This window comes from Plantibacter sp. MDV22-iso1, from assembly GCF_058408345.1.
This window is the reverse complement of record NZ_JBZVDY010000005.1, coordinates 1-56,555: the sequence shown is the minus strand read 5'-3', so window position 1 is coordinate 56,555 and position 56,555 is coordinate 1. Positions and strand designations below refer to the sequence as shown.

At 70.0% G+C, this 56,555-nt stretch carries 52 protein-coding genes and 1 other RNA gene (1 of these 53 running past the window's edge); 28 read left to right on the top strand and 25 right to left on the bottom strand.

All coding sequences use genetic code 11. The features are described from left to right. The 7 genes from AC4PMY_RS19000 to AC4PMY_RS18970 form a co-directional block, all read right to left on the bottom strand. On the bottom strand, positions 1-826 hold the beginning of the coding sequence (locus tag AC4PMY_RS19000; RefSeq protein ID WP_064293726.1) for an ABC transporter transmembrane domain-containing protein. 827 nt of this gene lie to the left of the window's left edge; only the first 826 of its 1,653 coding nucleotides appear in the window; the start codon lies at positions 824-826; the stop codon falls past the left edge of the window. Next, a complete protein-coding gene (locus AC4PMY_RS18995) occupies positions 823-1,611 on the bottom strand; it encodes an ABC transporter ATP-binding protein (RefSeq protein ID WP_082915814.1) in 789 nt (262 codons plus the stop codon). The genes AC4PMY_RS19000 and AC4PMY_RS18995 overlap by 4 nt, the downstream gene beginning before the upstream one ends. A gap of 11 nt (positions 1,612-1,622) precedes the next feature. After that, positions 1,623-2,669 (bottom strand): FecCD family ABC transporter permease, encoded by a 1,047-nt coding sequence (locus tag AC4PMY_RS18990; RefSeq protein ID WP_064293728.1) that lies wholly within the window; start codon positions 2,667-2,669, stop codon positions 1,623-1,625. Continuing rightward, on the bottom strand, positions 2,666-3,763 hold the full coding sequence (locus AC4PMY_RS18985) for a FecCD family ABC transporter permease (RefSeq protein WP_491623397.1): 1,098 nt from the start codon (positions 3,761-3,763) through the stop codon (positions 2,666-2,668). Before AC4PMY_RS18985 ends, AC4PMY_RS18990 begins: the two co-directional genes overlap by 4 nt. Positions 3,764-3,771: 8 nt before the next feature. Further along, the gene (locus tag AC4PMY_RS18980) at positions 3,772-4,833 is read right to left on the bottom strand and encodes an ABC transporter substrate-binding protein (RefSeq protein ID WP_064293730.1); all 1,062 of its coding nucleotides are present in this window, start codon (positions 4,831-4,833) and stop codon (positions 3,772-3,774) included. 162 nt (positions 4,834-4,995) lie between these two features. Next, a complete protein-coding gene (locus tag AC4PMY_RS18975; protein WP_064293731.1) occupies positions 4,996-5,838 on the bottom strand; it encodes an AraC family transcriptional regulator in 843 nt (280 codons plus the stop codon). Beyond that, positions 5,835-6,215: a hypothetical protein gene (locus tag AC4PMY_RS18970; RefSeq protein ID WP_064293732.1), complete on the bottom strand. Its 381-nt coding sequence runs from the start codon at positions 6,213-6,215 to the stop codon at positions 5,835-5,837. Before AC4PMY_RS18970 ends, AC4PMY_RS18975 begins: the two co-directional genes overlap by 4 nt. A 143-nt stretch (positions 6,216-6,358) precedes the next feature. On the opposite strand from AC4PMY_RS18970, the gene AC4PMY_RS18965 reads away from it, so the two are divergent. Continuing rightward, positions 6,359-7,243 (top strand): DUF2510 domain-containing protein, encoded by an 885-nt coding sequence (locus AC4PMY_RS18965; protein ID WP_491623396.1) that lies wholly within the window; start codon positions 6,359-6,361, stop codon positions 7,241-7,243. Between the two features lie 95 nt (positions 7,244-7,338). Continuing rightward, positions 7,339-7,716 (top strand): thioredoxin, encoded by a 378-nt coding sequence (gene trxA / locus AC4PMY_RS18960; RefSeq protein ID WP_056006082.1) that lies wholly within the window; start codon positions 7,339-7,341, stop codon positions 7,714-7,716. A gap of 20 nt (positions 7,717-7,736) precedes the next feature. On the opposite strand, the gene AC4PMY_RS18955 is transcribed toward trxA, so the two are convergent. From AC4PMY_RS18955 to AC4PMY_RS18935, 5 genes are read right to left on the bottom strand one after another with little or no spacing between them, the layout of a single operon-like run. Further along, positions 7,737-8,372 (bottom strand): glycoside hydrolase family 95-like protein, encoded by a 636-nt coding sequence (locus AC4PMY_RS18955; protein WP_491623395.1) that lies wholly within the window; start codon positions 8,370-8,372, stop codon positions 7,737-7,739. Then, positions 8,372-9,670, bottom strand: a complete 1,299-nt coding sequence (locus AC4PMY_RS18950; RefSeq protein WP_491623394.1) for a glycoside hydrolase family 27 protein — start codon at positions 9,668-9,670, stop codon at positions 8,372-8,374. The genes AC4PMY_RS18955 and AC4PMY_RS18950 overlap by 1 nt, the downstream gene beginning before the upstream one ends. After that, complete coding sequence (locus AC4PMY_RS18945) at positions 9,667-11,202, bottom strand: alpha-N-arabinofuranosidase (protein ID WP_491623393.1); 1,536 nt, start codon at positions 11,200-11,202, stop codon at positions 9,667-9,669. Before AC4PMY_RS18945 ends, AC4PMY_RS18950 begins: the two co-directional genes overlap by 4 nt. 37 nt (positions 11,203-11,239) lie before the next feature. Then, the gene (locus tag AC4PMY_RS18940; RefSeq protein ID WP_491623392.1) at positions 11,240-13,450 is read right to left on the bottom strand and encodes an alpha-galactosidase; all 2,211 of its coding nucleotides are present in this window, start codon (positions 13,448-13,450) and stop codon (positions 11,240-11,242) included. A 52-nt stretch (positions 13,451-13,502) separates the two neighbouring features. Next, the gene (locus AC4PMY_RS18935) at positions 13,503-14,501 is read right to left on the bottom strand and encodes a LacI family DNA-binding transcriptional regulator (protein WP_071260028.1); all 999 of its coding nucleotides are present in this window, start codon (positions 14,499-14,501) and stop codon (positions 13,503-13,505) included. Between the two features lie 258 nt (positions 14,502-14,759). Here AC4PMY_RS18935 and AC4PMY_RS18930 point away from each other — a divergent pair, with 258 nt between their 5' ends. The 7 genes from AC4PMY_RS18930 (at position 14,760) to AC4PMY_RS18900 (ending at position 24,367) form a co-directional block, all read left to right on the top strand. Further along, the gene (locus AC4PMY_RS18930) at positions 14,760-16,019 is read left to right on the top strand and encodes an ABC transporter substrate-binding protein (RefSeq protein WP_158596573.1); all 1,260 of its coding nucleotides are present in this window, start codon (positions 14,760-14,762) and stop codon (positions 16,017-16,019) included. An 82-nt stretch (positions 16,020-16,101) separates the two neighbouring features. Then, entirely contained in the window at positions 16,102-17,061 is a 960-nt protein-coding gene (locus AC4PMY_RS18925; RefSeq protein ID WP_064293740.1) for a carbohydrate ABC transporter permease, read from the top strand. Next, the gene (locus tag AC4PMY_RS18920; protein ID WP_079002436.1) at positions 17,061-17,954 is read left to right on the top strand and encodes a carbohydrate ABC transporter permease; all 894 of its coding nucleotides are present in this window, start codon (positions 17,061-17,063) and stop codon (positions 17,952-17,954) included. Before AC4PMY_RS18925 ends, AC4PMY_RS18920 begins: the two co-directional genes overlap by 1 nt. Then, positions 17,951-20,311 (top strand): beta-glucosidase family protein, encoded by a 2,361-nt coding sequence (locus AC4PMY_RS18915; protein ID WP_491623391.1) that lies wholly within the window; start codon positions 17,951-17,953, stop codon positions 20,309-20,311. The genes AC4PMY_RS18920 and AC4PMY_RS18915 overlap by 4 nt, the downstream gene beginning before the upstream one ends. Positions 20,312-20,313: 2 nt before the next feature. Further along, entirely contained in the window at positions 20,314-22,566 is a 2,253-nt protein-coding gene (locus AC4PMY_RS18910) for a beta-L-arabinofuranosidase domain-containing protein (RefSeq protein WP_491623390.1), read from the top strand. Positions 22,567-22,615: 49 nt separating this feature from the next. Continuing rightward, positions 22,616-23,626 carry a LacI family DNA-binding transcriptional regulator gene (locus tag AC4PMY_RS18905; protein WP_158596572.1) on the top strand — a complete coding sequence of 337 codons (1,011 nt, stop codon included), beginning with the start codon at positions 22,616-22,618 and terminating at the stop codon, positions 23,624-23,626. A 36-nt stretch (positions 23,627-23,662) separates the two neighbouring features. After that, positions 23,663-24,367: a cyclodeaminase/cyclohydrolase family protein gene (locus tag AC4PMY_RS18900; RefSeq protein WP_491623389.1), complete on the top strand. Its 705-nt coding sequence runs from the start codon at positions 23,663-23,665 to the stop codon at positions 24,365-24,367. A gap of 7 nt (positions 24,368-24,374) precedes the next feature. Here the strand turns inward: AC4PMY_RS18900 and AC4PMY_RS18895 are convergent, their stop codons facing one another. Continuing rightward, positions 24,375-25,382 carry a diacylglycerol/lipid kinase family protein gene (locus AC4PMY_RS18895; protein ID WP_491623388.1) on the bottom strand — a complete coding sequence of 336 codons (1,008 nt, stop codon included), beginning with the start codon at positions 25,380-25,382 and terminating at the stop codon, positions 24,375-24,377. Positions 25,383-25,461: 79 nt separating this feature from the next. Between AC4PMY_RS18895 and arfB the strand changes: the two genes are divergently transcribed. Beyond that, entirely contained in the window at positions 25,462-25,884 is a 423-nt protein-coding gene (gene arfB, locus AC4PMY_RS18890) for an alternative ribosome rescue aminoacyl-tRNA hydrolase ArfB (RefSeq protein WP_121290790.1), read from the top strand. Between the two features lie 111 nt (positions 25,885-25,995). Beyond that, entirely contained in the window at positions 25,996-26,982 is a 987-nt protein-coding gene (locus AC4PMY_RS18885) for an NAD-dependent epimerase/dehydratase family protein (RefSeq protein WP_491623387.1), read from the top strand. Positions 26,983-26,994: 12 nt separating this feature from the next. On the opposite strand, the gene AC4PMY_RS18880 is transcribed toward AC4PMY_RS18885, so the two are convergent. Both AC4PMY_RS18880 and AC4PMY_RS18875 read right to left on the bottom strand, forming a co-directional pair. Next, positions 26,995-28,326 carry an LLM class flavin-dependent oxidoreductase gene (locus AC4PMY_RS18880; RefSeq protein WP_491623386.1) on the bottom strand — a complete coding sequence of 444 codons (1,332 nt, stop codon included), beginning with the start codon at positions 28,324-28,326 and terminating at the stop codon, positions 26,995-26,997. Continuing rightward, positions 28,323-29,678 (bottom strand): O-acetylhomoserine aminocarboxypropyltransferase/cysteine synthase family protein, encoded by a 1,356-nt coding sequence (locus AC4PMY_RS18875; protein ID WP_491623385.1) that lies wholly within the window; start codon positions 29,676-29,678, stop codon positions 28,323-28,325. The genes AC4PMY_RS18880 and AC4PMY_RS18875 overlap by 4 nt, the downstream gene beginning before the upstream one ends. 211 nt (positions 29,679-29,889) lie before the next feature. Between AC4PMY_RS18875 and AC4PMY_RS18870 the strand changes: the two genes are divergently transcribed. The 4 genes from AC4PMY_RS18870 (at position 29,890) to AC4PMY_RS18855 (ending at position 33,012) form a co-directional block, all read left to right on the top strand. After that, positions 29,890-30,549 (top strand): ThuA domain-containing protein, encoded by a 660-nt coding sequence (locus tag AC4PMY_RS18870; RefSeq protein ID WP_231884250.1) that lies wholly within the window; start codon positions 29,890-29,892, stop codon positions 30,547-30,549. Between the two features lie 177 nt (positions 30,550-30,726). Further along, complete coding sequence (locus tag AC4PMY_RS18865) at positions 30,727-31,077, top strand: hypothetical protein (protein WP_064293749.1); 351 nt, start codon at positions 30,727-30,729, stop codon at positions 31,075-31,077. A gap of 69 nt (positions 31,078-31,146) precedes the next feature. Next, positions 31,147-32,190 carry an LLM class flavin-dependent oxidoreductase gene (locus AC4PMY_RS18860; protein WP_064293750.1) on the top strand — a complete coding sequence of 348 codons (1,044 nt, stop codon included), beginning with the start codon at positions 31,147-31,149 and terminating at the stop codon, positions 32,188-32,190. A 45-nt stretch (positions 32,191-32,235) separates the two neighbouring features. Next, on the top strand, positions 32,236-33,012 hold the full coding sequence (locus AC4PMY_RS18855; RefSeq protein ID WP_064293751.1) for an SGNH/GDSL hydrolase family protein: 777 nt from the start codon (positions 32,236-32,238) through the stop codon (positions 33,010-33,012). Between the two features lie 3 nt (positions 33,013-33,015). On the opposite strand, the gene AC4PMY_RS18850 is transcribed toward AC4PMY_RS18855, so the two are convergent. Together AC4PMY_RS18850 and AC4PMY_RS18845 are read right to left on the bottom strand one after the other, a co-directional pair. Next, positions 33,016-34,587: a molybdopterin-dependent oxidoreductase gene (locus tag AC4PMY_RS18850; RefSeq protein ID WP_491623384.1), complete on the bottom strand. Its 1,572-nt coding sequence runs from the start codon at positions 34,585-34,587 to the stop codon at positions 33,016-33,018. Positions 34,588-34,677: 90 nt separating this feature from the next. Beyond that, entirely contained in the window at positions 34,678-35,322 is a 645-nt protein-coding gene (locus AC4PMY_RS18845; RefSeq protein ID WP_064293753.1) for an FMN-dependent NADH-azoreductase, read from the bottom strand. Positions 35,323-35,393: 71 nt separating this feature from the next. On the opposite strand from AC4PMY_RS18845, the gene AC4PMY_RS18840 reads away from it, so the two are divergent. The 3 genes from AC4PMY_RS18840 to AC4PMY_RS18830 all read left to right on the top strand — a co-directional run bounded on the left by AC4PMY_RS18840 (position 35,394) and on the right by AC4PMY_RS18830 (position 38,002). Further along, on the top strand, positions 35,394-36,680 hold the full coding sequence (locus tag AC4PMY_RS18840) for a kynureninase (protein WP_079002448.1): 1,287 nt from the start codon (positions 35,394-35,396) through the stop codon (positions 36,678-36,680). A 22-nt stretch (positions 36,681-36,702) separates the two neighbouring features. Next, positions 36,703-37,629 (top strand): aldose 1-epimerase family protein, encoded by a 927-nt coding sequence (locus AC4PMY_RS18835; protein WP_064293755.1) that lies wholly within the window; start codon positions 36,703-36,705, stop codon positions 37,627-37,629. A 133-nt stretch (positions 37,630-37,762) separates the two neighbouring features. Beyond that, a complete protein-coding gene (locus AC4PMY_RS18830) occupies positions 37,763-38,002 on the top strand; it encodes a hypothetical protein (RefSeq protein ID WP_064293756.1) in 240 nt (79 codons plus the stop codon). A gap of 14 nt (positions 38,003-38,016) precedes the next feature. Here AC4PMY_RS18830 and AC4PMY_RS18825 read toward each other — a convergent pair whose 3' ends face one another. The 3 genes from AC4PMY_RS18825 to AC4PMY_RS18815 form a co-directional block, all read right to left on the bottom strand. After that, on the bottom strand, positions 38,017-38,181 hold the full coding sequence (locus AC4PMY_RS18825) for a hypothetical protein (RefSeq protein WP_157583275.1): 165 nt from the start codon (positions 38,179-38,181) through the stop codon (positions 38,017-38,019). Positions 38,182-38,261: 80 nt separating this feature from the next. Beyond that, on the bottom strand, positions 38,262-38,681 hold the full coding sequence (locus AC4PMY_RS18820) for an organic hydroperoxide resistance protein (protein ID WP_064293757.1): 420 nt from the start codon (positions 38,679-38,681) through the stop codon (positions 38,262-38,264). A 63-nt stretch (positions 38,682-38,744) separates the two neighbouring features. Beyond that, a complete protein-coding gene (locus tag AC4PMY_RS18815; RefSeq protein ID WP_064293758.1) occupies positions 38,745-39,644 on the bottom strand; it encodes a LysR family transcriptional regulator ArgP in 900 nt (299 codons plus the stop codon). A gap of 68 nt (positions 39,645-39,712) precedes the next feature. Between AC4PMY_RS18815 and AC4PMY_RS18810 the strand changes: the two genes are divergently transcribed. The 4 genes from AC4PMY_RS18810 (at position 39,713) to rnpB (ending at position 42,402) form a co-directional block, all read left to right on the top strand. Next, a complete protein-coding gene (locus AC4PMY_RS18810; RefSeq protein ID WP_064293759.1) occupies positions 39,713-40,330 on the top strand; it encodes a LysE/ArgO family amino acid transporter in 618 nt (205 codons plus the stop codon). Positions 40,331-40,366: 36 nt separating this feature from the next. Next, complete coding sequence (locus AC4PMY_RS18805) at positions 40,367-41,182, top strand: Nif3-like dinuclear metal center hexameric protein (protein ID WP_491623403.1); 816 nt, start codon at positions 40,367-40,369, stop codon at positions 41,180-41,182. 44 nt (positions 41,183-41,226) lie between these two features. After that, complete coding sequence (locus tag AC4PMY_RS18800; protein ID WP_064293761.1) at positions 41,227-41,964, top strand: zinc ribbon domain-containing protein; 738 nt, start codon at positions 41,227-41,229, stop codon at positions 41,962-41,964. A gap of 71 nt (positions 41,965-42,035) precedes the next feature. Further along, positions 42,036-42,402: RNase P RNA component class A (rnpB, locus tag AC4PMY_RS18795), an RNA gene on the top strand. A gap of 139 nt (positions 42,403-42,541) precedes the next feature. On the opposite strand, the gene ppgK is transcribed toward rnpB, so the two are convergent. After that, a complete protein-coding gene (gene ppgK / locus AC4PMY_RS18790; protein ID WP_121290762.1) occupies positions 42,542-43,318 on the bottom strand; it encodes a polyphosphate--glucose phosphotransferase in 777 nt (258 codons plus the stop codon). A 9-nt stretch (positions 43,319-43,327) separates the two neighbouring features. Further along, entirely contained in the window at positions 43,328-44,230 is a 903-nt protein-coding gene (gene map / locus AC4PMY_RS18785; RefSeq protein ID WP_491623383.1) for a type I methionyl aminopeptidase, read from the bottom strand. A 34-nt stretch (positions 44,231-44,264) separates the two neighbouring features. On the opposite strand from map, the gene AC4PMY_RS18780 reads away from it, so the two are divergent. The 4 genes from AC4PMY_RS18780 (at position 44,265) to AC4PMY_RS18765 (ending at position 50,987) form a co-directional block, all read left to right on the top strand. Next, positions 44,265-44,450, top strand: a complete 186-nt coding sequence (locus AC4PMY_RS18780) for a hypothetical protein (protein ID WP_071260048.1) — start codon at positions 44,265-44,267, stop codon at positions 44,448-44,450. A 104-nt stretch (positions 44,451-44,554) separates the two neighbouring features. After that, positions 44,555-46,519 (top strand): hypothetical protein, encoded by a 1,965-nt coding sequence (locus tag AC4PMY_RS18775; RefSeq protein ID WP_491623382.1) that lies wholly within the window; start codon positions 44,555-44,557, stop codon positions 46,517-46,519. Between the two features lie 97 nt (positions 46,520-46,616). Continuing rightward, a complete protein-coding gene (locus AC4PMY_RS18770; protein ID WP_064293766.1) occupies positions 46,617-47,972 on the top strand; it encodes a glutamine synthetase family protein in 1,356 nt (451 codons plus the stop codon). Positions 47,973-47,993: 21 nt separating this feature from the next. Continuing rightward, a complete protein-coding gene (locus tag AC4PMY_RS18765; RefSeq protein ID WP_491623381.1) occupies positions 47,994-50,987 on the top strand; it encodes a bifunctional [glutamine synthetase] adenylyltransferase/[glutamine synthetase]-adenylyl-L-tyrosine phosphorylase in 2,994 nt (997 codons plus the stop codon). 75 nt (positions 50,988-51,062) lie between these two features. On the opposite strand, the gene glnA is transcribed toward AC4PMY_RS18765, so the two are convergent. Next, on the bottom strand, positions 51,063-52,487 hold the full coding sequence (gene glnA, locus AC4PMY_RS18760; RefSeq protein ID WP_056005986.1) for a type I glutamate--ammonia ligase: 1,425 nt from the start codon (positions 52,485-52,487) through the stop codon (positions 51,063-51,065). Positions 52,488-52,626: 139 nt separating this feature from the next. Between glnA and AC4PMY_RS18755 the strand changes: the two genes are divergently transcribed. Continuing rightward, the gene (locus AC4PMY_RS18755; protein WP_064293768.1) at positions 52,627-53,058 is read left to right on the top strand and encodes an RDD family protein; all 432 of its coding nucleotides are present in this window, start codon (positions 52,627-52,629) and stop codon (positions 53,056-53,058) included. Positions 53,059-53,146: 88 nt separating this feature from the next. On the opposite strand, the gene AC4PMY_RS18750 is transcribed toward AC4PMY_RS18755, so the two are convergent. Then, the gene (locus AC4PMY_RS18750) at positions 53,147-53,851 is read right to left on the bottom strand and encodes a DUF4191 domain-containing protein (protein ID WP_071260054.1); all 705 of its coding nucleotides are present in this window, start codon (positions 53,849-53,851) and stop codon (positions 53,147-53,149) included. Positions 53,852-53,982: 131 nt separating this feature from the next. Here AC4PMY_RS18750 and AC4PMY_RS18745 point away from each other — a divergent pair, with 131 nt between their 5' ends. Then, positions 53,983-55,497, top strand: a complete 1,515-nt coding sequence (locus AC4PMY_RS18745) for a protein kinase domain-containing protein (RefSeq protein ID WP_491623380.1) — start codon at positions 53,983-53,985, stop codon at positions 55,495-55,497. Positions 55,498-55,527: 30 nt separating this feature from the next. Here AC4PMY_RS18745 and AC4PMY_RS18740 read toward each other — a convergent pair. Then, positions 55,528-56,555 (bottom strand): 2-oxo acid dehydrogenase subunit E2 (locus AC4PMY_RS18740; RefSeq protein ID WP_491623379.1); only part of this gene is annotated, 1,028 nt, incomplete at its 5' end.

Genomic DNA, 56,555 nt, shown 5'->3' with positions numbered 1-56,555 from the left:
TCCGCCCATCCGCAGCGAACCAGGCGGACAAGCCGACGAGTGCGGCCATGACGAACGCCGCCAGCGTGCCGCTCACGGCGTCGAAGAGGGCGAGGGACCGCCCGGCGGCCGTCGCTGCGCGTCGTGAGACATCACTGGCGGCGTCATATCGCCGGACGGCTTCAGCCCGCCCGCCGATGCCGACGAGCACTCGGAACCCGCTCATGAAGTCGGCGGCCACCGCTCCGGCCTCGGTCGCCGCCCGTTGCTCGGCGAACCCTCGGCGCTCCAGCGGGCGGGACACGACGCGCATGACGAGCATCATCCCGATGGTCGACACGAACACCACGATCGTCGCCACGGGCGAGATCACCGACATCGCCAGGGCGGCTCCGATGATCGCGGCGATGGTCGCCGACTGCTGCGCGACCGACCAGGCGACGCCGGCCACCCGGTAGGTGTCGGACGTGACGACCGTCAGGGCCTCACCGGCCGACAGGTTCTGTCGTGAGAGCTGCGGCCGAAGCACCCGGGAGAGCGTGAGGTGCCGGAGCGCCTGTTCGCCGTGCCCGTAGATCGACACCATGAGGCGCGACGCCGACTGGTAGCTCATCGTCAGGACGAGGAAGGTTCCGACCAGGACCCCGATCCAGACCCCGAGGGTGACCGGATCGGACGGCACCACCGCGCGGTCGATGGTCGCCCCGATGATCACGGGGATCGCCGCCTCCGACAGGGCGTGCACGATGAGGAGGCCGGTCGCGGCGACGAGCATGGCGCCGCGACCGTCCGCTCCCAGCGCGATGCCGAAGAGGCGCCGCGGCGTATTCGTCGTCGTCCCGCTCACCGGCTCCGCCGTCCGAGCGGGAGCACCAGCGGGGTACCGGAGACGGGGTCGGTGATGACCCGGCACGGCAGGTCGTACACGGCCTCCACGAGGTCGGCGGTGATGATCTCCTGCGGATCGCCCTGGGCGACGATCGCGCCGTCGCGCATCGCGACGAGATGCGTCGCATAGCGGGCGGCGTGGTTGAGGTCGTGGAGGACCGCGACGAGGGTGGTGCCGCTGCGGTGCAGATCCGTGAACAGCTCCATCAGCTCGATCTGGTGCGCGATGTCGAGGAACGTCGTCGGCTCGTCGAGCAGCAGGTGCTTCGTCTGCTGGGCGAGTGCCATCGCGACCCAGACGCGTTGCCGCTGTCCGCCCGAGAGCTCGTCGACCAGCCGGCGGGACAGCTCCGTGACCCCCGTCGCGGCCATCGCTTCCGAGACCGCCGCTTCGTCGGCCCGGCTCCACGTCCGCATCGCGCTCTGGTGCGGGAACCGGCCGCGCCCGACGAGGTCGGCGACGGTGATCCCGTCGGGGGCGATGGCGGATTGGGGGAGGAGCCCGAGTCGGCGAGCGGTGTCCTTCGGTTTCGACGCACGGATGTCAGCACCATCGAGGAGGACGGCGCCGGCGGTCGGGCGCAGGAGCCGTGCGAGTCCGCGGAGCAGGGTCGACTTGCCGCAGGCGTTCGGTCCGATGATGATCGTGAACGAGTCGTCCGGCACCTCGAGCGACAGCTCGGAGACGATCGGAGCATCGCCGTAGCCCAGGGTGAGGTCGCGGGCGAGGAGCGACGTGGTCATGGGAGTTCCTTTCACGTGCGGCGCACGAACTGGGCGGCCAGCAGGCAGGTCAGATAGATGCCACCGACCGAGAGCGTCACCACGCCGACCGGGACCGCGAGCAGCTGGGCGACGGCGTCGGAGACGACGACCAGGGCGGCTCCGGTGAGCATCACCGGCGCGAGGCCCATCGGGGTGTTCGAGCGGGTGAGCCGTTGAGCGATCTGCGGGGCGGCCAAGGCGATGAACGAGATCGGGCCGGCGGCGGCGGTGACGAGCGCCACAAGGGCCACACCGACGACCATGGCGATCAGCCGGGTGCGTCCGGGACGCACGCCGAGGGCCATGGCGGCGTCGTCGCCCATCTCGAGCACGGGGAGGGAACGTCGGAGTGGCCGAGCCAGCAGGGCGAACACGACGAACGCCGTGGCGGCGGGGAGCAGTTGGTCGAAGCCGAGCGAGGCGAGAGAGCCTGCGCCCCAGGTGGCCGCCATCATCGCCTGCTCGACGCTGACCGAGATGAGGATCCAGGAGGTGAGGGAACCGAGCCCGGCTGAGACACCGATGCCGACGATGATCAGCCGGAAGGACGACATGGTGTGGCGGTTCGCGAGGACGGCGACGAGCAGGGCGGTCAGCAGACCGCCGACGAGTGCCCCGGCGGCTTTGAACAGGTAGGTGTTGAGCCCGAGGACGAGCATCGTCAGCGTGACGCCGAACTGCGCGCCGACACCGAAGCCGATGATGTCCGGTGAGCCGAGCGGGTTGCGGGTGAGCGACTGGAAGATGCCCCCGGCGAGCGCGAGTGCCGCTCCGCAGAGCACCGCGAACAGCACCCGTGGGAGTCGCCACTCGGTCACGACCTGGCGGACGTCGGGGTCGGACGCGGGGTCGACGATCGCCCGGATCACCGCGTCGAAGCCGATCTCGTACGCGCCGATCGTCGTCGCGAACAGCCCTGCTCCGATGATCACCACGACGAGTCCGAGGCACACGAGGACGGACCGCACCGGTACGAGCGTCGCGATGTGCACGGTCTCCACGCGGATCTGGCGTCGGCCGTGGTCGACGACGCTCACAGTCCGCTCACCCGCTTCCGACGGACGAGCATGATCAGGATGGGGGCGCCGAGGAGTGCCGTGACGATCCCCACCCGGAGCTCTCCGGAGGGCAGCACGATCCGGCCGAGGACGTCTGCGAGCAGCAGGAACGCGGGGCCGATCACCATCGAGTACGTCAGCACCCAGCGCTGGTCGGGGCCTGTGGGCCACCGGACGACATGGGGGATCATGAGTCCGACGAAGGCGATGGGACCGGCGGCTGCGACGCCCGTACCGGCCAGGAGGGTCACGGCCACGACGACCCACACCCGGGTGCTGCGCACTCGCGCCCCGAGCGCCTGGGCGAGTTCGTCTCCCAGGGTCAGCGCGTTCAGCGACCGGGCGCAGAGCAGGCCGATCACGAGGCCCGCGACGATCAACGGAGCAGCCCAGGTGAGCTGGTCGAGGGTGCGGCCTCCGATGGATCCCACGCTCCAGAAGCGCATGACCTGCAGGGTGCCTTCGTCCCGCAGCACGATCGCGGTGGTGAAACCGGTGCAGGCGGCACCGAGGGCGACCCCCGCGAGGGTCAGTTTCATCGGGGTCACGCCCGAGGCCCCGACGGATCCGAGCGTGTAGACGATCACCGTGAGGATGAACGCACCCGCCAGGGCGAACGGGACGTAGGTGCCGGGAGTCGTCAGTCCCAGGACACCGACCGCGAAGGTCACGGCGAACGACGCACCGGCGTTCACCCCGAGGATGCCCGGGTCGGCGAGCGGGTTGCGGGTGAAGGCCTGGATGAGCCCGCCGCAGACGGCGAGCGCCGCACCGACCAGGATGCCGAGCAGCGTCCGTGGGACGCGCAGCTCCATGACCATGAGGTGCAGGGGGTTCGCGTCGTCGTAGGCGACGAGCGCGCGGACGACGGTCAGGGGGTCGATGGCCCGATTGCCGATGGCGAGTGAGGCGACGGCTGCGGCGATCAGCACCACGGTGGCGACGAGGAGCCCGACGGCGAGGGTCCCGGTGCGGTGGGGCGAGACGTCCGCGCGTCCGGCCCCACCGGGCGTCGGGACGTCCGCCGCCCCGCCCGCAGCCAGCGCTGCTGACGGGGCGGCGGACCGGGACATCTCCGACGTCACTTGCCGTCGATGGTCGGCTCGCCCTGCAGGGCCGCTGCGAGGTCGTCGACGTAGCCGGGCAGGACGTACTGCAGGGACAGGACGGTCGGCGCGCTGATCGCAGAGGCCTTGGCGGCGTCGGCGTAGATCACGTAGGACCCGGCGGCGATCGGCGCCCAGCGCGACACCACGGCGTTCTCGACCGTGTACGTCCCTTCCTCGGCGCTTCCGCCCCATGCGGCGAACAGGTCGGCGTCCACGTCGTAGAGCTGCTCGAGGCTGACGCCGGTGTACCAGTTGTCGCCCTCGGCGCTCGCGAGGAAGCCGTCCATCGCCGAGGTCGAAGTGAAGCCGAGTGCTTCGGTGATGCGGACCCGCGGGTCGTACTCGAGGTAGACGCCGAGGTCCGTCCCGCCCTCGTTCAGGGTGAGGCCCCAGACGAAGCTCTTGTCGTCGAACTCGGGGTGTGCGTCGGCGAGGGAGGTGATGAGATCCTCGGTCTCGCCGATGAGCTCCTCGGCCTTGGCCTCCTCCGACATCGCCTTCCCGACGGTGCGGGTCATGCCCTCCCAGGTGCCCGGGTTCCAGGGTCCCTCGATGTAGGGGACGGTCGGGGCGATCTCGGTGAGCCGCTCGTATTCGATGTCGGTGACACCGGAGTAGAGGCTGAGGATCAGGTCGGGCTTCAGGGATTTGATCGCCTCGTAGTTCGGGCCGTCGTCCGTGAAGGGGATGATCTCGGGCATCTCGCCGTACGCCTCGGAGACGTAGTCTTCGAACCAGGGCTGGTAGCCGCTCTCACCGGCTCCCCAGACCTCTTCGATGCCGACGGGGTTGGTGCCGAGGGCGGCGACGATGTCGGGCGTCATCCACCCGAGGGCCACGATCCGTTCCGGCTTCTGCGGGATGACGGTCTCACCGTGGGCGTGTTCGATGACGACGCCGTCGGTCGATGCCGTCGTCGATCCGGTGTCGCCGGTGGCGGCCGAACATCCGGCGAGAGCGAGAGCGGTGGCGATGACGGCGGCGAGGAGGGTGGATCCTCGGCGGACGTTCGGGCGCGCGAAAGCGTGCGGCATGGGGCTCCTTTGAAGAGGGGGGAGTGGGATCACCGCTGGCGATCCGGAAGTTAGGTAAGCATGTCCTAACAGAACGATCGTAGGGTGCTTGACGGCGTGACAGTGTCGAGGAACCGACGAGTTCTGTCGCCGATCCGACAGGACGATGCGTGCCCGGGTGGATCAGCGCCAGTAGAGCTGGTGGGCGGGGTCCGCCTGCACCCGTTCCACGTACTCCCGCGGGGTCATACCGAACCGGGCCCGGAAGCTCGCGGAGAAGGCGCTCGAGGACGCGTACCCGCACCGGTGCGCTGCAGCGCCGATCGGCATGCCGTCGATGATCAGCCGCCCCGCGAGCGTCATCCGGACGCCCGTTCGCCACCGGGCGAAGCTCATCCCGGTGTCATGCTGGAAGATCCGCAGCACGGTGCGCTCGTGGAGGCCGTGCACGTCGAACAGCTCGCGCGCGCCCCGGAGGTCACCCGGGTCGGCGAGGATCGCACGGACGAGCGGACGGACACGATCGTCGGACGGCATCGGGATCTCGCCCCAGCCGTCCGCCGTCTCCGGCGCGGGCTGCTGCAGCATCTCGATGAGGACCGCCTGCGCACGGACCCGGAGGTCGGTCGGCATGTCGTTGATCCCGAGGTGGAGCAACATCTCCTGCACCGCACGCGGGACCAGGACCTGGGTGACGGTCTCGACGGGCGCGATCAGCGAGGTGGCGGGGAGGTAGGTGTAGCACCCGGTGGAGTCGCGCTCGTGGTGCGCGGTGTGCGGCGTGTGTGCTGGGATCCAGACGCCTTGACCCGGTGCGAGGCGCCACATCGCGTTCGGGAGGTGCACCCACACGGTGCCGCGGTAGCACCAGGCGAGCATGGCGTCCGGGTGACGGTGCGGTGGCGAGAGCGGGCGACTCCCGGTGTCCTCGTCGGTGACGACGCCGGTGCCCATCAGATACGGTTCGGCGACGGACGACGGATGCTCGGGGCTCGCGTCCCAGTCGACCTGGCTGTACGGGCTCAACGAGCGCTCGTGCCCGCGTCGTCGATCAGCGGGAGGCCGTCGTCGTCGAAGCGGAAGCCCTTCGCTGCCAGCCGGCGTTCCGCCTCGTGGTGGACGACGCCACGCTTGCGCGGATCGGCTTCGAGGAGGCGGATCAGAAGCTCGTCCGTGGCGTTCGGGTGCAGCGCGATCTCGATGCGCGCACCCCAGAAGCGGTCCTCGAGGAAGAGCTCCAACGCCGCTGGGTCGGCTGCCGGGTTGTGGGCCGCAGCGGCGCGGATCGCCTGATTGGGGTCGTTCGCGAGGACGGAGAACTCCTCGAACGTGCTCGCCGATCGCGCGAGCTCGTAGCGACGTCCCTCGTCGGCGATCTGCTCCGGCGTCTTGCGTTTGGCCACGGTGGTCCCTTCATCACGTCGCCGTCAACCTACCTGGCTCGCACGATGTTCGACAACGGTGGCTTGCCGCGATGACTCGCAGACGGGACACTGGGGTCGCTGCATGGACGTCATGAGCGTGATCTTCGGGGGAAGGAGCAGCGATGACCGCTGCACCGGGATGGTACGAGGCGGGGACGCCGGGCAAGTTGCGCTGGTGGGATGGAACGCAGTGGACTGCTCAGGAGGCCGACGCCGCGCCACCGGTGAAGCGGGAGGTGCCGGTCACACTGCTGGCACCGACTCCCGTGGCGTCGCCGTCGCAGCTGCCGTCCGGACCGCAGCCGGGCTGGTATCCGACGGGGCCGGATCAGCTCCGATGGTGGGACGGCTCGCACTGGACGGGGCTCAGGGTCAAGAACGGGAAGCCCGGGACCGACTGGGCGACCACCGAGCAACCGAGCTTGGCCTGGGTGTTCGGCTCGGTCTTCCTCGTGCTCGCGTTCGTGCAGTTCAGCCTCGGCGCGCTGTCCAGCCACCTGTCGGTCAACGGATTCCCGATGCTCCTCCTGACGCTGCTCTGGTTCGGTATCGCCGCCCAGACGACGGCGGTGCGGCGGATCCCGCAGCCGGTCGCCGCCCCGGTGGTCATCGACGTGGTCCGTCCATTGCCGGGTGAGCAGGACGGTCCCGGTGCCGGTTGGCACTCCGTGTCGCCGCGGGCGACGAGGTGGTGGACCGGCTCACGCTGGACCCAGTACGTCGGAACCCAGTACGGTGTCCGGCCGACGTTCCATGGAGCGCGCGCGTTCCGCATCTATCTCGTCATGTCCTGGGCCGTCCTCGGGATCGGTGCGCTCGCCTTGGCCGTCGGCGTGGTCATCCTCGTCAACAGCAGCGGCGACGGCTACGGCTTCCTCGGAGGGATCATCGGCGGCATCGTCGTCGGTGGCGGCGTCCTGTTCGCGGTCCTCGGCGGGGTGCTCCTGATCATGTCGCGGATGCAGCGCCGGCTCCTCCTTCTCCCGGATCTGCCGCCCGGGCGCTGACCGCGGCACGGCACAAGGGGAGGACGACCGGTCGTCCGCCGGTAGGCTCGTCAGTCGGATGCGACGCGTCCGACCACCGATCCGAAGGGCACACGATGACCACGCAGGAACTGACCATCTCGAACTTCGAGGACACCGTGTCGGCCGAAGGCATCGTCCTGGTCGACTTCTGGGCCGAGTGGTGCGGCCCGTGCAAGGCTTTCGGCCCCGTCTTCGAACAGTCGAGCGAGCAGCACCAGGACGTCGTGTTCACCAAGGTCGACACCGAGGCGAACCAGGAGCTCGCGAGCGGCATGCAGATCACGTCGATCCCCACGCTCATGGCGTTCCGCGACGGCGTGCTCGTCTTCTCGCAGGCCGGCGCCCTCCCCGCGCCGGCACTCGAGGACCTCATCTCGCAGGTGCGCGGTCTCGACATGTCCGAAGTGCACGCCGCCATCGCAGCGGCGAAGGCCGAGGCACAGGCCGAGTAGCCGACGTCCGGAGGAGGCGGTCAGTCTTCCGGATCGCCGGGTGGACGCGCGAACTCGAGCCGGTGGACACCGGGCTCGTCGAGCCTGATCCGCCGCCGCCCGGCCGGCGCGCCGTCCTCCAGCCGGGTCGGCAGTGCGCCGCCAGGGCCCGCGACGGTCATCATCGAGCCGTCGTCCGGCAGCTCGACGAGCACGCCGCCGGCCGTGAGAATCAGGGTCGCCGCGACGGGGCGATGACGGCTCCACTCGACATCCACGACGTGTCCACCACGGACCCGGAACCCTCGGAACCGTCCCGCCGACCACTCGGCCGGGAGGGTCAGCAGCAGCGACAGGACACCGCCGTGCCCCTGGACGAGCAGCTCGACGACACCGGCCGTCCCACCCAGGTTGCCGTCGATCTGGAACACGTCGTCGAGGTCGCCCATCGGGTGCAGGTCGAGCAGCGAGGCCGATGACAGCGGACCGAGCAGCGTGTCGAGCGCCTCGGACGCGAGCCCTGGATCACGGAGTCGTGCGGCCAGGCAGAGGACCCAGGCCATGTCGAGCGCCGCGCCCAACGTCCCGTTCCCGATGAGGAACCGATCGACGAACCGGGTGGCCGGTCCGTCGAGTTCGATTCGATGACGCTCGACGCGCTGCTGTCGGTGATCCATCAGTGGTCGAGTCGGAGCAGCACGGCACCGTGCGCGGGCAGGGACGTGTCGACGGCGCCGTCGACGACCGGCACCGGCCGACCACTCCACAGCTCGGTGACGGCCGATCGATCGGCGCAACCGAGATCGGCCAGGTGCACCCGCAGCTCGGTGTCCGCATCGCCGAGCCAGAACACCGCGCGCCACCGGGTCTCGCCGAGCTCCGCCGCCCAGACGACGAGGTCGCCGTCGCGGATGATCTCCCGGCTCCCGTCGCTGCCGAGCAGTGCGAGCACGTCCGGGTTGGTCAGGAGCGCGAGCGTGTGCGCCGGGGTGTCCGGGAGGTGGCCGCCGAAGAAGAGCGGCGACCGGCCGATGCACCAGAGGGTCATGAGCGTCCGTTGTTCGTCCAGGGTGAGGCGACTCAGCCGGTCCGAACCGACGTGGGCCCGGATGCCGATCCGCCCGAGCGGGAGCATGTCGGCATCGGCCCACGCCCCCGGACGCTGGAGGGGTGCCCAGCGGGCCAGGCGCTGGAACTGTTCGAGCACCGCCGACCAGTCGTCCCAGAGGTCGTCGGAGATCCGCCACAGCTGCGCCGTCGATCGAAGGGTGTCGAGGTGCTCGGTCGAGAGTCGCTTCCCCGGGGACAGGCTGAGCACCATCGGTCGACCGGTCGCGTCGATCGCCCGCGAGATGGCCTCGATCTCGGCGGTCTGGATCGGAGGATAGAGCACGTCGTCGAGCTTGATGAGGTCGACACCCCAGTCCGCGAGCTGTGCCATGACCGAGTCGTAGTAGGCCTGGGCGCCCGGGGTCGTCATGTCGACGCCGACGTTGTCGGGGTTCCACGGGCAGACGTTGGACGGATCGGCGATCTCCCCGCAGCGGGCGGTCGAACCGAGGATCGGTAGGTCGAGGTCGACGGCCAGACGCGGCACGCCACGCATGAGGTGCACCCCGAAGCGGAGCCCGAGCGCGTGCACGCGGTCGGCGAGCGCGCGGAAGCCGCCCGACGCCGCAGACGGGAACCGGTTCGGCGCGGGTTGCGGTCGGCCCCAAGCGTCGAGCGTCGGCTGGGAGACGCGCTCGTAGTCGCCGGCGCCGGGCGCCGGTTCGTACCACTGGATGTCGACGACCACCGTGTCCCAGCCGACGGGCAGCAGGTGCTCGGCAAGGAACGCGGCGTTGGCGAGCACCTCGGCCTCCGTGACGGACCCTCCGAAGCAGTCCCAACTGTTCCAGCCCATCGGCGGGCGGTCCGCCCGCGCCCGACGTGCTGCACGCACCTCGGTGACTGCGATCTCCACCTCGCTCATGGCGCGACGACCTGAGCCGTGATGGTTGCGAACGAGTGCGGTGGGAGCGTGACGCGAAGACCCGTCGGTGTGACGTCGAGACCGGTGAGCGGTCGCGGTGACACGGCGTCGGTCTCACCGGGACGGTTGTGGGCGTCGGGCCGCGCAGCGGTGAGCAGCCGGCCGTGCGGCTCGACCACGGACCCGCCACGGACGTCGACCTCGATGACGAGTGGAGCATCGAGGGCGACGTTCGTCAACGAGCAATGGAGGACGCCGTCCTTGACGCTCGCCGACGCGGAGACGGTCGGGATGCCACCCGCGTGTGCGGCGTCGGCGTCGCGGACCGGTCCGACCACGTGCGTCGGGAGGGACGTGGCGTCCTGGTGCGGGCTGTTCATCTCGAAGACGTGGAAGGTGGGCGTCCGGACCATCTCGCCGCCGTCGGGATCGGTCAGGAGCATCGCCTGCAGGACGTTGACCGTCTGCGCGATGTTGGCCATGCGCAGCCGGCCCGCGAATCGGTGGAACACGTCGAAGTGCCAGGCGGCGACCATGGCGTCGCGGATGGTGTTCTGCTGGAACAGATGCCCGGGGTGCGTGCCCGGCTCGACGTCCCACCAGGTGCCCCACTCGTCGAGCACCATGCCGAACCGTTCCTCCGGGTCGTACACGTCCATGACGGCGGCGTGCGACGACAGCAGCTGCTCGACGCCCTGTGCTGCGGTGATCGTGCTCCAGTACTCCGCGGCGTCGAACCCGGTCGCGCTGCCCTTCGCCTTCCAGCTGCCGCCGATCGTGTAGTAATGCACCGAGACGGCTTCCCAGGGGGTCGCCGAGAACGGGTGGGTGGCCACGTCGGCGACGACCTCCATCAGCGTCTTGGTCCAGGCCACGTCGAACCCGTCGGCGCCGGCGGCGACCCGGTAGAGCGGGACCTTCCCGCCGCTCTCGCAGAAGGTACCGAATCGGCGTGCCAGGTCCGCGTACGCGCCGGCCCGCAGGTTGCCACCGCACCCCCAGGGCTCGTTTCCCAGCCCCCAGAACGGGACGTCCCAGGGCTCCTCCCGGCCGTTCGCGCGACGCAACTCGGCCATCGGGGTCTCCCCGGCACCGGTCAGGTACTCGATCCAGTCGGCCATCTCCTGCACCGTGCCTGAACCGAGGTTGCCCGAGACGTAGGCGTCGGCACCGAGGAGCTCGCACAGCTCCATGAACTCGTGGGTGCCGAACGCGTTGGTCTCGCTCGTCCCGCCCCATTGCGTGTTGACGAGCTTCGGGCGGTCCTCGCGAGGTCCGATGCCGCTCGTCCAGTGGTAGCGGTCCGCGAAGCAGCCGCCCGGCCAGCGGAGGTTCGGGATGCGCAGTTCGCGGAGCGCCTCCACGACGTCGAGCCGGATGCCGCCGATGTTCGGCACGGACGAGTCCTCGCCGACCCAGAAGCCGTCGTAGATCCCGCGTCCGAGGTGTTCCGCGAAGTGGCCGTAGACGTGTCGGCTGATCGTGGGTCCTGGCCGGTCGAGGTCGACGGTGACGGTCGCAGTGGAGTCCATGGGTGATGTGGTCCTGTTCTGTGCAGCGGGTCGTGGGTCAGTCGGCGGTCACGAGGATCGTGATCGCGCGGTCGGGCTGGAAGGTGGGGAGGTCGAGGCCGATCACGGCCAGCTGGCCACCGCTCAGCACGGGCGCCGCCGCGAGCGTGGCCGGGTCGGCGTCGAGTGGCGGCGCATCCCGGAGCCACTGGGGGATCACCCAGCGGGGGCCGAGGGAGTCGTCCTGCGCGACGGCGAGGCGGTAGTGACCGTCCGGGCGGAGTCCGGGAAGGCGGACCCGACGACGGGAGTCGGCCGACCGCGGGGGAGTCACGAGGGTGTACAGCGCGGTGGTGCCGTCCTCCGCGACGACCCCGCGCAGGGTCGGAGCGTCGTCGTCCCACCCACCGTCGCCGACGACGCGGCCGGTGGCGATGAGTCCGCGATGACGCGTGAACACGGTGATCCATCCGGCGAGGGTCGTCCGATCCGCATCGTCGAGCTCGCGCAGGTCCCACTCCACACCGAAGTGCCCGAGGAGGGCGACCGCGCACCGGGTGTGGAGCGTGTGCGTGCGTCCGGTCGTGGCCGATCTGGCCGAGGCCACGTGCGATCCCAGCATCTCGGGCGGGACGAGGAGCCCCGTCCACCGGAGCATCCGGGCCCGCTCGATCGGGTCGTGGTTGTCGGAGGTGTGGACGCGATCGGACCGCTCGAGGACACCGAGGTCGATGCGGCCTCCGCCCGACGCGCAGCTCTCGATCTCGAGGTGCGGGTGCCGCGATCGGAGCTCGTCGAGCAGCCGGTAGAGGGCTTCGGTCTGGTCGTGCACGGCTGGCCGCCCGGTCGACGGATGTCCGGCATCGACGAGGTCGCGGTTGTGGTCCCATTTCAGGTACGCGATCCCGAGCTCGCCGACCAGTGTGTCGATGGCCTGCAGGATGTGGTCGAAGGCCGCCGGATTGCCGAGATCGAGCACCTGCTGGTGCCGGACGGGCGACGGGAGCTCGTCCCTCGCCCGCAGGATCCAGTCCGGGTGCTCGCGTGCGAGGTCGGAGTCCTCGTTGATCATCTCGGGTTCGAACCACAGCCCGAACTCCATGCCGAGCGATCGCACCCGGTCGGCGAGCGGCGCGAGACCGTCCGGCCAACGCTCGGGGTCCGGTGTCCAGTCACCGAGGCCGCGGGTGTCGTCGTGACGTCCGCGGAACCATCCGTCGTCGAGCACGTAGCGCTCGACGCCGATGGCCGCGGCCCGGGTCGCCAACTCGGTGAGGACCTCCAGGTCGTGATCGAACAGCACCGCCTCCCAGACGTTCAGGGTGACCGGGCGCGGACGCCGAGCCGCCCGCGAGGTCGAACGCAGCCAGCGGTGGTACCGCGACGAGGCGGCATCGAGGCCGACACCGTAGGCCCCGTACACCCATGGAGTCCGATGGTCCTCGCCCGGGCCGAGTCGGACCTCGCCCGGCAGGAGCAGCTCGCCGCCACGGAACGCGAGGTGTCCGTCGGTGCGTTCGACGCCGATTGTGTGGTTGCCGCTCCAACCGACGTGGCACAGCCAGACGTCACCGGTCCGGCTGTCGAACCCCGGTGTTCCGATCGCGGTGACCCCGGTGGCGTCGAGACCGGGGCGACCGTGCCGCGACTCGCGGAGGTGCGTCCCGGTCGTGACCGGACGCCGCTGCGGCAGCTTCTCGTTGCCCCACCGACCGGCGAAGTCGAGGATCTCCCGAGCCGACGTCGGGATCGGGAGGGCCGGCACGACACCCTCGATCTCCAGGAGGTCGTCGCCCCGGTTCGTGACCGTCACGCGCGTGCGCAGCAGGCCACTCGGTGTCAGTTCGATCGCCACGAGGAGAGCGATGCCCGTCTGGTCGTCGACCGCGGTCACCTCGACCAGCGCGGCGCCGCACTGCCGCACCTCTCCGTCCGGGAGGGCCGCTCTGTCGACCTTGACCGAGACCACGTCGAAGCGCGACGACCAGACCGTCCCGGCGCGATGCGCCCGGAGGCCGGGGAGACCCGACCAGCCCGACGCGTGCTCGGGCAGCAGGCTCGGCTCGTACGGCGCGTCCGATCCGTCGACGAGGTCGCCGCGCACGGTGGCTGTGGCCGCGGCAAGCCACTCGAGGTCGTCGGCATCGACGGCGGCACCCCAGTGCGCGATCGTCGGGAGGCGGGTCCCGTGCTGGACGAGGACGACGGAGACGCCGTCGCACTGCAGATGGACGACGCGGTGTTCGAGCGTCGCTGAGCGGTCGGACATGGTTCCTCCGAAGCGGTCGGTGAGGCGGGTGTGACGGCCGGTGGGCCGAAGTTCAGGCTGAGTCCCGGACGACGAGCGTGGTGTCGAGCCAGCGCGGAGCGGTCGTCCGGCCGGCGATGAGCTCCATGACGAGTTCCGCGGCGACCCTGCCCATCTGCTCCAACGGCTGACGGACCGAGGTCAGCGGTGGCTCCGCGGTTGCCGCGACGACCGTGTCGTCGAACCCGACGAGCGCGATGTCGTCCGGGACCGTGCGGCCACTGGCCTCGAGGACGCGCATCGCTCCGACCGCCATGAGGTCCGAGCCCGCGAAGACGGCGTCGAGGTCCGGGTACCGGGAGAGCAACCGAGCCATGGCCGACGACCCGCTCGGCATGGTGAAGTCACCTCGGGCGACCGCACGGGTGTCGAGGCCGCGTTCGGTGAGGACGTCTCGCCAGCCTCGGACACGGTCGCTGGACGCGGCCATGTCGGCGGGGCCCGAGATGACGCCGATCCGCGTGCGGCCGAGCGCGATCAGGTGTTCCGCGGCGAGCCGACCGCCGGCGTAGTTGTCGGAGTCGACGAAGGTGACGTCCTCCGTGTGCTCACCCATCGGGCGGCCGACGAAGACGATGGGGAGGTCCACCGAGGCGAGCGCCTGGGTGATGGTGCTGATCTCGTGCTGCAGGATCACCACCGCCCCGTCCACGTAGTGCGCCGCCAGGTAGGCGACGAGCGCGTCGAGTTGGCGCGGGTCGGCGAGGAAGAGCGCGGGCTGCTGGGCCGCCGACAGGAGCGCGGCGGTGGCGCCCTTGAGCGGTGCCGCGACGAACGATCCGGAGAAGGGTTCGAGCTCACCCGCCGCGAGGACGATCGCGACGGCGCCCGTCCTGCCCCCGGCGAGCGACCGGGCTGCGACATTCGTGCGGTAGGCCAGTTTCGCGGCCGCTTCGCGCACCGCGACGACCATCGAGGCGTCGACCGTCGAGGCACCGGCGAGGACCCGCGACGCGGTCGCTCGGGAGACGCCGGCCTCTCGGGCGACGTCGACCAGGGTCGGTTTGCGCATCCTCGCTCCTTTGCGATCGTCCACCTGCCGGTGGTCTGGCAACGAGCATCGCAGAATCTGAGAGAGCGTTCTCCGAGTTGCGCAATATTGCCCTGGTGCCGCGGAACCCCGCTGCCTATGGTGATCACCACGCCCGAACGGTCCGGATGCTCCCCGATCCAGTCGACATCGGCGCGAGCCGGAGAGCGATCTCCGGCCGGTGACCGCAACGTAGCGCGACACCGCGGAACACGATCCCGCATAGGAGGGGGATTTCCAGTGAGATTCCGTCTTGCAGCAGCAGCAACCGTCACCGTCATGGTCGGCGCCCTGGTCACCGGTTGTTCCGGGTCCGGCGGCGGCGATGACAAGACCTTCCAGTTCTGGTCCTTCACGGGCATCAACCAGAAGGCCGATGTCGAGAAGTACAAGGAAGCGCACCCCGACATCACCGTCAAGCTCACCGAGGTCGGAAGCACGCAGGAGACCGCCCAGGCGCTCACCGCGGCGTTGGCCGGCGGTAAGGTCCCCGACCTGGTGCTCATCCAGGGGGACGACATGCCCAACTTCGTCGCGAACCCCGACAACTTCGTCGACCTGAGCACGATGGGCGCCGACGACATCTCCGGGGACTACCTGCCGTGGGTCTGGGACCAGGCCGTGGCTCAGAACGACGCCGTCATCGGGGTACCGACCGACGTGGGCGGGATGTCGATGGCGTACCGTGCCGACCTCTTCGAGGCCGCCGGCCTGCCATCGGAACCGGACGCGGTCGCTGCGCTCTGGCCCACCTGGGACGACTTCATCTCCGTCGGCCAGCAGTACGTCGCCGCCACCGGGAAGCCGTTCCTGGACAACGCCGGCACCTCGGTCTTCTTCCAGACCGTGAACCAGGTCGACGAGAAGTACTACACGCCGGAGGGTGAGCTCGTGTACGACACGAATCCGCAGGTGAAGGAGGCGTTCGACATCTCGATCAAGGCGATCGAGGCCGGCATCACTGCGAACGTCCCCGCCTTCTCCACCGGCTGGAGCACGGGCAAGACCAACGGCGCCTTCGCCGCGATGGCGGCTCCCTCCTGGATGCTGAAGAGCATCAAGACGGACGCGCCCGACACCTCGGGCCAGTGGCGCGTGACGACGGTGCCCAAGGTCGCCGGCAACTGGGGCGGCAGCTACCTCGCCATCCCGAAGCGCGCGGCGAACCCCGAGGCGGCGTGGGCCTACATCAAGGAGATGCAGTCACCCGAGTCGCAGCTGCAGAACTTCACCGACACCGGCGCCCTGCCCAGCACGGTCTCCGCGTACGAATCCACGGCGATCGCCGACTACACCGATCCGTTCTTCGGCGACTCGAAGATCGGTGCCGTGCTCGGCAAGTCCTTGCAGGAGTTCAAGCCGTTCTTCAACGGTCCGGAGACGGCGACGATCGGTTCGGCGATGATCAACACCGTGACGGACGTCGAAGCCGGCAACACCCCACCGGACAAGGCCTGGGACGTCGCGATGAAGGCCGTGAAGGACGCCCTCGGCGGCTGACCCGACGGCCCCGTCCACTCGTCCGCTCCGACCCGGGGCGTTCCGGCCGAGCAACACGCCGGAACGCCCCTGAAGGATCATCGTGACCACGCACATCACTCCACCTCGGCTGCTGCCCAAACAGTCGCCACCCGGTATCGGGACGCGCATCCGCAACACCCTGCCGGAACGCTTCGCCCCCTACGTCTACATCGCCCCGTTCTTCCTGATCTTCGCCGTCTTCGGGCTGATCCCGCTCCTGTTCACCTTCGTCGTGTCCCTCTTCGACTGGAACCCGATCGGTCAGCAGACCTTCATCGGCTTCGACAACTTCACCAGGCTCGCGGCCGACCCACGGTTCTGGAACGCGATGCTCAACACCTTCGCGATCTTCATCATCTCCACGGTGCCGCAGCTGGTCATCGCCCTGGGCCTCGCCCATCTGCTGAACCACGTCCGCCTGCGCTTCGCCACGGGGTTCCGGATGGCGATGCTCGTGCCGTACATCACCTCGGTCGCCGCGACCACGATCGTGTTCGCCCAGCTGTTCGACCGTGACTACGGGCTCTTCAACTACCTCATCAGCTTCTTCGGCGGTGACCACGTCGACTTCCTCAACGACAAGGTCGGCTCGTGGTTCCTCGTCGCGCTCATGGTCGTCTGGCGGTGGACGGGCTACACCACGCTGCTCTACCTGGCGGCACTGCAGGCGATCCCTCGCGACGTGTACGAGGCGGCCGCCGTCGACGGTGCCGGCGGTTGGAAGCAGTTCGTCTACATCACCATCCCGTCGTTGCGTCCCATCATCGTGTTCACGATCGTCACGTCGACGATCGGCGGGCTCCAGGTGTTCACCGAACCACTGCTGGTGAACCCGGCCACCGGCCTCACCTGCGGTGCGGCACGACAGTGCCAGACGCTCACGCTGTTCCTCTACGAGCAGGGCTTCGGCCAGTTCGAGTTCGGATACGGCTCGGCGATCGGCGTCGCGCTGTTCGTGATCGTCGTCCTCGTCGCCCTGCTGAACTTCTTCCTGTCCACCCGCACCCGAGGAGGACGCTGATGTCCGAGACGCTCAACTCCACCCAGCTGATGGCGAGCGCGACCTCCGCCGGCCGGAAACGGAACGGCGGCCGGATCGGCCGCATCCCCTGGTACACCTACGTCCTCCTCGTGTGCGCCGTCGTCGTGAGCATGTTCCCGCTGTACTTCATGTTCGTCGTCGCGACCACGGACTCGGCGACGGCGACCACCCTGCCACCGCGGCTGTACCCGGGCGACAACCTGTTCCACCTCGTGGGGCTCGTGCTCGAGACCGTGCCGTTCATCCAATCGATGATCAACAGTCTCATCGTCGCGCTGTCGATCGGCGTCGGATCGGCCCTGCTCTGCGCCCTGGCCGGGTTCGCCTTCGCGAAACTGGAGTTCCGCGGCCGCAACGCACTGTTCATCCTCGTGGTCCTCACCATGACCGTGCCGACGCAGCTGAGCGTGATCCCGCAGTACCTGATCATCTCCGCGCTCGACTGGGTGGACACGCTTCAGGCGCTCATCGTCCCCGGCCTCGCGAGCGCGTTCGGCATCTTCTGGATGCGTCAGCACATCTCGAGCTCCGTGAGCGACGAGCTGCTCCAGGCCGCGAGACTCGACGGTGCCAACACCTGGCAGATCTTCTGGCGGATCGTCTTCCCGGTCATCCGACCGGCGGCGTTCGTCCTGGGACTGCTCGGCTTCGTCGGATCGTGGAACGACTTCCTCTGGCCGTTCATCGTCCTGAAGTCGCCCGAGATGTACACGGTCCAGATCGCGATCAAGGCCCTGCAGTCGCAGCGGTCGATCGATCTCGGCCTGGCGATGGCCGGGTCGTTCCTGGCCACCATCCCGCTGCTCATCGCGTTCATCTTCGTCGGCAAGCGCATGGTGACCGGGATCATGGACGGAGCGTTCAAGGGATGACCGTGCAACACGACGGCGTCACGCCGACCACGTCGGGTATCGTCCGCGGCGTCTGGAACGACCGACGGGCGTCACCTGACGAGCGGGCGCGAGCACTCCTCGATGAGATGACCCTCGAGGAGAAGGTCGGTCAGCTCGGTTCGGTCTGGTTCACCGAGACGGCGGGCGACTTCGCGCCGAGCGTGGACGGCTCCGACGACCCGGCTGCGCCGACATCGGCGCCCACCGGCGACTTCACGGGTGGCCTCGGGCAGTTGACGCGCATCTTCGGGACCGAACCGGTGACGGTGGCCGAGGGCGTCGATCGCCTGCGGGAACGGCAACGGCAGGTCGTGGCCGGCAACCGGTTCGGCATCCCCGCGATCGCGCACGAGGAGTGTCTGACGGGGTTCGCCGCGTTCGGTGCGACCGCCTTCCCGACGCCGCTCGCCTGGGCCGCCTCGTTCGACGAGGAGCTCGTGGAGCGGATGGCGGAGGCGATCGGAGACGACCTCCGCTCGGTCGGGGTCCATCAGGGGCTCGCGCCGGTCCTCGACGTCGTCCGGGACTACCGCTGGGGCCGGGTCGAGGAGACACTGGGAGAGGACCCCTACCTCGTCGGCCAGCTCGGCGCCGCGTACGTGCGTGGTCTCGAGCGGTCCGGGGTCGTGGCGACGGTCAAGCACTTCGCCGGCTACGCCGCGTCCCGAGGCGCGAAGAACCACGCCCCGGTGAGCATGGGGCGCCGCGAGCTCGCCGATGTCGTGCTTCCGCCGTTCGAGACGGCGATCCGGCTCGGGGGAGCGCGAAGCGTGATGAACGCCTACACCGATCTCGACGGCGTCCCCGCCGGTGCCAGTGTCGAATTGCTCACCGACATCCTGCGCGACGACTGGGGTTTCGACGGCACCGTCGTCGCCGACTACTGGGCGATCCCGTTCCTCGCGACCATGCACCACGTCGCGAGCGGTGCGGCGGAAGCCGGCGCGCTCGCCCTCACCGCCGGGATCGACGTCGAGCTCCCGGAGACCGCCGGCTACGGCGCCGGTCTCGTCGGGCTCGTCCAGGACGGGGCGCTCGACGAGCGGATCGTGAACCGGGCCGTGCTCCGGCACCTGCGGCAGAAGATCGAGCTCGGCCTGCTCGACGGGGGTCCGCTCGTGCCGGAGCACGCCGCATCGACCGATCTCGACGGCCCCCGCAACCGCGCGATCGCGACGCGTCTGGCCGAGGAGTCGGTCGTCCTCCTCCGGAACCGCGCCATGCTCCCGCTCCGGCCCCCAGCGCGCATCGCCGTGATCGGGCCGGCGGCCGACCAGTTCCGCAGTCTCGTGGGCTGTTACGCATTCCCCAACCACGTGCTGTCGAAACACCCCGGGCACGATCTCGGCATCACCATCCCGACGATCCTCGACGCGGTGCGTACCGAGTTCCCCGCGGCGGACATCGTCGTCGAACCGGGATGCAGCATCACCGAGACCGGTCAGGAGGATGTTCCGGCCGCCGTCGAGGCCGCCCGTTCGGCCGACGTCGTCGTGCTGGCCGTGGGCGACATCGCGGGCCTGTTCGGCGATGGCACGTCGGGAGAAGGCTGTGACGCCGAGGACCTACGCCTCCCCGGGGGCCAGCACGACCTCGTGCTCGCCGTCCTCGCGACCGGGACGCCCGTCGTCCTGACCGTGCTGTCCGGGCGACCCTACGCGCTGGGGGACTACGGCCGGGCCGATGCACTGGTCCAGGCCTTCTTCCCCGGCCAGGAGGGCGCGGCGGCCGTCGCGGGGCTGCTGTCCGGCCGCGTGCGGCCGAGCGGACGGCTCCCGGTGCAGATCCCTCGTTCACCGGCCATGCCGGGCACCTACCTGCAACCGCCGCTCGGTCTGGCCTCCCGCGGGATCAGCGTGCTCGACCCCACGCCGCTCTTCCCGTTCGGTCACGGCCTCACCGCCGGGGACGTCCGCTACCGATCGCTCACGAGTGCAGCGGAGCTCGCCGTCGACGGTGAGGTCCTCGTCGACGTCACCGTCGAGAACATGGGTGTCGAGGACGCCGTCGAGGTGATCCAGCTCTACGGCATGGATCCGGTGGCCTCGGTCGTGCGCCCGTCGATCGAGCTGCTCGCGTTCGCACGCCTCACGGTCGCTGCCGGGACGTCGGCCACGGTGCGTTTCTCGGTGTCGGCCGACCGCTTGTCCTTCACCGGGGTCGACGGCCGCCGGGTGGTCGAACCGGGGACGTACGTGCTGTCCGCCGGGCCGTCGGCACTCGAGCGTCCACTCACCCACACGATCGAGGTGACCGGCAGCCGGCGGGAGCTGGTCGGGCCGCGCGAGCTCCGCGTGGACTGGCGGCCCGTCGGTGCGGGCGCGAGGAAGGCCTGACCATGCCGTTCGTCCCGATCTCCCAGGTCACGCTCACGGGTGGGCCGCTGTTCCAGGCGCAGGAGGCCGACCGTGCCTACCTGCGAGCCCTCGAACCCGATCGCCTGCTCGCCCCGTTCCTCCGCGAGGCGGGTCTCGAGCCCCGGGCTCCGTCCTACGACGACTGGGAGGTGCGCGGCCTCGACGGCCACACCGCCGGACACTACCTCTCGGCCTGCTCCCTGATGGTCGCCTCCACCGGGGACGACGTCCTGCGTTCCCGGCTCGAGTACACGGTCGCCGAACTGGCCCGCGCACAGGACCATCTGGGGACCGGATACGTCGGTGGTGTCCCTCGGAGTGCCGAGCTCTGGGCCGAGGTCGCAGCGGGGATCACCGAATCGACCTTCCGTGCCGGGCGCTGGGTGCCCTGGTACAACCTGCACAAGCTGTACGCCGGGCTCATCGACGCGGCCCGCTTGACGGGGGACCACGCGGCACGTGATGTGGTCCTGCGCCTCGCCACCTGGTGGGAGGAGCTTGCCGCGGGGATCGACGACGAGCACTTCCAGCTCATGCTCGAGACCGAGATCGGAGGGATGAACGAGGCGTACGTCGACCTCTTCGACCTCACGGGCGACCCCCGACATCTCGCGATGGCCGCCCGCTTCACATCCGTCGCCCTCAGCGAACCGCTGTCGCGCCGGTCCGACGAACTGACCGGCCTGCACGCCAACACCCGTATCCCGCAGTTCGTCGGCTTCGCCGCCCTCGCCACGCGGAGCGACGATCCGGCCCTCGCCCGCGCGGCCCGGTTCGCCTGGGAGACGATCCTGACGCGGCGCACGGTCGCGATCGGCGGCAACAGTGTCCGGGAGCACTTCCATGCCATCGACGACTTCACCCCGATGACCGAGGATCGGGAGGGGCCGGAGACCTGCAACAGCTACAACCTCATCAAGCTGGGCCGACGGCTCAGTGCCGACGACTCCGACCCGGCGATCACCGACGCGCTCGAACGGATCCTCTTCAACCACCTCCTGTCATCGCAGCACCCCGAGCACGGCGGCCTCGTCTACTTCACCTCCATGCGACCCGACCACTACCGCGTCTACTCCTCGCCGGAGCACAGCTTCTGGTGCTGCGTCGGGACCGGTCTGGAGAGTCACGCGAAACACGGCGAGTCGCTGTACCGGTTCGACGACGACACGGTGTCGGTCGAGCTCTTCGCGCCCTCCGTCGTGCGGATCCCGGAACTCGGTCTCGAGCTGCAGCAACGGACGGCCTTCCCGTCCGACGGCGTGGTCGGACTCACCCTCGGGCTCACCGGCTCGCGGCGGTTCCGGCTCCGCGTCCGGGTCCCCGGGTGGAGTGATCCGACACCCGAGATGTTCCTCAACGGCGCTCCGGTGACCGCCGAACGCGAACGCGGCCATCTCGTCGTGGAGCGTGAGTGGAGCGACGGCGACACCGTGTCGTTCGAGCTCACCATGAGCGGTCGTGCGGAACCGTACCCGGACGGCTCGGACTGGATCTCGCTCCTCTGGGGTCCGTCCGTCCTGGCGGCCCGTGGCGAGTCGCTCCCGACCGGCGTCGTGCTGGCCGATCGGCCGCACGCCCCGCACACGGCGGTCGGCCCGCTCACCCCGCTCGCCTCGGCACCGATCGTCACGCGGACGGCTGTGCCCTACCGGGACGCCGACGGGCGACTCCGGGTCGACTCGGACCGAGGACCGATCCCGTTGGAACCGTTCGCAGGCCTGCACGACGCGCGGTACACCGTCACGTTCCCCGTGGCGTCGTCGGCGGACGAGGACGCCGTCGACCGGCGCCGCACCGCCTTGGTCGAGCGGGACCGACGCGCCGCGAGCATCGACGGACGGACGGTCGACCGGGTCGCTCTGGGCGAGCAGCAGCCGGAGGCGGATCACGGGTTCGAGGGGCGCTCCAGCGTCAGTGGCGCGGTGGGTGGGATCCGCTGGCGGAGCACGGCCGAGCGTCTGTCCGTGAGGCTCGTCGATCCGCATCTCCTCGGCCGGGTCGTCAGAGTAACCTGGCTGCACGATCAGGCGGGCCACGGTTTCACCCTGGAGATCGACGGTACGCCGATCGCTCCGCGGGAGGTCGGGCGAGACGACGACCTGGAGTGGGCGGAGTACCCGCTGACACCCACCAGCGCCGGGTGGGGTGTCCGGCGGTTCGCGCTCGTCGCGCAGCCGGATTGCGAGACCCCGCGGTGCACCGAGCTCCGAGTGCTGACCGCAGAGGGCGCCTGACCACCGGTACCGGCGCACACAGCACCCCGGGATGCGGGAGCATGGAGCCATGACGACGACGCCGGAGCGGGACGATCTCAGCGTGACGCTCGCGGACGTCGCCGCGAGGTCGGGATGCTCGGTGTCGCTCGTCTCCCGGGTGCTCGCCGGGAAGCGCCATGCATCCCCGGACACCAGGGACCGCATCCTCGCTGCAGCGCACGACCTCGGCTACGACCGCGCAGCACAACGTCGCGGGCGACCTCGCTCGGTCCCGCGCCTGCTCGACCTGGCGATGAGTCAGTGGGACGACCCCTGGGCGAACACGGTCGTGACGAGTGTGCGGCGGGCGGCCGCTGCGGCGAACTACGATCTGGTGCTCACGCCGGAGAGCGAGTCGATGGTCGACGACTGGCCCAGTCGGGCACGTGCGCGGGGATCGGCCGGTGTCGTCGTGTGCCTCATCCGTCCCAACGTGTCCCAGCTCGACATCCTCGCCTCGGCCAACATCCCCGTCGCGCTCCTCGATCCGCGTGCGGAGCCGGCGCGGAGCCTGCCGAGCGTCGGGTCCACCGACTGGCAGGGCGGCTTCGACGCGGGTCGGCATCTCGCACGGCGGGGGACACGTCGGTTCCTCATCATCACCGGCCGACCGAAGTACCGGTTCGGCCGTGCGAGGGAGGCCGGTTTCCGAGCGGCGGTCGAACGGCACGCCGACGGGGCGACGGTCGAGGAGATCTCGTCGCCCTGGTCCTCGGAGAGTGCGTTCGTCTCCGTGCGCAAGCTGCTCAGGCAGGGCGGGCTCCCGATCGGCGTCTTCAGCTGCAACGACGAGATGGCCTACGGCGTCTACCGCGCCGCTGAGGAGCTCCAGCTCCGCATCCCCGACGACATCAGGGTCGTCGGCTTCGACGACCTCCCGCAGTCCAGGTTGATGCCGCCGCCGATGACGACCGTGCGCCAGCCGATGCGCGCGATGGCCGCGCGTGCGGTCCAGCTCGTCCTCGAGGCGGAGCCCGGGACGGACCCCGGGGACCGCGCGGAGTTCCCGACCGAACTCATCGTCCGCGCCTCGAGCTGACGCGGACGCGGACGCGGACGCGGGAGAATGGTCGCCATGACGGGACCATCGGATACCGAAGACGTGTCGACCGCGCACTCGAGCGTGTCGGCGTGGATGCGGGCGCTCGGCACGGCGACCGGGAACCCCGGCGGCGGGGCCGCATCCGGACTCATGCTGGCGATCGCCGCAGGCCTCACCGCGATGGTCGCCGGCTACACCCGAACCACGCACGCCACCGAGGACGCGAGCGGGCGGGACTCGGCCGAGGCCGAGGCGACGATCGCCGCACTCCGCGCTCGCGCTGAGGCACGCTCCGAGCTGGCGCTGCGTCTGGCCGACGAGGACGCCCACGCCTCGCGAGCGTTCGGCAGCGCCTTCCGTCTACCGGCCGGCGTCGGACGCGACGAGGCGATCCGTGTTGCGTCCATCGAGGCGGCCGCGGCCTCGGCGCGGCTGGGCGAGCATGCCGTCGACGCGATCGACGATCTCGCCTGGCTGACCGAGCACGGCAACCCGGCGTTGATCGCCGACGTGGCGGTGGCGATCGGTGCACTCCGCGCGGCGATCACGGGAGCGCGGACCAACGTCAGCTTCGATCTCGGTTCGGTCCGCAGCGCACACGGCTCCCTCGAGGAGATCCGAGCCGACGAGCCGCGCCTCTGGGAACTCGTCCCCGTGTTCGACCGCGCCCTCGAGCGGATCGACCGGCTCGCGGCGTCGATCGACCCCGAGGCCGCTCCCACCGACGCGGCGTCGTAGCCGGTGGTCAGCGCCCGCCGGGGCGCGCAGCCGGGCCGCTCGGAACCCGGACGATCAGGGCGTGGTGCAGGTTCCTCAGCGAGACCGAGATCACCGAACCGTGCGAGTCGCCGTCCAGTTGGATCTCCTGCGGCTCCTCGAGTCTGAGGTGCATCGTCCGCGCCTGTGCGTAGCTGATCGCGCGTGCCTTCGGCGAGAATCGTCCGACCAGTCGGCCGAACCGCGTGCGGTGCAGCATCCGGTTGAACGTCAGACGGTAGCCGATGTTCCCCCAACCCGGACCCTTGCCGGGGCGCAGCATGACGGCATCGAGGAGGCCGTCGTCCACGACGGCGTCCGGGAGCAGCAGGACCCCGCCGGTGAGCGTGCCGGAGTTCCCGACGATGATCGTATGCGCTCGGGCGGCCGCCTCCGGACGGTCGTCCAGTCGATAGTGCAGATCGAACTGCCGGTTGCCGATGATGCTCCGCGCGATCGGATCGGAGTAGGCGAGCCAGCCGATCCGTCGCTTCAGCCGCTCATTGGTGTGGCCCGCCATGTGCGCGTCGAGGCCGATACCGGCCATGACGAGGAAGACCTCGTCCCGGTTCGTGCCGTCGCTGCGCCCGAGACTGACCTGACCGACGTCGACCACCTGGTCACGCCCTGAACAGGCGATGTCGACCGACCGCTTGAGGTCGCCCAACGGCAGGCCGAGCGCTCGGGCGAAGAGGTTCCCCGTTCCGGCCGGGACCAGCCCGAGGGGGATGCCGGTGGAGGCGATGGCCTCGGCGGCGACCCGCAGTGTCCCATCGCCTCCGGCGACCAGGATGACCGAGGGCGCCGAGGCGATCGCGGCTGCGGACGCACCCCGGCCGTCGTCGTCGGCGCTCGTCTCGTGCCAGGTGGAGGGTGCCAGTCCGTGCGTCGATTCAGCGGCTGCGACGGCCGAGCGGAGGACCTTGATGTCGACCTTGGAGGGATTGACGACGACGGCTGTGCGTCGACGTCCGCGTTCGGCTGGTGCATCGTTCACAGCGTCAAGGATAGGAGGCACCGGCTCGGAACCAGCGGTGGACGCGAGCCGTGCCGCGGGTTCGTGAGACGCTTGCCCCATGGACCTCGAGGTGTCGCCCGGACTGACGATCCCAGCAGCCGAGCTGCAGTGGCGTTTCTCCCGGTCGTCCGGCCCGGGCGGACAGCACGTGAACACCTCCGACAGCCGTGTCCAATTGACGTGGAGTGTGGCCGAGTCGGCCGTCCTCACCGACGAGCAACGAGACCGACTGCTCGACCGGCTCGGCGCTCGGCTGGTCGGCGGAGCCATCACCGTGACCGTCTCCCGCGAGCGATCGCAGCTCCGGAACCGCGAACTCGCACTCGAAGCGCTCGCGACGCGCATCAGGTCGGCCCTCGCGCCGCCGGCGCCGACACGCCGGCCCACGCGTCCGACCCGCGGATCGGCGCGGCGCCACCTCGCCGCGAAACAGCAGCGGAGCGCCACCAAACAGCAACGACGACGTCCCTCCGACGACTAGCGGGTCACCACGTCGCCTCCCGCAAGGGCGTGCGTCGGACGGTCCGGTCCATTAGCGTTCCCGAGGAGCGCACCCGTCGACGCCCTCGTCGTGCGCGAACGGAGGAACACCATGCGCATCGTCGTCATCGGCGGGACCGGCCACATCGGCACCTTCCTCGTCCCGCGACTCGTCCGGGCCGGCCACGAGGTCGTGAGCGTGAGCCGCGGCGATCGTTCGCCGTACACGGAGGTTCCCGAGTGGGACCAGGTCGAGCGGGTCCGGGCCGATCGGGAGGCCGAGGACCGGGACGGTGTCTTCGCACGACGCATCGCGGATCTCGGTCCGGACGTCGTCATCGATCTGGTCTGCTTCACGGTCGCCTCGGCGACGGCACTCGTCGAGGGGCTGCGCGGCAACACGGGCCAGCTGCTCCACTGCGGATCGATCTGGCGCTACGGTCCCAGCGCGTCCGTCCCCATCGTCGAGGGCGCCGGGACGGCGCCGTTCGGCGACTACGGTGTCCAGAAGGATCAGATCGCCCGACTGCTCCAGCAGGAGAGCGCCGACGGAGGACTGGTGACGACCTCCCTGCATCCCGGGCACATCGTCGGACCGGGGTGGGCGCCCATCAACCCGCTCGGCAACCTCGACCTCGGGGTCTGGCGGACCCTCGCACTCGGTTCACCGCTGCGCATCCCCGGACTCGGTGCCGAGCTGCTGCACCACGTGCACGCCGACGACGTCGCGCAGGCCTTCGAGCTCGCCGTCGCGAACCGGGATCGTGTCGCCGGCGAGGATCTCAACGTGACCTCGGCCGCCGCGGTGACCGTCCGGGGCTACGCCGAGGTCGTCGCCGGCTGGTTCGGACGCTCGGCCGCGCTCGAGTCGGTGACCTGGGAACATTTCCGAGCAGAGACACCGACGGAGCACGCCGACACCACCTGGGAGCACCTGGTGCGGAGCCATTGCGCGTCGATCGACAAGGCACGGTCGCTGCTCGGATACGAGCCCGCCTACACCTCGACGGAGGCGGTCCTCGAGTCCGTCCGTTCGCTCGTCGCCCGCGGGGAGTTGGACCTGCCCGAACCACGAGCAGCCCTGAACACGAGCCGCTGACGACGCGATCCTTCAGGGGGCCTGCAACGAGCTCCGGAGTCCGTGCGGTGCGTCGACCTTCGGACGCTGCAGGATCCCGCGGCGTCGGAGGATCGGCACGAGTTCGTCGAGCATGCGGTGCACCGTCACCGGGTGGAGGTCGCCCGAGAAGATGAACCCGTCGTTGTCCGCCTCACTGCCGGCGCGTTCGATGTGGTCGGCCACCTCAGCCGCCGTGCCGACGACACCGCTGCCGTCGGTGATCCGCCCGAGTCGTGCCTTCGGCACGAGCAGCTCCCGGAGCGTCGCCGCCGCGAAGGACTCGTGCTGGCCGCGCAACGCGTCGAGGCTGCCGCGCGACACGTGGTCGCCGAAGACGGCCGGGTCCACCGGTCGGTCGAGGTCGAGCGCGGTGAGGTCCGTCTCCAGGTCGCTCGACCACGCGAGTGCGACGGAGCGCAGGGTCTCATCGTCCGGCTGTTCCGAGGCGGCGACGAGACGGTCGGCCTCGGCACTGCTCGACACGATGACGGGCTTGAACACGAACAGGATCGCGGGAGGGGTGTCCCGACCGACGGCAGCCGACGCGTCGAGGACCCGCCTCCGGTACGCACGGAGGCTCGCGATGTCGAGCGGTGCGAGGGCGAGCTGGACGTCCGACTGTCGTCCGGTGAAGGCGAGCCCTCGCGGCGAGGAGCCCGGCGACACGATGACGGGCTCCCCACCGGAGTCCTCGTGGAAGGGCAGGGCGTTGAGCGGCCCGTCGAAGTCGTAGTGTGCGCCGCGATGCTCGACGCGGTCGAGGTGGCGGCCGTCGGCGAAGCGTCCGGAGGCGGTGTCGCCCACGTACGCGCCAGGTCGCCAGCTCCGCCAGAGCGCGCGCACGCCGTCCAGCCACTCCTCCGCCCGCTCATAGGCGATGTCGTGCGGCACGACCGGCTCGCCGAAGTGGCGGCTGCTGCCGACGTCGGTCACCACGTTCACCCCGAACCTCCCGCGACTGAGGTGCTGCAGGGTCGCGAACTGCCGCGCCGCCTGGTACGGCGGCAGTTGCAACGGGTTCACGGTCGGGATGATGCCGATGCGCTCCGTCACCGCGAAGAGGAACGGGGCGAGGCTCAGCGGGTCGTGCTTCGGCCCGCCGTAGGCGCCGCGGATGCGGAGGTCGAGCGTCTCGGAGTTCCCCAGCGAGAGGGCATCCTCGATGATCAGGAGGTCCAAGCCCGCCTGCTCGAGCTCGCGCACGGCCTGCTGGTAGAGCGCGGGCTCCTGCCAGCGGTAGTCCCAGTCGAGGTACGGATGTCCCCAACCGTGCGGACCGAACCCACGTGACAGGAACCAGCCGAAGCGTTGCCGGGCGCTCACGCGGCGACCGCCTCGTCCGCCGTGACGCTCGCGCCGGTGCTCGTCGACGGTTCCCGGACCGGGAGCGCGTCGAACGCCGAGGCGAGGTCCGCGATGAGGTCGGCGACGTCTTCGATGCCGACGGAGATCCGCACGAGTCCTTGGCCGATGCCGCTCGCCGCGAGCTGCTCGACCGAACGCTGGGCGTGCGTGGTCGAGGCCGGGTGGAGGATCAGCGACCGGACGTCGCCGAGGTTCGTCATCCGCGTGAACAGGCCGACGTGGTCGATGACCGTCCGCGCTGCGTCCCGTCCGCCGTGCAGGGTGAACGAGAACACCGATCCCTGTCCATCCGGCAGATACCGGTCCGCCAGGCCGCGGAACGGACTGTCGCTGAGCCCCGAGTAGTCGACCGAGGCCACTTCGGTCCGTCCCGCCAGCCACGTCGCGAGGGCGAGGGCGTTCTCGCTCTGCCGCTGGACGCGGAGTGACAGCGTCTCGATGCCCTGTGCGATGAGGAACGCGTTGAACGGCGACGGCGTCGGGCCGAGACGCAGCGCGACCGATGCCCGTGCGTAGGCGGCCAGCGCTGCACGCCCGCCCGCCTCGACGTGGCTGAGCCCGCCGAGCGCGGCGAGCGGCGAGGTGAGGTGTCGGTAGCGGTCTGCGCGAGCGGCCCAGTCGAACGTGCCACCGTCGACGACGACCCCTCCCAGCACGGTGCCATGGCCCGCCAGGAACTTGCTGGCCGAGTGGACGACGATGTCGGCGCCGTGCTCGATGGGACGCAGGAGGTAGGGCGTGGCGAAGGTGTTGTCGACGACGAGCGGGACCCCGTGCGCATGGGCGACGTCGGCGACGAGACGGAGATCCGTGAGGTCGTTGCGGGGGTTCGGAATGGACTCGACGAAGATCGCGCGCGTCTCGGGTCGGATGGCACGCTCCCAGGCGTCGGCGTCGAGCGGATCGGAGACCTCGCTCGTGGTGATCCCCAGCCGACCGAAGTTCTCCGTGAAGAGGCTGCGCGAGCCCTCGTACAGACTCGGCGCGGTGAGCAGGTGGTCGCCGGCCTCGAGCAGGGAGAGCAGGGCGACGCCGACGGCCGCCTGTCCGGAGCCGAGGAGCAGCGCGTCCACACCACCCTCCAGGGCGGCGAGACGGCGCTCGACGGCGTCGATCGTCGGATTGCCGACCCGGCTGTAGCTGTAGCCACCAGGGTCCGGGCCGAACCGCTGCTCCGCCTCGTCGAAGTCCGCGAACACGAACCCGGCACTCGCGTAGATCGGCAGAGCCCGCGGCTGGAGCGGCGCATCGGGTGCACCACCGGCGTGCAGCTGTCGGGTGCTGAAGCCCCCTCGATCCCGCTCGTGCATCGCCGCGTCCTCTCCGTCAGCTCGGCCGTCGTCGACGCCCCGGCGTCGGTGACAGGCACTCTACGGTCGGGATCGGGGCGGGCGCAGGTGACGACGACATGTGCGGACACAATCGGTCGGCGACGCAGCCGTCGGGAGAGGCCCCGTACCCTGGAGAGACGTCGGCCGCGGACACGGTGACCGGCGCCGACGGATCGGACGAGGGGGAACCGTGAAAGCACTCATCGCATCGGGGAGCGGCCGGTATGCGGATCCGTGGCACCCGTACGCGCGCACGAGCCCGCTCATCGCGGAGGTCCTGGAGACGGTCGGCTTCGCGGTCGAGATCGACGAGGACGTCGATCGTGCGATGACGCGACTCGAGGGCGTGGAGCTCCTGGTGGTCAACGCAGGCGACCCGTGGCGGTCCGAGGACCAGGGTCGAGCGCCCGCTGCCGCCATCGACGGCTTCGCGGAGGCACTCGGTCGGGGGATCGGTGTCCTCGCGATGCATGCGGCGCTCGCCTCACTCCGCGACTACCCGGACTGGGCGCCGACGATCGGGGCGCTCTGGCTGCCCGGCGTGTCCTGGCATCCGCCGATGGGCCCGACCGTCGTCCGCGGCCTGGCATCGCCCGACGGCGGAGCGCTCGGCGACATCCCCGTGGACGACGAACAGTACCTGCGGCTGCAACCCGTCGGTCGGAGCACCACCGTCGCCGAGCACGACGTCGACGGCGAGCGGTTCCCCGCAGTGTGGGTCCGCGAGGTGGGGCCCTCGCGCGTCGCCGTCGACGCACTCGGACACGACGAGCGGTCCTACGCCTCGGCTGAGCACCGTGCACTGCTCGCGACGCTGGCACGGTGGGTGGCCCGGGCGCCGTCTGCGTGATCCGTCACGGATCCTCGATCGGCTTCGTCTGTGTCGCGACCCTCGTCGGCGCAAGCCCCCGTCGAACGGGAGTCGCCTCCCGCGACCGGGTCTATGCTCCTGTTCGGGGCTGCGAGCGACCATGATGGCCGGATGCGGCCCTCGTCAGGAATCGGAACCTCGAGAAAGCCGCACCACGTGTCACAGGACCTCATGTCACCCGAGAACAACGTCCAGCGCATCATGCGCACCGGAACCGTCTGGTTCGGCGTCGCGGTCGGGAGCACCGCGATCGTCCTCGGGCTCCTCCTCAGCTCAGGCTGGAGGCCGGCCGTCCTCGCCGAGGGACTCCGCGTGGTGTGGTGGTGCTGCTCGGTCATCGTGGGCTTGAGCATCGGCCTACTCGGCTGGTCCGGGTGTCCGATCCTGGAGGTGGACGTCCCGACGGCGTCCCGCAACAAGTCGCTGACCATGCAGCTCGGAACGATGCTCTTCATCCTCGGGAGCATCGGCGCCATGTTCACCGTGTTGGCCGGATCGCCGAGCTGACACCCACTTCGCGGGCACGTCCAGCTCCTGCAGCGGCATCGCGTCGGAACGGCGTCGTAGAGTCGATGCATGGCCCGATCCTCAGCACCGCTCCGCAGACTCGGCTTCCTCACGATGGGCCTGTTCGACCCCGATGAGCCGGCGGCCGGGCACGAGGCGACCCTGCAGCTCATCGAACTCGGTGAACGCCTGGGATTCGACAGCGCCTGGTTGCGGCACCGGCACCTGCAGTTCGGCATCTCCTCACCGGTCGCCGTCCTCGCAGCGGCGACGCAGCGCACGAAGCGCATCGCACTCGGCACCGCGGTCACACCGCTCGGCGCGGAGAACCCCTTCCGGCTCGCGGAGGACCTGGGCACGGTCGACGTCCTCTCGGGAGGCAGGCTGCTTCCCGGCTTCAGCACCGGGGAGCCGATGCGGTTCGACGCGTTCAAGCACGCGATCTATCCGTCGACGCTCGACCAGGAGGACCTCGGCTACGACCGCGTCCTGCGCCTCCGCTCCTTCATCCGCGGTGACGTCGTCAGTGACAGCGCCGGTCGTGAGGGCCAGGAGGACTACTCCTCACGGGTCGAGCCGCATGCCGACGGTCTGGCGGAGCGGCTCTGGTACGGAGCCGGCAGCCTGCGGTCGGCGGGTTGGGCCGGCGAGCAGTCCTTCAACCTGCTCACGAGCAGCGTCATCGCCGCCGAGGACGGCACGACGGACTTCGCCGCGAACCAGGCCGCCCAGGTCCGTCGGTTCCGAGAACTCCACCCGGCGGGGGAGCGGGCCCGCGTGTCGCAGGGGCTCGTGGTCATCCCGACGGACTCCGCGACGGCGTCCCAGCGAGCCCGGTACCAGGAGTACGTCGACTCGAGACGGCACCGCGTCGGCGTCGCCCATGGGCCGCGGCGGATGCTCTTCGCGGAGGACCTCGTCGGCAGCAGTGCGGAGATCGCTGAGCGACTGCACGAGCACGCCGGCTTCCAGGAGGTCGACGAGGTCGCCTTCGCCCTCCCGTTCACACTCGAACCGGACGACTACACGCAACTACTCACCGACATCGCCGGCGCGCTCGGGCCCGCCCTCGGCTGGCGACCGGCCGCAGACGGAGAGTCCCGTCCCGCCTGAGCGGGCCAGTCGGAGACGCCTTCCGGTCGCGCGTACAGTGCAGGTATGACGCAGCACGGGTTCAGACGGTACGTGGCCATCGGCGACAGCTTCAGTGAGGGCTACGGGGATCTCCGGGAGGACGGCACCCTCCGCGGGTGGGCGGACTTCGTGGCCCTCGGCCTCGCCCGGGCGTCCACGGAGACCGTCAGCTACGCGAACCTCGCCATCCGCGGGAGGAAGCTCGTCCCGATCCTCGACGAACAACTGGACCGTGCGATCGAGATGGGTCCGGACCTCGTCAGCTTCAACGGCGGCGGCAACGACATCATGCGCCCGCGGGTGTCGATCGACGGCGTCGCCGACCGCCTGGACGGTGCGGTCGATCGTCTGCGCGCCGGGGGAGCCCACGTGCTGCTGTTGAGCGGCGCGAACCCTTCCGCCCACATCCCGATGGGTTCGCTCCTCGCCCGCCGCGGCGAGCAGCTGGCCCAGGCCGTGCGGGTGCGGTATCCGCGTGACGGGGTGACCTTCGTCGACAACTGGGCTGACCGGATGCTCGCCGACCTCAGGTACTGGTCGGTGGACCGCTTGCACCTCAACGCCCTCGGCCATGCACGGGTGGCGGGCAACGTGCTGACGGCGCTCGACGTGCCGGTCCCGGAGGAGTGGGGGATCGACGACGTCGCTGCTGCCCCGCCCGGTCCGCGTCAACGTCGCACCGCGGCCTACTACCGGGAACATGTGCTCCCGTGGATCGGGCGCCGTCTGACCGGTCGGTCCTCGGGCGACGGTCGCGAACCGAAGATCGCCCAGCTGCGACCGGTCGACACCCGCGGCTGACCGTCAGCCGACGCGGACGAGCGTCCGCTGCCAACCGGAGGATCCGTTCGGAGCGATCGGCGCCTGCTTCTCGATCTGGAGGTTCCCGGCCTTGTCGGTCGCGCGGACGGCGACGTAGTGCGTGCCGGCCGTCGCCTCCCAGTCCATCCACCACTGCACCCAGGTGTCGTCGTTGATGGCGGTCGTGAGATTGACGCTCTGCCAGTCGCCGTTGTCGATGCTGACCTCGACCTTGGCGATCCCGACGGTCTGCGCCCAGGCGACACCTGCGATCTTCGCCGGGCCCGCCGGAACCTGCTTGTCGATCCGGGGTGTGTCGATCCGCGAGGAGAGTTTGATGGGCGCCTTCGCGTCGTAGCCGCGCGGGGTCCAGTAGGCCTCGTCCTTGTCGAACGTCGTGACCGTCAGCTTCGTCAGCCACTTCGTCGCCGACACGTAGCCGTAGAGGCCCGGGACGACCATGCGCACGGGGAAACCGTGCTCGAGCGGCAGCGGCTCGCCGTTCATCGCCACGGCGAGGATCGCGTCCAGGTTCGGGTCGGTGAGTGACTCGAGCGGCGTGCTCGCCGTGAACCCGTCGACGCTCGTGGACAGGACCATGTCGGCCTTCGAGTCCGGCATCGCCCGCTTGAGGACGTCGCGCACAGGGATACCGAGCCACTTCGCGTTGCCCAGGAGGTTACCGCCCACCTCGTTCGAGACGCAGGTCATGGTGATGACGTATTCGTCGAGACCCATGGCGAGGAGTTCCTCGAACGTGATCTGCACCTGCTCACCGACCATGCCGTCGATCGTGAGCGTCCAGGTGGCCGGATCGACCGTCGGCACGGTCAGCGCGGTGTCGACGCGGTAGAACTTGTCGTTCGGCGTGAAGAGCGGGCTGAGGCCGTCGACGTCCGCCTCGGCTCCGTCGGGGATCGTGACGGTCGACTTCGGCGCCGGGAGCTTGAGGGCGTCGCGGACGGCCGTGATCGACGAGGTGGTGACGTTGACGAGGCGTGCGCCCACGCCGACGACGACAGCACCGGCCGCCGCGATGCCGACCACGCGGAAGAAGCCTCGACGGTCGAACGCCGCGCGCTCGTCGTCCGAACCGTTCGCGGCGCGCTTCGGCAGGCGACGGCTCAGGAGGATGAGGATCACGACGCCCGCCGCGAGACCGAGGATCACCGGGACGACGGCGAGCGGGGTGGCACCGGCGCGGGTGACGGTCGTCGCTCCGGCGAAGACGCCGGCCGCGAACAGGACCACGACACCGAGCGGTGGACGGATCTGCTGCAGGACCCCGGCGATCGCCGCGGCGATCACGACGGCGACCCCGAGGCTCACGAGGAGGAAGATCTTGTCGTTGCTGCCGAACGTCTCGATCGCGAACTCCTTCGCCCACCGCGGGACGATGTCGATCACGAACGATCCGACGGTGAGGAGGGGGCTGCTGCCGCGGGCGAACAACAGCGCCGCCAGCTCGGCGATCGCGAGGAACACCGCTGCTGCGACGATCCCGGACAGTGCTGCCGCGAACCAGACGAGACGTCGTCCGCCCCGTGTGGTGCCGGTCTGGTGCTTCGATGGCATGTGCTACTCCCTGATCGTGGCTCGACAGGAGTTCGGAGCACTGCCCGGATCAGACGGGTCGGATCCGCCGTCCGCCCGTCGTGTCGGCTGTCAGGCCGTCGAGACGGCCAGCCGCAGTCCCGTCTCGGACGCCGACCGGAGGGCCTCTGCGAACTCCTGTTCGCTCCGTTCGCGCTGAGCTGCGAGCGCCGGGTCACGGTCGGCGAGGGTCAGACTCGTCGTGATGACGTGGACGTCCATGCCGAGGGCGCCGCCGAACAACGTCCGCAGCGCCGGCACCTCGTGATCCCAACCCTCGGTCGGGCTGCCCGTGTCGTAGGCGATCCCGCGGCTGGTGGCGATGACGACCGGCCGGCCGGTGAGCGCTCCCGTGTCCGCGGAGGTGACGCCCGGCACGTGGATGTGGTCGATCCACGCTTTGAGCGACGACGGGATCGAGAAGTTGTACAGCGGCGCACCGATCACGACGATGTCGGCGCCGAGCAGCTCGTCGAGCAGGACGCGCTGGAGCGTCTCGGCCTCGGCGGGCGGGTTCGCACCGGGGCGGCGGTCGGCCGGCGCCCAGTGGAGACTCGCGTCGGCGAGGTGGGGGACCGGATCGCGGTGCAGGTCGCGACGGACGACGACGCCGGTGGGGTCGGCGTTCGACCAGGCGTCCACGACGGCCTGCGAGAGCCGGCGGGACCGGGAGGTGTCGAGATCGGCGGAGGAGTCGAGGTGCAGGAGCGTGGGCATGCGGCAACGCTAGCAAGCCGGGTCCCGTCCGCTTCCTTGCGGCACGCACTGGTGGCGGTTACCGTCGCAGGATGGTCGACGCCCCAGCCCCAGCCACCTCCGCCCGCCCGGACGCACGCGTCCTCGACGAGACCGACCCGCTCGCGGAACACCGCGCGGCGTTCCTCCCGGCCGAGGGCGTCGTCGCCTACCTGGACGGGAACTCCCTGGGGCGGCCGTTGCGGGCCACGGCGGAGCGGCTGCAGTCGTTCATCGCGGAGGAGTGGGGGACGAGGCTCATCCGGTCGTGGGACGACCGCTGGTTCGAGCTGCCGCTGACGCTCGGCGACCGCCTGGGATCGGTCGTGCTCGGTGCCGCACCCGGCCAGACGGTCGTCGCCGACTCGACGACCGTGCTGCTGTACAAGCTGATCCGCGCGGCGGTCGACGTGACGTCGTCTGCCGGAGGAACCGCTCCGCGCGACGAGCTCGTGATCGATGCGGAGAACTTCCCGACGGACCGCTTCGTGATCGAGGGGGTCGCCGCTGAACGCGGTCTGCGTGTGCGATGGATCGACGCCGACCCGGTCCACGGTGTCGCCGCGCACCAGTTGCGCGAGGTGGTCCACGAGCGGACCGCTCTCGTCGTGCTCAGCCAGGTCGACTACCGGTCCGGAGCGCTGCTCGACGTCGAGGAGCTGACCGCGATCGCGCATCAGGCGGGAGCACTCGTGCTCTGGGACCTGTGCCACTCCGCCGGTGCGGTCCCGATCGAGCTCGACGGGTGGGGCGTGGACCTCGCGGTGGGCTGCTCCTACAAGTACCTCGGTGGCGGGCCCGGTGCTCCGGCGTTCGCCTACGTCGCGGCACGCCATCAGGACCGGCTCCTCCAGCCCATCCAGGGGTGGATGGGCGCCGCCGACGTCTTCGCCATGGCCGACACCTATCAGCCGGCCGTCGGGATGCGCCGGTTCCTCAGCGGGACGCCACCGATCGTGGGCATGCTGCCGCTCGAGGACTCGCTGACGCTCATCGAGTCCGCCGGGGTCGCCGCCATCCGGGAGAAGTCCGAGGCCCTCACCACGTTCGCCATCTCCTGGGCCGACGAGCACCTCGCAGGCTCCGGTGTCAGGGTGATGACCCCTCGTGACCCGGCGCGTCGCGGTGGTCATGTGACGCTCGGTCACCCGTCGTTCCGCGAGATCACCCCGCTGCTCTGGAATGCGGGTGTGATCCCCGACTTCCGGCACCCGGACGGTCTTCGCATCGGGGTCGCCCCCTTGAGCTCCGGCTTCGCCGAGCTCGAACTCGGGCTGATCCGGATCGCCGAGGCCGTCCACCGGTGGACGGCCTCACCCGGCTCCACCCCGCCCGGCTGACGTCCGTCGTAGGCTTGGCGGCATGCCCGCTGCCTCTGGAACCCAGTACCGTCTCCACCACGCCGGTCCGCAGGGCGAGGTCCGAGCGACGATCACCGAACTCGCCGCCGGACTCCGCGAGCTGACGGTCGGCGGACGCACCCTCGTGCAGTCCTTCGGTGAGGACGTCGTCGCCCCGATGGGGTGCGGGATGGTGCTCGTGCCGTGGCCCAACCGCGTCCGCGATGCCCGGTGGACGCTCGACGGTGAACCGCAGCAGCTCGACGTCACCGAGGCGGCGACCGGGAACGCCTCCCATGGTCTGCTGCGCAACACGGGGTACCGGGCGGGGGATCACGCCGATCACGCGGTGACCCTGCTCGCCTCGGTGTTCCCGCAGCACGGCTACCCGTTCCGCCTCGACACCTCGGTCGCCTACACGTTGGACGACGACGGCCTGCGGGTGACCCACACGATCGTGAACCGGTCGAGTCGCCCCGCGCCGGTCGCCGTCGGTGCTCACCCCTACCTGGCGCTCGGCGACGTACCGACCGCCGACCTCACCGTGACGGTGGCCGCCGACACCTGGTTCGAGACGGACGAGCAGCGCATCCCGGTCGCCTCCCGTCCCGTCGACGGGACCCCGTACGATCTGCGCTCGGGTGCTCGCGTGGGCGACCTCTCGATCGACGTCGGCCTGGGTTCGGTCCAGCAGGTCGACGGTGCCGTCCGACACCGTCTCACCGCACCCGACGGCGACACCGTCGAACTCTGGGCGGACGACGACTTCCGGTTCGTCCAGGTCTACACGCCGAAGAACTTCCCGGCGGCAGACGGACCGACGCAGGCCATCGCCATCGAGCCCATGACGGCCCCCGCCGATGCGCTGAACAGCGGGACCGGACTCCGATGGTTGGAGCCCGACGAGCGGTGGTCGCTGTCCTGGGGGATCCGACTCACGCAGGTGTGACCGGCACGCCGTTCGGCGGACGATCGACCGTCCCACGGGCGGAGGAGGATCAGCTCACAGGATGACGCCGCGGGGACGATGATCGCCCTGGCGTCCGATGTGCCGCCCCCGGGTGTCGACGGACACTTGTGGCATGACCACGCACCTGGACACCAGCCCGAACCTCTTCACCCTGTCCACGCCCCGGGTTGCACAGACCGAGCGGCTGCAGGTGGCGCGGCCGACGGCTCGACCGCGCGGACGGTTCGGGGCGTTCGTGGGCGTCCTCCTGGGGAACATCGTCCTCTGGAGCACGCTCTTCATCACGATCGGTGTCGTGCTCGCACTGCAGCTCGGCATCGTCGGCGTCATCGCCGCGTCGCTGTTGCGCTGAGCGCGACCCCGTCGTCAGGCACCTGAATCGGCGAGACCCGTTCCGGAATCGTCCGCGGCGTCCTCGGCGGGCGCGTCGTCATCCAGCGCCTCGTCCTCGACCACGGCGTCCGGGAGCCCCGGCAGCATGGCCGCCGCGCCCTCGTCACGAATGCCTTCGGCCGCCCCGAAATCAGACATGATGCTTCCTCTCGATCGTCGTGCCCGCCAGGGTAACCGGCGGACACGACGATCGACAGCCCTTGCGGGCGGGAGCTTCGTCAGTCGACGATCGACACCGTCACGTCGATGTTGCCGCGCGTGGCGTTCGAGTAGGGGCACACCTGGTGCGCCTGGTCGGCCAGCTGCTGGGCTTCATCGTGCGTCACGTTCGGCACGTAGACGTCGAGCTCGACGGCCAGGCCGAAGCCGCCCTCACCGTTCGATCCGATGCCGACGCTGGCCGACACCTCGGCGTCCTTCGTGTCGAGCTTCGCGGTACGCCCGACGGCGTGGAGGGCGCTGAGGAAGCACGCGGCGAAGCCGGCGGCGAACAACTGCTCGGGGTTGGTGCCCTCGCCGCTGCCGCCGAGTTCCTTCGGGGGACGGGTGTCGAAGTCGAGGAGGTCGTCCTCACTGCGGACGTGTCCGTCTCGTCCGCCTCCGGTGGCATGGGCAACTGCTGTGTACGCGATATCCATTGCTCCATCCTTGCACCGTCGTGCGTGCCCGGTGCACCTTCTCCGGGACCTCTCGGCAGGAGTTCAGTGCAGCGTGGATCGAGCCGCGTCGACCACCGCCGTCGTGACGAGCTCGAGCAGTCGGGAGTGGAGTCGCCACTGCTGCCAGAACAAGGGGACGTCGACGCCGCCCGTTTCGTCGAGCACGACGAGATCGCCCCTGCGCAGCGGCGCGTCGGACTGCGCGTCCGGGAGCATGCCCCAGCCGAGACCGAGGCCGACGGCGGTCGCGAAGTCCGCCGAGGCCGGAACATGGTGCCGCGGCGGGTCGGCGGGGTCGACGCCACGTCGTCGGAGGTAGGCGTCCTGGAGATCGTCCTTCCGGTCGAACACGACGACGGGCGCTGCGGTGAGCGCCTGAGCGGTCGCCCCGTCCTCGAACCAGCGCGCCGCGAACGAGGGTGAGGCCATCGGCCGGTATCGCATCCGGCCGAGAGGCCGCACCGTGCACCCCTGGACCGGTTCGGCGTTCGACGTGACCGCGGCCATGACGCTGCCCGCACGGAGGAGGTCCGTCGAATGGTCCTGGTCCTCGCGAGCGAGGTCGAAGACGACCGACTCCCGTGCGGCGACGTCCGCCAGCACGGGCAGCAGCCAGGTGGCGAGGGAGTCGGCGTTCACGACGATCGGGATCACCGCCGGGGTGGCCGGCGTGAGCGCGTCGTCGGCGTGCAACTCGAGCGCCGCGTCGTGACCGAGCAGGTGCACCGCGCGGCCGAGGCGGAGCACGATCTCACCTGACGCCGTGATGGTGATCGGTTTGGTCCGGAGCAGGAGGACCCGTCCGACGCTCTGCTCGAGGGCCTTGATGCGTTGGCTGATCGCCGACGGCGTGACCATCAGCTCCCGGGCGGCCGACTCGAAGGTGCCGTGGTCGACGGCGGCGACGAAGGCCCGCAGTTGCTCGAAATGGAAATCCATCATAAGAGGATCTTACGATTCATCAGAATATTGAACTGGCTTCATCATGCTGCGCCTCCTACGGTCGGAGGATGACCTCCGCACTGCAGGCCGCGATCGCGGGCCTCGGCCTCGGCCTCTCCCTCATCGTGGCCATCGGCGCACAGAACGCCTTCGTCCTCCGGCAGGGCATCCGGCGCGAGCATGTCCTTCCCGTGGTGCTGGTCTGCGCACTCTCCGACGCGGTGCTCATCATCGCCGGTGTCAGCGGCATCGGCTTCGTCGTGGAGCGGTTCCCCGTGGTCCTCGTCGTCCTCCGTTGGGCCGGGGCCGCCTTCCTGCTCGGCTACGGCCTGCTGGCCGCACGCCGTGCACTCGCCCCGTCCGGTCTCGCCGCCGACCGTGGTGGCAACAGCCTCTCGCTCAGGGCGGCGGTACTCACCGTCATCGGCCTCACCTGGCTGAACCCCCACGTGTACCTCGACACCGTGCTCCTCCTCGGCTCGATCGCGAACACCCACGGGGAGCTGGGGCGGTGGTGGTTCGCCGCCGGCGCGGTCCTCGGGAGCATCCTGTGGTTCACCGCGCTGGGGTACGGCGCGCGACTGCTCCGCGGGGTCTTCGCGAAGCCCGTGGCCTGGCGCATCCTCGACGTCGCGATCGCGGTCGTCATGATCGCCCTCGCGATCATGCTCGTCCTGCGCCCCTGAGCGTGCTCGAGGGTGCCTGGTTAGGATTGCCGGGTGATGAGAACCCTGCGTGAGGTCAACACGGTCGTAGAGCGCCTCTGGCCACTGTCCGGAGCCGAGGACTGGGATGCCCCGGGGCTCCTCGTCGGCGACCCGGACCAGCCGGTCGGGCATGTGCTCCTGGCCGTCGACGCGGTCGGCGTGACCGTCGACGAGGTGCTCGAGCGCCCCGACGGTCTGCTGCTGGTCCACCACCCGCTGCTGATGCGCGGTGTCACGACCGTGGCGGGTGACCGGTACAAGGGGTCGCTCATCACACGCCTGATCCGTGGCGGCGCCGCACTCATCGCCGCCCACACCAACGCCGACGTCGTCGTCGACGGGACCTCGGACGTCCTCGCCCGACGTCTCGGCCTCCACGACCCGGCTCCGATCGTCCCTGCCGCCGCCGGCCTGACCGGGCTGGGTCGGGTCGGCGACCTCCCGGAGGAGACGACGCTCGGCGCGATCGCGCGTGCCCTCGCCGAGATCCTGCCGGCGACCGCCACCGGGGTCCGTGCCTCCGGCGACTACGACCAGGCCGTCCGGAGGATCGCGCTCTGCGGGGGAGCGGGGGATTCGCTCCTGTCCCACCCCGCGGTCCGCGCGGCCGACGTGTACATCACGGCCGACCTCCGCCACCACCCGGCGTCCGAGGCCCGGGAACAGGCACTCCTCGGCGGCGGGCCGGCCCTCGTCGACGTCTCCCACTGGGCGAGCGAGTGGCTGTGGCTCGAGGGGGCCGCCGACGCGCTCCGACGAGAGCTCCCGGGACTCGACGTCCGGGTCAGCGAGCTGCGTACCGACCCGTGGGACTTCGTCGTCACCCAGTAGTCGGCGCGGCCGGTAGGGTGATGAGTCGAGAGTTTGGAACAGACGTGAAAGCCAGCCCAGCAGACCAGAAGACGTTGCTCACCCTGCAGAGCATCGACACCGGCGTGCAGCGCACCGCCCACCGCGCGGCGAACCTCCCCGAGGCCGCGCGCATCGCGCAGCTCCAGGCCGAGATCGAGACCGTCCGCCTCCGTCGCCTGGAGCGGGTCGGCGTCCGCGACGACGCACAGACCGAGCTCGGGCGCATCGAGTCCGACGTCGCCGTCGTCGCGGCCCGCATGAAGCGCGACGCCGACCGTCTCCAGTCGTCGACCTCCGTCAAGGACGTCGAAGCGCTGCAGAGCGAGATCGCCTCGTTGCAGAACCGGCAGAACAACCTCGAAGAGATCCAGCTGAACGTCATGGAGCGGGTCGAAGCCGCGGAGGACGCCGTCGCCCAGGTCGACGCCGAGCGCGCGGGACTCCAGGAACTCCTCGACGAGGTCGTCGCCAAGCGCGACGCAGAACTCGTCGAGCTCGAGGCCGAACGGGCACGACTCACCGCCGACCGCGAGTCACTCGCACCCGGCATCCCCGCCGACCTCCTGGCCCTCTACGACCAGCGCCGCGCCCGCGGCGGCATCGGTGCAGCACTGTTCCGCGCCGGCACCTGCGGCGCATGCAAGATGTCGCTCACCGGCAACGACCTCCAGGCCGTCCGCGCCGCGCCGTCCGAAGAGGTCGTGCAGTGCCCCGAGTGCGCCGCGATCGTCGTCCGGACGGACGAGTCAGGCCTCATCTGAGTCGGACGCGGGCTGCACGACACCGGCGGTCCGCGGCCGCTGTCACGGGCCGGTAGACTCGTCTCCGTGAACGGGCCGGCTAGACGGTCGCGTCACCGAGACCTCCGGGTGTCGGTGCCGAGGAACGTCCGGGCTCCACAGAGCAGGGCGGTGGGTAACACCCACCCGGGGTGACCCGCGAGACAGTGCCACAGAGAACAGACCGCCGTGGGCGACCACGGTCAGGGTGAAACGGTGGGGTAAGAGCCCACCAGCGACCGGGGTGACCCGGTCGGCTCGGTAAACCTCGTCCGGAGCAAGGTCAACAGGGAACGCTGAGGCTGCTCGCCAAGTTCCCGGGTAGACCGCTAGAGGGCGGCGGCAACGTCGTCCCGAGAGAGATGGCCGTCCAAACGCGAGAGCGTGGGACAGAACCCGGCGTACCGGTCGACCCGTTCACACCCCAGCACGGCCGCGACTGCGTCGAGCCGTACTGCGACACCCGCGCAAGCGTGGGACGGAACCCGGCGTACCGGTCGACCCGTTGACACTCAACGCCGGGCGCCGCGACGGAATCGCCAGAGCGCGCCCGCAGCGCTCAGGCGATGCGTTCGGCGGGGCCGGCGGCGAGAGCGGCTGCGCCGAGGATGCCCGCGTTGTTGCGGTGCACGGCAGGGATGATCGGGGTGTCGAGCTTCAGCAGCGGCAGGAAGTGGTCCGCGTGCTTGGACACGCCGCCGCCCACCACGAACTGATCTGGTGAGAAGAGGAACTCGAGGCGCTCGTAGTACTTCTGGAGGCGCTTGGCCCACTTCTCCCAGCTCAGGTCCTCGCGCTCCTTGACCGCGTAGGACGCCCGCGTCTCGGCGTCCTTGCCGTCGATCTCCAGGTGTCCGAGTTCCGCGTTCGGGATCAACGTGCGGTTGTAGATGAGCGCCGTGCCGATGCCGGTGCCGAGCGTCGTCAGGATCGTGAGGCCGCTGGCGCCCTTGGCCGCGCCGAACTCGGTCTCGGCGTACCCGGCCGCGTCGGCGTCGTTCACGAAGGTGATCTCACGCCCGAGGCCCTGCTCGAACAGCTGCTCGGCTTCGAGGCCGATCCAGGCGTCGGAGACGTTCGCCGCGGACATCGTCCGGCCGTTGCGGACGATCGCGGGGAAGCAGACGCCGAGCGGGAGTCCGTCCGAGGCCGGGGAGAGCTGCTCGAGCACCTGGCGCACCGTCACGACGATGTCCTTCGGCTCGCCACCCTTCGGCGTGGGGATCTTCACCCGATCGGTGAGGAGGGCACCGGTCGTGAGGTCGACGACCGCACCTTTGATGCCGGTCCCTCCGATATCGATGCCGACGGCGGACCGGGGAGCTGCGTTCGTCATGCGTCCAGCCTAGAGCGCCGCGGGCGCTGCGTCGGTGTCGATCGGGCTCGGAAGCGTGAGGATCTCGGCCCCGCGTTCGGTGACGACGAGCGTGTGCTCGAACTGTGCGGTGAGTGACCGGTCGCGCGTCGTTACCGTCCAGTCGTCCTCCCACTGCTCCCAGTCCTGGGAACCGATCGTGAGCATCGGCTCGATCGTGAACACCATGCCCGGCTCCATCACCGTGTCGTACAGCGGCGCGGCGTCGTAGTGGGGGACGATCAACCCGGAGTGGAAGGACCGGCCGACGCCGTGGCCCGTGAAGTCGCGGACGACGCCGTACCCGAACCGCTTCGCGTAGGACTCGATCGCACGACCGATGACGTTGATCTGCCGACCTGGGGCGACGGCCTTGATGCCTCGGTTGAGGGCTTCCCGGGTGCGCTCGACGAGGAGCCGTGTGTCGTCGGCGACGTCGCCGACGAGGAAGGTCACGTTGCTGTCGCCGTGCACGCCGTCGAGGTAGGCGGTGATGTCGATGTTCACGAGGTCGCCCTCGCGCAAGGCGGTGTCGTCGGGGATGCCGTGGCAGACGACCTCGTTGACCGAGCTGCAGATCGACTTGGGGTAGCCGCGGTACCCGAGCGTCGACGGATAGGCGCCCGCACCGATGACGAACGCGTGTCCGATGGCGTCCAGTTCATCGGTGGTCACCCCGGGACGGACCGCCGCACCGACGGCCTGGATCGCATCGGCGGCGATGGTCCCGGCGACCCGGATGCGTTCGATCTCCTCAGCCGAATACAGGTCGCCCCGGGTGTCGGTGGCCGGTGCGGCGCGGCCGACGTACTCGGGGCGGACGATCGTCTCCGGCACCGATCGGGGGCGGCCGACGCGACCGGGGACCAGGTGACCTGCGGTGTCGAAAGGCATAGGATCAAGCCTAACCGAGCAGGGGAGACGCGCCGTGGCGAAGGAACCATCCGAGCAGTACTGGTACAACACGAAGACCGGCCAGGTCGAGTTCGGCTTCGAGTCGAGTGTCGTGGACCGCGTCGGTCCCTTCGAGACGGCTGCGGAGGCCTCGCACGCACTCGAGCGACTCCGCGCCAACAGCGCGAAGTGGGACGCCGACGAGGCTGCCGAGGAGTGAGCCACCCGGGTCGCGTCGCGAGCGGATTGCGGGTCTGCCCTCTTCCGCAGGCGTGGTGCGATCCGCCAGGATGGGCCGAGCGATGAAGCTCGAGCGGGGGGAACATGCACAGGATCGACCGTCCGCGGAGTCGACCGATCGCCGTCGGACGAGGTGCCGTCGCGGCCCTCACCCTCGGACTCCTGCTGATGCCGACATCGCCGGCCGCTGCAGCGCCGATGGTCGCCACCGAGGTCACCGCAGCCGAGTGCGTCACAACGGTCCCCGGTGGTTCCCGCTGCGGTGTGTTGACGGTGCCTCTGTCGCGCACGGTGCCGGACTCGGCGGAGGCGACCCTGCCGTACGTGCTCGTACCGGCCGCCCTCGAGACCGGACGACCGCCGCTCGTCTACCTCGCCGGTGGGTCGGCGCTCTCGTCGCTCGACATCCAGCGGCTCGCGGTCGAGGACGGGCTGGCCGCTGACCGCGACGTGGTGTTCGTCGAACGCCGGGGCGGTCTCGACGCCACACCGTCGCTCGACTGCGCGCCGGCGAACGCAGCCATCCGCGCTTCGCTCGGGGCTCATGGGGACCGTGCAGCCCGCGTCGCCGCGGTCGACGCGGCCTTCGCGTCCTGCACCGCGTCCTGGCAGGAGGACGGCGTCGTGCCGAGCGACTTCGGCGTCGCCCCCGCGGCTGCGGACCTCCGCGACCTGCGGCAGCAGCTGGGCTACGCGCGTTGGACCATCCTGGCCGTGGGCACGTCGGCCGGCGTGGCCCTCGCGGCCCCCGACGTCGATCCGGGTGGTGTCGACGGCGTCGTCCTCGACGGCCCCGACCTGGGTGCACCCGGGATCGTCTCCGCAGGCGGTGTGGCGGCCGCCCTGGCCGTCGTCCGTGCGCGCGTCGAGCCGCAGGGCACCGTCCCGTCCGTGCCGGCGGCACCACAGGCCGCCGCCGCTGAGGAACCGGAGTCCGCGACCCCGGACACCGCGCCGAGCGAGCCGACACGTTCCGCCGGGATCCTCACCGCCGCCACCGATGCGCTCGTCGCCGCACCGCACCGCACCTCCGGCGCGCACGCGATCACCCTCGGTGGCGACGCGCTCTTGGCGATCGCCTCACACGCGTTGTCCGAACCCATCGCCCAGGCGGCACTCCCGGTGCTCCTGAGCTCGATCGCGGACGGCGACAGCACGGTGCTGGATCCCGTGGCGAACGATGCGATCGCCCGGCTGGGCGACTCCGGCGGCATCCTCGACCGCGTGCTCGGGTGTTCGACGACCGGCTGGCCCGGGGCCGCCGAACGCTCGGACGCGGAGGTCACCACGACGACGCTGCTGGAGGACGTCGCGGCCGCTGCCTGCTCCTCGTTCGCCGTGGGTGCGACGCCGCCGCCGGGCGCGATCGGGACGTCGGTCTTCGTGCTCGGCGCCCCGGAACAGGCAGCCGCCCTCGCCGGCCCCGTCGCCGGCGGCACGGCGGACGCGCTCGTGGCGGTCTTCCCCGGGTCGGGAGCCGTCCCATCGGCCAGCAGTGCGTGCGCACGGGTCGCGATGCGTGCGTGGCTCAGCGATCCGGCGAGCTATCGGGCGGCGCTCTGCGACGCCGACGACGCGGCCGTCGCCGTCGTCGATCGAGCCGATGTCGCGGCGAGCCCGCGATGGGCCCAGCAGACCTCGTCGGACGCCGGTGGCGGGTGGTCGCTGCTGGTGCTGCCCATCCTGTTCGGGCTCGTGGCCATCGGATGGTCCGTGGCGTGGGGCTACCGGTTGATCACCCAGGCGCTTCGGCGCCAGCCGGTGCAAGACGGTCTCCTGCTGGGGATCGCTCCGGTGTTCGGAGCGACCTGGGCGATCGGCGGAGCCGTCGTGCTCGTCCGTGCGGCCACCTCGAGTCCGGCGATCGCTCTCGTCGGGGTGCCCGCCGCCTTGCCGTGGCTCTCCATCGCCCTCCTCGTGAGTTGCCTCGGGCTGGTGCCCGTCTGGCAAGGGGCCCACCGTGGATCACGACTACGGATCGCCGCACTCTCGCTGCTGTGGGCGGCGACGGCCGGCTGGACCGCACTCTTCGTCCTCGCCTGGTGGTGAGCCGTGGATCGCCCACGCCCGGCGCGCGCTGATGAGCGGGAACGGGGACGGAGCCAGTAGCCTAGACATGGGCCGCCGGCCGAAGGAAGAGGGGCAGATGGATAAGCAGCGCGACTTCGTTCTCCGCACGATCGAGGAGCGGGGCGTCAAGTTCGTCCGGCTGTGGTTCACCGATGTCGTCGGGACCCTGAAGTCCGTCGCGATCGCCCCGGCCGAAGTGGAAGGCGCGTTCTCCGAGGGCCTCGGCTTCGACGGATCGGCGATCGAGGGGCTCAGCCGCTCCTACGAGTCGGACCTCCTGGCCCACCCCGATCCGACGACCTTCCAGATCCTGCCGTGGCGCGGCGAGATCGACCCGACGGCGCGCATGTTCTGCGACATCACGACGCCCGACGGCCAGCCCGCCGTCGCCGACCCGCGGAACGTCTTGAAGCGCACCCTGGCGAAGGCCGCAGACATGGGGTTCACGTTCTACACGCACCCCGAGATCGAGTTCTACCTGCTGAAGTCCTCGCAGTACGGCGTCGACGGACCGGAACCGGTCGACTCCGCGGGCTACTTCGACAACGTGCCCGGTGGCACCGCTCATGACTTCCGTCGACGTTCCGTCCGGATGCTCGAAGACCTCGGGATCTCCGTCGAGTTCAGCCACCACGAGGCGGGCCCCGGCCAGAACGAGATCGACCTGCGATACGCCGACGCCCTGACGACGGCCGACAACATCATGACCTTCCGCACCGTCGTGAAGGAGGTGGCGATCGAGCAGGGCGTCTACGCGACGTTCATGCCGAAGCCGCTCGTCCACCAGCCCGGCAGCGGCATGCACACGCACATGTCGTTGTTCGAGGGTGACTCGAACGCCTTCTACGAGGCGGGTGCGCAGTACCAGCTCTCGAAGACGGGCCGGCAGTTCATCGCCGGACTCCTGACGCACGCTCCGGAGATCACCGCGGTGACGAACCAGTTCGTGAACTCCTACAAGCGACTCTGGGGTGGCGTCGGGCCGAACAAGCTGTCCGAGGCTCCGAGCTTCGTCTGCTGGGGCCACAACAACCGCTCGGCACTCGTGCGCGTGCCGCTCTACAAGCCCAACAAGGGTCAGAGCGCTCGGGTCGAGTACCGCGCCATCGACTCCGCGGCCAACCCGTACCTCGCCTTCTCGCTCATGCTCGCCGCTGGGCTGAAGGGCATCGAGGAGGGCTACGAGCTCCCGCCGGAGGCCGAGGACAACGTCTGGACGCTCTCCGACACCGAGCGTCGGGCGCTGGGATACAACGCGCTGCCCGCCAGCCTGGATCGCGCCGTCAGCCTCATGGAGGGTTCCGAACTCGTGGCGGAGACGCTCGGGGAGCAGGTGTTCAACTACGTCCTGCTGAACAAGCGACAGGAATGGCACGAGTACCGTGCCCAGGTGACCCCCTTCGAGTTGTCCAGCAACCTGGAGATGCTCTAGACGAGGGGACCGGTCGGTCGTATGGTCCGCGAGAACATCTCCCTGAGCACGCTCGCCCGACTCGGGTTCACCGGTCTGGGTGAGGCCCGTGACCGACTGGACGAGCTCGCGGAGCTCGTCCGACTCGACCCGGCGTCGCTGTCTCCGTCCTTCGCCGTCGCGGCCGACCCCGACGCCGCGCTGGTCGGTGTGCTGATGGTCGGTCGGAAGTCACCCGACGAGCTCTCAGCTCTTCTGGCGGATCAGGCCTCGGCCGAGCGGCTGTTCCGGCTGTTCGGCGCCTCGCAGGGGTTCATCGACTTCTTCCTCCGCCACCCCGACCAGCTGTCGGTGTTCGAGTTGCCCGTCACCCGCGTCCCGACGCTGCAGGAGGCGCGCGACGAGCTGCTCGCGAGCGTCGGTGCCGAGGACGGCTTCGCCGCGATGGTCGAGGAGCCGGCCTGGGACGCGATCCGCGTGGTCTACCGACGACTGCTCGCCGAGGTCGCCCTCTTCGACCTCTGCGCCCCGGATCCGATCGTGGTGCTCGACCGGGTGGCCAGTGCCCTCTCCGACCTCGCTGCCGGTGCGTTGGAGGCCTCCATCGCCGTCGCACGCACGCAGACGAGCGGCCCGAGGGGTCCCGGCGTGTACCCGCGCGAGGAGGTCGCGGCCACCCGCTTCGCCATCATCGGCATGGGCAAGGCGGGCGCACGGGAGCTGAACTACGTCTCCGACGTCGACGTCATCTTCGTCGGTGAGGGTTCGGGCGACGGTGAGGACGGGCTCGACAACGGGCGTGCCGTCGAGATCGCCACCCGGCTCGCGGTCCTCACCATGCGCGGTCTCGGACAGGCGGGTCTCGAACCGAGCCTGTGGGAGGTCGATCCGAACCTCCGCCCGGAGGGGAAGGCCGGCGCCCTCGTCCGCACGCTCGAGTCGCATCTCGTGTACTACGACCGCTGGGCGAAGAGCTGGGAGTTCCAGGCGCTCCTCAAGGCTCGGGCCCTCGCCGGCGATCCCGAGCTCGGCGCCCGCTACATCGAGGCGGTGCAGCCGAAGGTGTGGGGGAGTGCGTCCCGAGAGGGCTTCGTCGAGTCGGTCCAGCGCATGCGCGAACGGGTCACCGAACACATCCCGGCGGAGGACGTCCACTACCAACTGAAGCTCGGCCCGGGCGGGCTCCGCGACATCGAGTTCACGGTGCAACTGCTCCAGCTCGTCCACGGACAGCTCGACGACTCCGTGCATCAACGCGGCACCCTCGCCGCCCTCGACGGCCTCGCGACCGCCGGGTACATCGGTCGCGCCGAGGCGCAGGAGTTCGCTCACGACTACCGTCTGCTGCGCGTGCTCGAACACCGCCTGCAGCTGACGCGACTGCAGCGCACGCACATGATGCCGCGCGACGAGCCGTCCCTCCGATCCCTTGCCCGGTCGAGCACGCTCGCGACGACCGCACAGGCCCTCGTCACGCGATGGGAGACCACGAAGCACGGTGTCCGGCAGCTGCACGAGCGGTTGTTCTACCGGCCGCTGCTCTCGGCGGTCGCGGCCTTGCCCGAGAGCGGTCTGAGTCTGACGAGCGGTCAGGCGGAGGCGCGACTCGCGGCGATCGGCTTCGTCGACCCCCGCGGCGCGCTCGCCCACATCGGGGCGCTCACCGCCGGCGTGTCCCGGCGCGCCAACATCCAGCGGCATCTGCTCCCCGTCATGCTCGGCTGGTTCGCGGACGGCGCCGATCCCGACTACGGATTGCTCGCGTTCCGTCGGCTCAGCGAGTCCCTCGGCGAGTCGCACTGGTTCCTGCGGATGCTCCGCGACTCCTCAGGCGCGGCCGAGCGGCTCACGCGGGTCCTCTCGGGGTCCCGGTTCATCGGCGAGCTCATGGACCGCATCCCCGAGTCGGCCGCTTGGCTCGCCGGAGACGAGGACCTCCTCCCGCGATCGTCGACCGCGCTCGGCGAGGAGATCGCCGCCATCCTCAGACGACATGACTCACCGGACACCGCAGCCGCCGCCATCCGCGCGGTACGGCGACGCGAAGTCCTCCGGCTGGCGATGTCGTCGACCGTCGGCATGCTGGACGTGCAGGGCCTCGCTGCAGGACTGACGGACGTGTCGACGGCGACGCTCGCAGGGCTCCTCGGCGCCGTCAGACGCATCGGCGGCCTCGGCGCGGACATCGAGTTCGCCGTCATCGCCATGGGCCGCTACGGCGGAGCTGAGCTCGGACTCGGTTCGGACCTCGACGTCCTCTACGTGTTCCGGCCGAAGGACGGGGTCGACACCCAGGATGCACAGCGCCAGGCCGGAGCGATCGCCGCAGAGCTCAAGCGTCTGAGCGAGGACGCCCGGCTCCCGCTCGACCTCGACCTCGACCTCCGTCCCGAGGGGAAGAACGGTCCGCTCGTGCGCTCCCTCGACTCCTACCGGAACTACTACGCGCGCTGGTCCCTCACCTGGGAGGCGCAGGCGCTGCTCCGCGCCGCCGGGGTCGTGGGCGACACCGAGCTCATCGAGGCGTTCACCGAGGTGGCGGACACGGTCCGTTACCCAGCCGCGATCAGCGAGCAGTCCGTCCGCGAGGTCAAGCGGATCAAGGCACGCGTCGAGAACGAGCGGCTGCCGCAGGGCGCCGACCCGACGAGACACCTGAAGCTCGGGCGCGGCTCGCTCAGCGACGTCGAGTGGTTCGTGCAGCTCCTCCAGCTCGAGCACGGTGCGGCGGTGCCACCGTTGCGCACCACCTCGACGCTCCGAGCGCTCGACGCGGCGGTGGAGGCGGATCTCGTCGATGGGGAGTCCGCCGAACGACTCCGCGAGGCCTGGATCCTCGCCTCGCGAATCCGCTCGGCCATGACGCTGTGGTTGAACAAGACGCAGGACGTGCTGCCGAGCGACCGCCAACAGCTCGAAGGTGTGGCACGACTCTTGGAGTATCCGACCGGATCGGCGAGCCTCCTGGAACAGGACTACCTCGCGGCCACCCGGCGAGCCCGGACGGTCTTCGAGCACGGCTTCTACGGCATCTGAGCCGATCGCCTCGACCACACGGAACCGCCCGCCATCCGAGAGGATGACGGGCGGTTCGCGATACAGCAGGGGTCGTCAGACGCCGTAGTACAGCTCGAACTCGAACGGGTGCGGGCGCTGGGCCAGCGGCTTGATCTCGTTCTCGCGCTTGTACTGGATCCAGGTCTCGATGAGTTCCGGCGTGAAGACGTTGCCGGCGAGGAGGAACTCGTGGTCCGCCTCGAGTGCCTCGAGCGCCGCGCCGAGCGATGCGGGCACCTGCGGGATGTTCTTGGCCTCCTCGGGGGGAAGCTCGTAGAGGTCCTTGTCGACGGGCTCGTGCGGCTCGATGCGGTTCTTGATGCCGTCGAGGCCCGCCATCAGCTGAGCGGCGAACGCGAGGTACGGGTTGCCGGACGCGTCGGGCGCGCGGAACTCGATGCGCTTGGCCTTCGGGTTCGTGCCCGTGATCGGGATACGGATCGACGCCGAGCGGTTACCGGCCGAGTAGACCAGGTTGACGGGAGCCTCGAAGCCGGGGACCAGGCGGTGGTAGGAGTTCACCGTCGGGTTCGTGAACGCCAGGACGGCCGGGGCGTGCTTCAGCAGGCCGCCGATGTACCAGCGGGCGAGGTCGGAGAGGCCGCCGTAGCCGTTCTCGTCGTAGAAGAGCGGCTTGCCGTCGCTCCACAGCGACTGGTGCGTGTGCATGCCCGAGCCGTTGTCGCCGAAGAGCGGCTTCGGCATGAAGGTCGCGGTCTTGCCCCACAGCTCGGCCGTGTTCTTCACGATGTACTTGAACTTGAGGATGTCGTCCGCCGCGGCGACCATGGTGTCGAAGCGGTAGTTGATCTCAGCCTGGCCGCCGGTGCCCACCTCGTGGTGCGCACGCTCGAGGATGAGGCCGGCGTCGATCAGCTTGAGGCTGATGTCGTCGCGGAGGTCTGCCTGCTTGTCGACGGGGCTGACGGGGAAGTAGCCACCCTTGTACGGGGTCTTGTTGCCGAGGTTGCCGCCCTCTTCGGCGCGGCCGGTGTTCCAGGCTCCCTCTTCGGAGTCCACCGAGTAGAAGCTCGAGTGCTGGTTCACCTCGTAGCGGACGTCGTCGAAGATGTAGAACTCGGCCTCGGGGGCGAAGAACGCGGTGTCGGCGATGCCGGTCGAGGCGAGGTACTTCTCAGCCTTCTTGGCGACCTGACGCGGGTCCTTGGAGTAGATCTCGCCGTTGCGGGGGTTGTAGATGTCGAACACCATGATGAGCGTGCGCTCGGCACGGAAGGCGTCGATGTAAGCGGTGGAGACATCCGGGATGAGCTGCATGTCCGACTCGTGGATGTTGGCGAAGCCACGGATGGACGAACCATCGAAGAGCTGGCCGACGGTGAAGAACTCCTCGTCGACGGTGCTGGCCGGGATGTTGAAGTGCTGCTGCACGCCGGGAAGGTCCGTGAAGCGGATGTCGAGGAACTTGACATCGGTGTCCTTGATGAACTTGAGCACTTCGGAAGAATCACTGAACATGTGAATGGCTCCAAATGGGGTTGGTACAGGGAGGCTGCACAGCGCAGCCATCTGTGAGACTACGGGGAGGGGGTTACCCCACCATGACACCCATGTTTCGTGGATGTTACGAGAATCCCCGCCCGAATAGAATGGCACAGTGCCCCACACCCCGCAGAATCCACGGACCTTCGGAGAGCTTCCTCCCAGCGCCTTCCCCGGTGAACGCCTGGGACTCCCGGAGAGCGGTGTCCGATCGGTCGCGCGGGTCGGTCGGCGGATCACCGCGCTCGTCATCGACTGGGCCGTGGCGGTCGTCCTCTCGGTCGCGTTCTTCGCCTACGACGCCACCGCGACACTCGTGATTTTCGCCATCATGCAGTTCGTGTTCATCCCGACCATCGGCGGCAGTCTCGGCCATCGCCTCTGCGGGATGCGTCTGATGCCGTTGACCGGCGGGTGGGTCGGGCTCTGGCGGCCGGCCGTGCGAACCGTGCTCCTCTGCGTGGTCGTTCCGGCGCTCGTCTGGGATTCGGACCAGCGTGGCTTCCACGACAAAGTGGCCGGCACGGTGCTCCTGCGGGTGCGCTGAACGCAGCCGGAACCGCGAACGGCCGCCCTCCGTCAGGAGGGCGGCCGTCGTTCCGACACCGCGAAGTGTTCCGAGCGGTGCCGGTGGGTCAGCGCGCGCGCTGCGGGCGGACCCGCATCGGGTCGACACCCTTCGGGATGGGGAGCTGCGTACCGAAGGAGGACAGACGGTTGCTGACCGCGAGCACCTCGGGGTTGGTCAAGGACTTCTTCACCTTCCGGAGGGCGCCGGAGAGCTGACGGAGCTGCACCGAGTCGGCGTCGGGCCCGACGTGGAACACCGTGATCGGCACGTTCGGGAGGATGCGGGTGACCTTGCGCTTCTCGTCCTCGAGCAGGCGTGAGGTCCGCGATCGGGGTCCTTCGGCGATCAGTGCGACGCCACCGCGGCCGACGGCCCGGTAGATCGCGTCCTGGGTCTTCGGGTTCACGGCGACGGGCATCTCGCTGGTCTGCCACGAGCGCGGAGCAGCGCGGAGCACCTGGCCCACCGCGCCCGGCCGACCCTCGATCTGCGTGTAGACGACCTTGTCCGCGCGCCGGGTGAGGATGAACAGGGCCGCGAGGATACCGGCGAGCACACCCGCGATGATCCACATGACGAGCGCGAAGATGTTGCCCGCCGAGAACAGCAGTGCGACCGCGACACCGATGAGCACCGGCAGGATGAAGCCGCCGAGCATCAACCACTGCGCCGCCTTGTCGTGGCGACGGGTGAGCTGGAACACCTGCCAGAGCTGCTTGATCCGCCCTGGTTCCTTCTGCGCCGCCGGGGGCGCGTCCTTCTGAGCCATGCTCCCAGGATAGCCGGTGACGGAGGGTCCTGATGCTGCGTTCTGCTCCACAGGCCGGTGACGCGGGGACCTTGTCCACAGCCGCGTGCGCCGACGCCGTCGGACGGGACTCCGCGTCGGAGGATCGAGCTATGGAAACACTGCCAGACCCGTCCGCGACCACGACCCGAGTGGCCGGCCGTCGTCTCGTCCGGTGCCTGGGTGAGGGCCGGGAGTGGACGGCCTACTCGACGGTGCTCGCCCACGCCGGCTCCGCGCACGGAGGGCGTACCGACCAGGCCTCCCCGGCGGGCGACGCCGTGCTGCTCCGAGCGAGGGCCGACGCCGCCGAACGCGACCTCTGGCGTCGCGCGGCCATCCTGTCCCGACTAGACCACCCGCACATCGTGAGACTCGTCGACGTCGCCGAGGATCCCACCGGCCTCCCGTGCCTGCTGGTCGAGCGGCTCGCTGGCGGCACGTTGGGAGAACTGCTGCGCCGCCGGGAGTCGATCGCTCCCGGTGAGGCCGTCACGATCCTGGCACCGCTGGTCGACGCCATCCGCGCGGCGCACCTCTCCGGGATCAGTCACGGGTCGATCAGCGCTTCGGCCGTGCGCTTCGCCGACGATGGCCGACCGGTCCTCTCCGGGTGGTCGAGCGCAGCTCCCGTGGACCAACAGAGCATCGATGGTGGGCTCGGACGCACCGCGCCGGCGTTCGCCGCCGATTGGACGGCGTTCGCAGGGCTCATGGACGGTGTCCTGCAGGCGACCGACCCCGATGAAGCCCCCACGACCGTGGCCTGGGCCGACGTCGTGGATGAACTCGCCGACCACGAGATCGCCAATCGACTGCAACAGCGGATCCACGCCCTGGCACGACCGCTCCCGGTCCTGCTCGACCGGGTCGATTCGTCGTCCGCATCGCCTGCCGATGTCATCCGTGCTTCCGCCGATCGCGCGCAGCGGGCCGCTCCGCTCCCGCCGACCCGACGAGCCGCGGTCGAATCGAGGCGTCTGTCGCGGCATCCTGTGTCGCGGCTGCGCCGCCGTCTGGCTTGGCGACCCGGGCGAGGTACCCGGGCCGCGGCCACCGGCTCGACGCTGTCCGTCGACACCGGCCCGAGACGTCGTCGACTCATGATCGGAGCGGCAGGCGCGGCAGCGGCACTGGTGTCGGCGGCGATGGTGTTCCTGCCGTCCGAAGACCCGAGCACCGCGATCGCACCGACGCCGGCCGGTCCGGGCGGCCCGGCGTCCGCGGCGGTCACGACGGTCGCGCCACCGGTGGAGACACCGACGTCAGCGGCGGACGAAGCCGGCGACGTCGACGTGGTCACCGGTGACGATCCGGCGGCCGCGGCCCGCGAGCTCGTCCGTCGACGTGATGAGTGCCGCACGACGGGGGAGGAGGGGTGCGTCTGGGGCTCCGTCGAACGCGGGTCCCCGTTCGACGACGACGAGCACCTCGGTGTCGGGATCGGCTCGATCGATGCGGCGAGTCTGGACCTCGTCGACCGTCAGGGCGACGCGGCGGTCCTTCGCGGCACGGCCGAGCCGTCCGAGACGAACGACGCCACCGCAGGACGACGACAGCCCGTCACGCTCCTCGTGGTGAGGGGCGAGACGGGCTGGCGTCTGCGAGAGGTATTCACCGCCGGGTGAGGCGGTGGACACGGTGCGGTCGGTTCGGGATCAGATCCCGAGCGAGCCGCGGAAGTCGCCTGCTTCGAGGCGGTTCTTCACCTGGACGAGGAAGCGTGCAGCGTCCGCGCCGTCGATGATGCGGTGGTCGTAGCTCAGCGCGAGGTAGACCGTCGAACGGATCGCGATCGCGTCTGCACCGTCGACCGTCACGACGACCGGCTTCTTCGTGACGATACCCGTACCGAGGATCGCCGACTGCGGCAGGAACACGATCGGGGTGTCGAACAGTGCGCCGCGCGAACCGGTGTTGGTCAGCGTGAACGTGCCGCCCGAGAGCTCATCGGGCTGCAGCTTGTTGTCGCGGGTGCGCTGCGCGAGGTCGGCGATCTCGGCGCCGAGCTCGGCGATCGACTTGGAGCCCGAGTTGCGGATGACCGGCGTCAGCAGGCCACGCTCGGTGTCCACGGCGATCGCGAGGTTCTCCGTCTCCGGGTACACGATCTGGTCGCCGTCGACGGTGGCGTTGATGATCGGGTACGTCTGGAGCGCCTCGCTGGCAGCAAGGGCGAAGAACGGCAGGAACGACAGCTTGTTGCCGGTCTTGGCGAGGAACTCGTCCTTGACGGCCGTGCGGAGTGCCGCGACCTTCGTGACGTCGACCTCGACGACGCTCGTCAGCTGGGCGGTGCCCTGCATCGAAGCGACGGCGCGCTCGGCGACGACCTTGCGCAGACGCGACATGGCCTTGCTCGTGCCACGCAGCTCGGAGACCTGGACGGTCGGAGCAGCGGGCGACTCCGTGGCGCCATCGGCGCTCTGAGCCTGCAGGACGTCTTCCTTGCGGATACGTCCGCCGACACCGGTGCCGGTGACCGTGCTGAGGTCGACCCCGTGCTGGTTGGCGAGACGACGCACCAGCGGCGTGACGTAGCCGGAGTTGACGACCCCGCCGGCGGCGGGCGTCGAAGCGGCGGCAGGTGCCGGAGCAGCGGGAGCAGCAGGTGCCGGAGCAGTAGCAGGTGCCGGTGCAGCAGCGGGAGCCGGTGCAGCAGCAGGCGCAGCGGCGGGAGCCGGTG

Excerpts from the sequence above, each read along its gene's own strand:
- AC4PMY_RS18910 (WP_491623390.1), top strand. The coding sequence starts at position 20,314 with ATGCCGTTCGTCCCGATCTCCCAGGTCACGCTCACGGGTGGGCCGCTG.
- AC4PMY_RS18850 (WP_491623384.1), bottom strand. The coding sequence starts at position 34,587 with ATGCCATCGAAGCACCAGACCGGCACCACACGGGGCGGACGACGTCTC.
- AC4PMY_RS18980 (WP_064293730.1), bottom strand. The coding sequence starts at position 4,833 with ATGCCGCACGCTTTCGCGCGCCCGAACGTCCGCCGAGGATCCACCCTC.
- AC4PMY_RS18810 (WP_064293759.1), top strand. The coding sequence starts at position 39,713 with ATGACCTCCGCACTGCAGGCCGCGATCGCGGGCCTCGGCCTCGGCCTC.
- AC4PMY_RS18825 (WP_157583275.1), bottom strand. The coding sequence starts at position 38,181 with ATGTCTGATTTCGGGGCGGCCGAAGGCATTCGTGACGAGGGCGCGGCG.
- glnA (WP_056005986.1), bottom strand. The coding sequence starts at position 52,487 with ATGTTCAGTGATTCTTCCGAAGTGCTCAAGTTCATCAAGGACACCGAT.
- AC4PMY_RS18745 (WP_491623380.1), top strand. The coding sequence starts at position 53,983 with ATGGAAACACTGCCAGACCCGTCCGCGACCACGACCCGAGTGGCCGGC.
- AC4PMY_RS18915 (WP_491623391.1), top strand. The coding sequence starts at position 17,951 with ATGACCGTGCAACACGACGGCGTCACGCCGACCACGTCGGGTATCGTC.
- ppgK (WP_121290762.1), bottom strand. The coding sequence starts at position 43,318 with ATGACGAACGCAGCTCCCCGGTCCGCCGTCGGCATCGATATCGGAGGG.
- AC4PMY_RS18845 (WP_064293753.1), bottom strand. The coding sequence starts at position 35,322 with ATGCCCACGCTCCTGCACCTCGACTCCTCCGCCGATCTCGACACCTCC.
- AC4PMY_RS18770 (WP_064293766.1), top strand. The coding sequence starts at position 46,617 with ATGGATAAGCAGCGCGACTTCGTTCTCCGCACGATCGAGGAGCGGGGC.
- AC4PMY_RS18855 (WP_064293751.1), top strand. The coding sequence starts at position 32,236 with ATGACGCAGCACGGGTTCAGACGGTACGTGGCCATCGGCGACAGCTTC.
- AC4PMY_RS18985 (WP_491623397.1), bottom strand. The coding sequence starts at position 3,763 with ATGTCCCGGTCCGCCGCCCCGTCAGCAGCGCTGGCTGCGGGCGGGGCG.
- AC4PMY_RS18805 (WP_491623403.1), top strand. The coding sequence starts at position 40,367 with ATGAGAACCCTGCGTGAGGTCAACACGGTCGTAGAGCGCCTCTGGCCA.
- AC4PMY_RS18965 (WP_491623396.1), top strand. The coding sequence starts at position 6,359 with ATGACCGCTGCACCGGGATGGTACGAGGCGGGGACGCCGGGCAAGTTG.
- AC4PMY_RS18950 (WP_491623394.1), bottom strand. The coding sequence starts at position 9,670 with ATGAGCGAGGTGGAGATCGCAGTCACCGAGGTGCGTGCAGCACGTCGG.
- AC4PMY_RS18945 (WP_491623393.1), bottom strand. The coding sequence starts at position 11,202 with ATGGACTCCACTGCGACCGTCACCGTCGACCTCGACCGGCCAGGACCC.
- AC4PMY_RS18900 (WP_491623389.1), top strand. The coding sequence starts at position 23,663 with ATGACGGGACCATCGGATACCGAAGACGTGTCGACCGCGCACTCGAGC.
- AC4PMY_RS18935 (WP_071260028.1), bottom strand. The coding sequence starts at position 14,501 with ATGCGCAAACCGACCCTGGTCGACGTCGCCCGAGAGGCCGGCGTCTCC.
- AC4PMY_RS18875 (WP_491623385.1), bottom strand. The coding sequence starts at position 29,678 with ATGCACGAGCGGGATCGAGGGGGCTTCAGCACCCGACAGCTGCACGCC.
- arfB (WP_121290790.1), top strand. The coding sequence starts at position 25,462 with ATGGACCTCGAGGTGTCGCCCGGACTGACGATCCCAGCAGCCGAGCTG.
- AC4PMY_RS18940 (WP_491623392.1), bottom strand. The coding sequence starts at position 13,450 with ATGTCCGACCGCTCAGCGACGCTCGAACACCGCGTCGTCCATCTGCAG.
- AC4PMY_RS18750 (WP_071260054.1), bottom strand. The coding sequence starts at position 53,851 with ATGGCTCAGAAGGACGCGCCCCCGGCGGCGCAGAAGGAACCAGGGCGG.
- AC4PMY_RS18835 (WP_064293755.1), top strand. The coding sequence starts at position 36,703 with ATGCCCGCTGCCTCTGGAACCCAGTACCGTCTCCACCACGCCGGTCCG.
- AC4PMY_RS18820 (WP_064293757.1), bottom strand. The coding sequence starts at position 38,681 with ATGGATATCGCGTACACAGCAGTTGCCCATGCCACCGGAGGCGGACGA.
- AC4PMY_RS18815 (WP_064293758.1), bottom strand. The coding sequence starts at position 39,644 with ATGATGGATTTCCATTTCGAGCAACTGCGGGCCTTCGTCGCCGCCGTC.
- AC4PMY_RS18995 (WP_082915814.1), bottom strand. The coding sequence starts at position 1,611 with ATGACCACGTCGCTCCTCGCCCGCGACCTCACCCTGGGCTACGGCGAT.
- AC4PMY_RS18885 (WP_491623387.1), top strand. The coding sequence starts at position 25,996 with ATGCGCATCGTCGTCATCGGCGGGACCGGCCACATCGGCACCTTCCTC.
- trxA (WP_056006082.1), top strand. The coding sequence starts at position 7,339 with ATGACCACGCAGGAACTGACCATCTCGAACTTCGAGGACACCGTGTCG.
- AC4PMY_RS18840 (WP_079002448.1), top strand. The coding sequence starts at position 35,394 with ATGGTCGACGCCCCAGCCCCAGCCACCTCCGCCCGCCCGGACGCACGC.
- AC4PMY_RS18830 (WP_064293756.1), top strand. The coding sequence starts at position 37,763 with ATGACCACGCACCTGGACACCAGCCCGAACCTCTTCACCCTGTCCACG.
- AC4PMY_RS18920 (WP_079002436.1), top strand. The coding sequence starts at position 17,061 with ATGTCCGAGACGCTCAACTCCACCCAGCTGATGGCGAGCGCGACCTCC.
- AC4PMY_RS18775 (WP_491623382.1), top strand. The coding sequence starts at position 44,555 with ATGCACAGGATCGACCGTCCGCGGAGTCGACCGATCGCCGTCGGACGA.
- map (WP_491623383.1), bottom strand. The coding sequence starts at position 44,230 with ATGCCTTTCGACACCGCAGGTCACCTGGTCCCCGGTCGCGTCGGCCGC.
- AC4PMY_RS18860 (WP_064293750.1), top strand. The coding sequence starts at position 31,147 with ATGGCCCGATCCTCAGCACCGCTCCGCAGACTCGGCTTCCTCACGATG.
- AC4PMY_RS18955 (WP_491623395.1), bottom strand. The coding sequence starts at position 8,372 with ATGGATCACCGACAGCAGCGCGTCGAGCGTCATCGAATCGAACTCGAC.
- AC4PMY_RS18905 (WP_158596572.1), top strand. The coding sequence starts at position 22,616 with ATGACGACGACGCCGGAGCGGGACGATCTCAGCGTGACGCTCGCGGAC.
- AC4PMY_RS18765 (WP_491623381.1), top strand. The coding sequence starts at position 47,994 with ATGGTCCGCGAGAACATCTCCCTGAGCACGCTCGCCCGACTCGGGTTC.